This is a genomic window from Paraburkholderia sp. BL25I1N1 (genome assembly GCF_003002025.1).
In the GTDB taxonomy this organism is placed as follows: Bacteria; Pseudomonadota; Gammaproteobacteria; order Burkholderiales; family Burkholderiaceae; genus Paraburkholderia.
The window spans coordinates 113271-169939 of record NZ_PVZB01000005.1; the positions used below are offsets into that span (position 1 = coordinate 113271).

The following is a 56669-nucleotide window of genomic DNA, read 5'->3' on the forward strand; positions in this document are numbered from 1 at the left end:
ACCTTTCGTTTGCTGCTTGCCAACACCGTATTGATCGCCGCCGGCGCAGCCGCCGTGGCATCGGCTTCGGCCGCGGAAGTCGTCGTGATCGCGCCGTCCGCGCCGCCGCCGGTGCGCTACGAAGCAGTGCCCGCGTCGCGCGTCGGCTACGTGTGGGATCACGGTCATTGGCGCTGGGATCACGGCCGCTATGTGTGGATCGGCGGTCACTGGCAAGCCGAGCGTGTCGGCTATCACTGGGTGCCGGGCCACTGGGTCGCGCACGGCCCGAATTATCACTGGGTTGAAGGCCACTGGGCGTAACGCCATGTGCTTCGGCATGCACGGCGCGGCGAGTGCCGCGCATGCCATCCCTTCCGTTTCGACAAGCACGGACAAATGCATGCACCGCGCCGCGCGTTCGGCGTAGCGCTCGCCCGCGCGCGCTTCAGGAAACCCTGTGATGAAAAAGAATCTGCTTCTGATCGCCGTGCTGGCGGTCATGCTGGCCGGCTGCGTCGTCGTGCCGGCGCGGCCGATGTATCTGCGCGCCCCGGCCGTCGTCGTCTACTGACGCGGTGCGCTGCCGTTGGCGTCGTCGACGGGCGGCTCACCGTCGACTTGCGCAACGGGCTGCCCGGGCGCTTCGACCTCGGGCACTTCCGGCGTCGGTGCGGGCGCGGGTTGCGGCAACGGCGTCATATAGCGCGCGGCCAGCGACTCATACAGAGGCGGCGCAAAGAGACGCGACACGCGGCTCGCAATCAACGCGGTGGCCATCAGCGAGATCACCAAAGCGTGGCCGTTGATCATCTCCATCACAATCACGAACGACGTAATCGGCGACTGCGTGACGGCGGCCAGGTAGCCGACCATGCCGAGCGCGATCAGCATCGGCAGGTCCATCGAGTCGAACACCCGGTGCAGCAGATCGCCGAAGCCCGCGCCGATCGACAGCGACGGCGCGAAGATGCCGCCTGGAATGCCCGGCAAATAGGAGCCGACCATCGAAATCATCTTCATGAACGGGTAAAACACCGACAACTGCTCGTGGCCGTCGAGCAAACCGCGCGCTTCGGCGTAGCCGCTGCCGAAGGTCGTGCCGCCCGAAATCAGGCCGACCACCGCGATCACGAAACCGCACACGGCGGCGAACGCGACCGGCCGCTCGCTGTGCAACTGTCGCAGCGGCGCCGGAATCCAGCGCGCGGTATTCAGCAGGAGCCAGCCGAACAAACCGCCCGCGAGGCCCGTGACGATCGCCGTAAGCAACACCGCGAGCGCCAGCACATTAGGAAAGTGCGCGCCGATCTGGATGGTGCCGAAATAGGTGTAGTTGCCATTCAAGCCGAGCGCGATCACGCCGGCGATGATGATGGCGGTGATCAGCACGCCGCTCGCGCGCGCCTCGAAACTGCGCGTCAATTCCTCGATCGCGAACACGATACCGGCGAGCGGCGTGTTGAACGCCGCGGACAAGCCCGCCGCCGCGCCGGCCAGCACGAGTTGCCGTTCGATCAGCGCATTCGAGCGGGGATACAGCCGTCGCAGATTGAACATCAAGGCGGCGCCGACCTGCACGGTCGGCCCTTCGCGGCCGATCGTGAGGCCGCCGAGAATCGCCAGAAACGACACGACGATCTTGCCGAACAGAATCCGGAAGGTGAGCAGCCGTGACCCGTATTCGCTCGTCCGGGAGTGAAGGGTGGCGATGACCTGCGGAATGCCGCTGCCTTCGGCGCCGCGGAAGAACTTGCGCGTGAGCCAGACGGCGAGCGCCGCGACCGCGGGGGTGATGATCAGCGGTGCCCACACATGGCGTTGCTGCACGGAGCGAAACTCGTTGTAGCCCCAGTCGATCAGCCTTGCGTACAGCACGGCGGTCAGCCCGACTGCGATCGCACCGAGCCAGAAGACGCCGTATTGGCGCCACAGTCGTCTCGCGCGTCGAACGATGGCGGAAGATCGGATCGGGATGGGCCGGGACATGAGCGTGTGTGGCGCAAAAGGGTGCAGTATAAGTCGCGCCGCGCCCATCACCTGTGTGAAAGTATTCTGAAATGATGTAAAAGGGCTGCGTGTCAGCCGCTGAACGTAACCCGCCGTAGTAATGACCGAAAGGCGCGATGTCCGATTCGGCAAAGGTTATCGGATTCGTCGGCTAAAATACTGTGATGTCCGAACAACTCACAGGTCCTCAATGAAGCGCGTCCTTATCGTCAAGGTCACTTCGCTCGGCGATATCGTGCAAGCCTTGCCCGTGGTCGCCGATATCAAGCGCGCGTTTCCCGGCGTTCAGGTGGATTGGGCCGCGGACGAAGCATTCGCCGAAGTCGTGCACTGGAGCGAGAATGTAGACCGCGTGTTGTGCGCGCCTTTGCGCCGCTTCAAGAAAGCGCGCCGCTGGGCCGATTTCAAGTCGATCTGGGCGTCCATCGCCGAGTTGCGCGCCTATCGCTACGATTTCATCCTCGACATTCAGGGCGTGTACAAGAGCGCGATCATTGCGTTTCTGGCGCGCTCGTCGCGACGCATTGGCTACCGGGCGCCGGATCTCGGCGAGCAGGGCGCGGCGTTCGCTTATACCGGCCGATTCGGCCCGCGTCCGAAATGCAATGCGTGGCATGGCATGCGCATCAGCGCGGGCGAGGCACTCGGCTACGAGATAGAAGGCCCGGCGGTCTTCAATCTGCGCTTGCCGGAACCGGCCACGCTTCCGTTCGAGGCGAACGGCGCGCCGGTCGCGGCGTTCTTTCACGCCACCTCGAAAGACGACAAGAAATGGCCGGTGAGCCATTGGGTGGCGATCGGCCGCGAACTCGCGCAGCGCGGTTTTCAACTGGTGCTGCCGTGGGGTTCGGAAGGCGAGCGACTCGAAGCGGAGCAGATCGCATCGCAACTGCCGGGCGCGACCGTCCTGCCGAAAATGAGCGTGACGGAAATCGCGCAGATGATCGACGCGTGCTCGCTCGTGGTCGGCACCGACACGGGCTTCGTCCACCTTGCGCACGCGCTGCAGAAGCGCACGGTGATGATCTTCGTGGCGACACCGCCGTCGCATTACGGCATTGAATCGCCATATCGCTCCGTCTCCATCGGCGACGGCCAGTCGGTGCCGCCCATCAGCGCAGCGCTCGAGGCGATCGACTACGTTCACACCGAGGCGCACGACGTGACGGCGCAGCACGGGTCCACAGCCGTCTGAACGCGGCGTCCCGACGGCTTGCGCAATCGTTTGCTCGAAAAGAAAAGAGGCGCGACGCGCAGTCCGCTCAAACAACCGAGCGCCGCCTCGTAACGCCTCCGAAAACGCCCGTGTCGGGGAACAGCGGGCGGAGAGGAATCGCTGCAATCAATACATTCGGCTACGCATTGAGCGGTGACATCGCGTACACGCTCGGTGTCGACGCGACGACCGCCGCCTGGCGACTGGCCGGGGTGCATCTCCGGTTCATCTGCGGGATAGGGTGCGAATGTCCACACGGTTTCGTGCAGCACCTAAGCTTCCCCGCAGCCGCAAATTCAAAAGGCGCCGCGCATTACACGCCTGTTAAATCTGTCGCTTTTCGTTGAGCGCCGACTTGGCCATTCACGCATTATTCGCGTGACCAAGGCGACGGCGCGCTGCATGCCTTCGTGGGCACCTTGTCCGGCAGATTCACCTTGCGCCGCGTATGCGCCGCCAGCAAGGCACGCGTCGTACCGGCACATTCAAACCAGTATAGGCGGTGATTTCCTCCGATGTGAATTCGACGTGATCGCGCCTCGAGCGCAGTGCGTGACGCGCGTCGATCATGTAACACCTTGGTGATTTTCCCTTACAAATCGCAACGCTCGCGCAGCGCGCCGTCGTGTTCAATCGAGTCATTCGGGGTTTCGGCTCGAATCACTCTGACACGATGGAGAACAACAATGAAACGCTTGATCCTCAGCCTGATCGCAGGCACGTTGCTCGCAACGGCACTTGGTGGTTGCATCGTCGCGCCCGCGCCGGGCTACTACGGCGGCGGTGGGTACTATCATCACGGCGGCTATTACTACCGGTGATCCAACTGACCGAGGCCGCGGCGCCTGCGATGGCGCCGCGGCACCCGTCCGCATCAGGCCAGCAGCATTTCGAACGCGATGACCGCGGCGATGGCCGCGGCATTCGCAGCTAGCGCTTCCACCACGATGCCTTTCCATGTCGCCGGACGAAAGCGCAATGCAAGCAATAGCGAACAGAGCAACGCCAGTGCAATGATCATCACGACGTCCGCGTTGTGAAGGTGAACGTTCATCCCTGCCTCCCTGCTGCCTGAAGGGTTATTTGAGTCGAGTATAGGCATGTCAAAAAGACGCGCAAGGCAGGGAATTTACTCAGCAAATGCTCGGCTGGCGAAGGGCGCTCCTCGCGTTACATCAGCCGTGTGTCGCGTGTTTCGCGCATGCACAGCACGCCGATCATGCTGACGGCCGCGGCGATCGACACATACGCGCCCACCCATGGCAACCCGCCGCGCGCGGCGAGCATCTGCGCGATATACGGCGCGACGGACGCGCCGAGAATCCCACCGAGGTTGTACGACACCCCGGCGCCGGTATAGCGCACATTGGTGGGAAACAACTCCGGCAGGAGCGCGCCCATCGGCGCGAACGTCACGCCCATCAAAAACAGTTCGATCACAAGGAACAGCAGCACCAGCGACGTCTGTCCGCTGCCGAGCAACGGCGCCATCGTGAAGCCCGACAGAATCGCCGCGATGATGCCGACGATCAGCACCGGCTTGCGTCCATAGCGGTCGGCGGCCCAGGCCGACAGCGGCGTGGCGAGCGCCATGAACACCACGGCGATGCACAGCAGACCGAGGAACGTCGGCCGCGGAATATGCAACACGGAGACGCCGTACGACAGCGAAAACGTGGTGGCGTTGTAGAACAGCGTGTAGCAGACGACCATCGCGAGCGCGCCGAGCAGGGTCGGCACCCAGTGTTGCGACAGCAGCGTGGCGATCGGCACCTTCACGCGTTCCTGACGTTCGATCGCCGCCTGGAATGCCGGCGTCTCGGCGATTTTCAGGCGCACGTATAAACCGAGCGCGACCAGCACCGCGCTCACGAGGAACGGCACGCGCCAGCCCCAGCTGCGGAACTGCTCGTCGCTCAGGGACAGCGCGAGCGCGAAGAACAGGCCGTTGGACGCAAGAAAGCCGATCGACGGCCCGAGTTGCGGGAACATGCCGAACCAGCCGCGTTTGCCCGGCGGCGCATTCTCGGTGGCGAGCAATGCCGCGCCGCCCCATTCGCCGCCGAGGCCGATACCCTGGCCGAAGCGCAAGATGCACAACAGGATCGGCGCGAGGCTGCCGATCGAGTCGTAGCCGGGTACGAAACCGATCAGCGTGGTGGACACGCCCATCACCAGCAGCGACGCCACCAGCGTCGATTTACGGCCGATCCGGTCGCCGAAATGGCCGAACAGGAACGAGCCGATCGGCCGTGCCACGAAGGCGATGCCGAACGTGACGAAGGCCGACAAGGCCTGCGCCGTCGCCGAGCCATGCGGGAAAAACACCGGTCCGATGACGAGCGCCGCGGCGGTCGCATAGACGTAGAAATCGTAGAACTCGATCGCGGTGCCGATAAAGCTCGCGAAGATGATCCGCGAACTCTTGTTCTGCCCGGCCGCATTGGGCTGGGCCGCGGAAATCGGCGAAGTGGACATGCAGGGTCTCCCTATGTCGTGATGCCGCCGGACGCCCGGTTCGTGAGCCGGTGGTGCGTGTGAAGACGGCATCTTTGTTCAAATTCGTGGGCCTCGCTTTGTCCGCGGGCCGGCGGGCGGCTCGTGTAACGCAGGCGACGCAAACAACGAAGCAACAGCTTACAACGGCAGCCGGCGAAGTTCGCCCGCGAAAGCGGCCATACCAGGGCAATAACCAGGCGGGAGGCGTGCGGCGGGCGAGGTAAGGCGGGGCGGCCGGTGCGGCGCGGAGCCGGGATGTTTTGGGATCCGGGCAACGGCGGGCCGCATCATGCATCGAGCAGGCGGCGCTCGCGGATGGCGCGGCGGCGCTGCAATCGGGCTCATGCCGCGCCGGCGGGTGAGCGGGCGGGGTGAGCCATGCCGGACGGCTCCGGCGCGGGGAATCGGAAAATTATAGCGAGCGCGGCCGCGCCGCAGCAAGGCAGCGCTGGTTTTGCCGCGCGCTTTGGACGACACGAACCGCGTTCAATCGATGGTCTGCGCTTGCGGCGAGGCGAGCTCGCGGAGCTGAAATTTGCCGTTGTCGTTGAACAGCCAGTCTTCGAATAGCTCGAGCTGGCCTCGGCCGTTCAGCAATTTGCCCGGCGGTTGCGGCAGCGGCGCGGCGCGCCGCAAGCTGGCGAGCGCGGTGCTTTCGGCTTCGTCGTCGCCGTTGGTGCGATACACCGCTGACTCCAGCACATGGCCATTGCCATCCACTGTGAACGACACGACCACCAGCGAGCGCAGCATCGCTTGTGGCGTGCCGCGCAGCACGTAAGACGGATTGCGTTCGATGATGCGTCTGGCCACGGCCTCGCGGTACTGGTCGAGCGTCGCACTGTTGATGGCGGCCGCGGGCGTCGGCACGCTCGCGCGTGGCGGTGGTGTGATGGTGCAGCCAGCCATGCCGATGACCAGGCCGGCGACGAGGAGCATGCCGCGCACATGCGCGGGCCGTACGCCGACGCTGCAAACGCAGCGTCCGTTGCAATGGCGAAGATGACGCGTGCGAGTGAACATGATCAGGGAACCACAAAGACAGAGCCTGATTTGATGGTAGTCAAAATCCGCCAGGAAGCAATTGGCGTTCGCCCGCTCTATGTGGTCCAACCGACCGTAATAGGCGGAAATATGAGCGAATTGGTTGGCGGCGAAAACACGCCTACACTTCGATGGCCTCTTTCGAGAGGCATCGGTGGAAGTCTTTCATTTAGCCCGCTTCGCGCGGGCTCTTTCTTTTTTGCGGCGCGGTTCGCGGGAGTGCGTGCGGCGCGAAAAACAAAAGGCGAACCCGATAGCGAGTTCGCCTTTATATCCGCAAGCTGCGTGCAGGACCCAAGCACGAGACGAGCGCAGAATGCGCGCTCACCGCATGCCGCGCGTCCGCTTACTTCAGCGCTTCACGTGCCGCCTTCACCGCCGCGAGCACCTGCTCGGGCGCCGTGCCGCCCGGATGATTGCGGCTCGCCACCGAGCCTTCCAGCGTCAGATACGAGAACACGTCTTCGCCGATCAGATGCGCGACGTTCGGCAGTTCCTGACGCATTTCCTCGAGCGTCAGATCCGCCAGATCGCAGCCGCGATCCGCGCAGACGCGCACGGCCAGCGCCACCGCTTCGTGCGCGTCGCGGAACGGCAGGCCGCGCTTGACCAGGTAGTCGGCCAGATCGGTTGCCGTGGAGAAGCCTTGCAGCGCGGCGTCGCGCATGGCTTGCGGCTTCACCGAAATACCGGCGACCATTTCAGCGAAGATGCGCAGCGTATCCGCAACCGTATCGACGGTGTCGAACAGCGGTTCCTTGTCTTCCTGATTGTCCTTGTTGTACGCAAGCGGCTGGCCTTTCATCAGCGTGAGCAGCGCGATCAGATGGCCGTTCACGCGGCCGGTCTTGCCGCGCGCGAGTTCGGGCACGTCCGGGTTCTTCTTCTGCGGCATGATCGACGAGCCGGTGCAGAACCGATCCGCCAGATCGATGAAGCCGACGCGCGGGCTCATCCACAGCACGAGCTCTTCGGAGAAGCGCGAGACGTGCGTCATGACGAGCGCCGAGGCCGCCGTGAATTCGATCGCGAAGTCGCGGTCCGACACCGCGTCCAGCGAGTTCGCGCAGATGCCGTCGAAGCCCAAAGTCTTCGCCACCGCGTGACGATCGATCGGATAGCTGGTGCCGGCGAGCGCGGCCGCGCCCAGCGGCAGGCGGTTCACACGCTTGCGGCAGTCGATCATGCGTTCGGCGTCGCGCGAAAACATTTCGACGTAGGCGAGCAGGTGATGGCCGAACGTGACGGGCTGCGCCACCTGCAAGTGCGTGAAGCCCGGCATGATGGTCGAGGCGTTCTTCTCCGCCATGTCGAGCAGGGCCGTGCGCAATTCCGTCAACAAACCGCCGATCCGGTCGATCTCGCCGCGCAGCCACAAGCGAATATCCGTCGCCACCTGGTCGTTACGCGAGCGGCCGGTATGCAGGCGCTTGCCGGCGTCGCCGATCAGCGCGGTCAGGCGCGCTTCGATATTCAGGTGGACGTCTTCCAGATCGAGTTGCCACTCGAACTCGCCTCGCTCGATTTCGCCCTTGATCTGCGCCATGCCGCGTTGGATCGCGGCGAGGTCGTCGGCGGCGATGATCTTTTGCGCGGCCAGCATCGAGGCGTGCGCGAGCGACCCTTCGATGTCGACGAACGCCAGACGCTTGTCGAAGAAAACCGACGACGTGTAGCGTTTGACGAGTTCCGACATCGGCTCCGAGAAGCGAGCCGACCAGGCTTCGCCTTTTTTGTGCAGTTGGGACGTCATGGTGTTGGGCAGTTAAGCGGCAGTTGAGCGAGCGGTGAAGAGGCTGGCGACGCGAATGCACATGCCGTGCAAAAGTGACGCCGAAGCGAGGAAAGACAGGGATTTTAACACTCGCCGGGAGGCTTAAAGACGCCGTGCGCCGCGGGCGTTTCCCATCACCTACTCGCGCACCAGCACTACCAGCTTCAGATCTTCGCGATGCGCGGGTTTGAACGTGATCTGGTCGTAGACGATACGGCCGTCGCGCGGATGGTTGAACTCGCGCCGTCCGCCTTCGCGGCCGCCCACGTCCTGCGAGGCCCAGAAGCGCGCGAACGCGTCGCTCGCGGCGGTGAGCGAGTCGATCAGCGCGCGGGTGGGCGCGTCGTTCAGATGGCGGATCGAATCGGCGCGGAATTCGGCGGCGAGTCGCCGCGCGCGCGTTTCCCAATCGACGATCAGCTCACGCGCGGCCGGTTCGGTGAACGTATAGCGCAGCAGATTGCGGTCGTGCGCGCCGTCCAGCCAGCCGACGAACAGGTCCGTGGCACGCTCGTTCCACGCGAGTGCATTCCACTGACGGTCGAGCACATAGGCCGGCGCACTGACAAGCTGCACGGTTTGCAGCAAGGTGGCGGGCGCATCGGCCGCGGCCGGATCGGGCTCAGCCGGGTCGCGCTGGGCGGCCAGTTCGAACAGATACGCCCGTTCGGCCCGCGACAGTTGCAACGCGACGGCGATGCGCGCGAGCGCGTCGGCGGACGCGGAGACCGGGCGCCCCTGTTCGATCCACGTGTACCAGGTCGGACTCACGCCGCACAGTTGCGCGACTTCCTCGCGCCGCAATCCCGGTGTGCGGCGGCGCGGACCCGGCGGCAAGCCGACCGCTTGCGGCGAGAGCCGCTCACGGTGAGCGCGGATGAAGTCGCCGAGCGCGCGGGCCGGGGTGGCGTCGAGCGGCGGCGGGTTGTCGGCGGAAGACGGCGTGGTCATGCTGAGCGGGCAAATAGGTCGACGAAGGCAGGGAGGTAATGGCGATACCAGAATAATCGCTTAACTTGTACCGGTACACAGCCGGCCCTATTGTAACGGCTGGAATCGCACAACGCGCTTCCAGCGCTGCCCCAAATACCTAACCGGAGCCTCCCATGAAGCATCACGATCAGGTCGCCGACGCCTTTGGCTCGACCGCCGCCGCCTATTTGACGGGCCCGACCCATGCCACCGGCGCCGATCTGCGGACGCTGGCCGAATCGATCGCGGCGACGCCGAATGCGACGGTGCTCGACATGGGTTGTGGCGCCGGCCATGCGAGCTTCGCGGTCGCGCCGCACGCGCAAGCCGTGGTCGCCTACGACATCGCGCCGCAAATGCTGGCGACGGTGGAAGGCGCCGCGAAAGAACGCGGTCTTGCCAATATCCGCACGCAGCAAGGCGCGGCCGAAGTGCTGCCGTTCGCCGACCATTCGTTCGACTGGGTGATCAGCCGGATGAGCGCGCATCACTGGCACGACGTGCCGCTCGCACTCGCCGAAGTACGGCGCGTGTTGCAGCCGGGCGGCAAGGTGCTGTTCATCGATATCGCCGGCAGCGATCATCCGCTGCTCGACACGCATATTCAGGCGATTGAGTTGTTGCGCGACGGCTCGCATATTCGCGATTACCGCGCCGACGAGTGGCTCGCATTGTTTGCGGCAGCAGGCTTTACAGCATCGATTCGCGAGCGCTGGCGTATCGACATCGAGTTCAGCTCGTGGGTGGCGCGCATGCGCACGCCGGAAGCGCGTGTGGTGGCGATTCGTTCCATGTGGGCGAATTCGCCGGACGAAGTCCGCCAATATTTCGACGTGCAGGAAGACGGCTCTTTCAAGCTGGACGCGTTGATGATCGAGGCACAATAAAAAGCCGGGCGCGACGAACAGCGTCGCGCCCGGCTTGTGTGCTCAAAGGCGTGCAATCAACCGCGTGCGTGCTTAGCCCGTGTTGCGCAAGCCCGCCGCAATCCCGTTGATGCTCAAATGAATCCCGCGCCGCACGCGCGCGTTGGTGTCGCCGGCGCGGTGACGCTTGAGCAACTCCACCTGCAAGTGATTCAACGGATCGAGATACGGGAAGCGATTCTTGATGGAACGCGCGAGCAGCGGGTTCTCCGCGAGCCGTTCGCCCTTGCCGGTGATCTCCGACAACACCTTCGACGTGCGCTCCCATTCCGCGACGATCCGCTCGAACACGTGCTTGCGCAGCTTCTTGTCGGACACCAGCGCGGCGTAGCGCGAGGCGACCGCGAGGTCGGTCTTTGCCAGCACCATGTCCATGTTCGACAACAGGTTGGCGAAGAACGGCCACGTCTTGTGCATTTTCTTCAGCAGCGCGAGACGGGTCTTGCGTTCAGCGTCGGTCGGCGCGCTGTCCAGATGCGCGGCCACCGCGCTGCCGAAACCGTACCAGCCGGTCAGCAGCAACCGGCATTGGCCCCATGAGAAACCCCATGGAATTGCGCGCAGATCTTCGATCTTGCGTTGCTTCGGATCTTGCAGTTTGCGCGAGGCCGGCCGGCTGCCAATGTTCAACTCGGTGATCTCCGCGATCGGCGTCGACTCGAAGAAGTACTCCTTGAAGCCGGGCGTTTCGTAGACCAGCGCGCGGTAGGACGCCATCGCCGCGTCGGACAACTGCTGCATCGTTTCCTCGAACGCGGGCAGTTGCGCCGGTGCAATGCCGTGCGGCAGCAACGACGCTTCGAGCGTGGCGGCGACCACCGTTTCCAGATTGCGCCGGCCGATTTCCGGATTGCCGAACTTGCTGGCGATCACTTCGCCTTGCTCGGTCAAACGGATCTGGCCGTCGACGGTGCCCGGCGGCTGCGACAGAATCGCCTGATAGGTCGGACCACCGCCACGGCCCACGGTGCCTCCGCGTCCATGGAACAGACGCAGCGTCACGCCGCGTTCGTTAAAGAGCGACACCAGCGCGAGTTCGGCGCGGTACAACTCCCAGTTCGACGTGAGGAAGCCGCCGTCCTTGTTGCTGTCCGAATAGCCGAGCATCACTTCCTGCTCGTTGCCCTGATGTTCGATCAGCGCGTCGACGCCCGGCAGCGCGATCAGGTCGCGCATGATGTGCGGCGCGTTGCGCAAGTCGGGGATCGTCTCGAACAACGGGATCACCATCAGGCCCGCTTGCGCCGGATCGTTCGCGTCGCCCAGACGGCCGTGCAGCAGGCCGGTTTCCTTTTGCAGCAACATCACTTCGACCAGATCGCTCACGGTTTCCGTGTGCGAGATGATGTAGTTGCGCACCGCGCGCGCGCCGAATTTCTCGCGCGTGATGCGCGCTTCCTCGAGCACGCCGAGTTCGCTCTTCACGAGATCGGAGTAGTCCGCGTACGGCAGGCGCAACGGACGCGGCTGCGCCAGTTCGGCGAGCAGCACCTTGAGCTTGTCTTCTTCCGTGAGCGCCGCGTAGTCGTCCTCGACGCCGGCGCGCTTGAGCAGTTCGGCGATCACCGCTTCGTGAATGTCGGAGCTCTGGCGCAAGTCGATGCTCGCCAGATGGAAGCCGAACACTTCGGCGGCGCGCGCGAGCGGCGACAGACGCGGTGCGGCGAGCGGCGCGCCATGATGCTCGGCGAGCGAATCGATCAGCACGTGCAGGTCGCGCACGAATTCGGCCGAGTCGCCGTACGGCGTGGCGCGGATCGGCGCTGCGCCGCGGCCCGCGCTGCGCACCGGCACGCTGCCTTCGCCGAGGCGCACGCGCGCGCTCGCGGCGAGCCGCGTGTACATGCCGATCAAGGCCCGGCGATACGGTTCGTCGGTACGATGCGGCGACTGGTCGGGCGAGGCGGCGGCGAGTTCCTTCAGGGCGTCGCTGGCGCCGGCCAGCAGGTTCGACACCGACAACTCCGCGCCGAGCTTGTGCACCTGCTCCATGTAGTGCTCGAAGATCACCGCGGCCTGGCGGGTAATCGCGTTTTCGAGCGTCTCGGCCGTGACGTTCGGATTGCCGTCGCGGTCGCCGCCGATCCAGCTGCCCATCTGGAAGAACGGCGGCAGGCGCGCGTCGATGCCGTGCTCGACGAGCGCTTCCTCGATATCGGCGTAGAGCGCCGGGATTTCAGAGAGGAAAGTGGCGCGGTAGTAGGACAGCGCGTTCTCGATTTCGTCGGCCACGGAGAGGCGCGAATCGCGCAACATGCGCGTTTGCCATAGCGACGTGACGCGGGCGCGCAACATCGCTTCGTTGTGCGCGCGCTCGCGGTCGGTCAACTGCTGATCGCGTTCGGCGAGCAGGCGCGCGACGTCGTGCTGCGCGTCGAGAATGCTCTTGCGTTGCACTTCGGTCGGGTGCGCGGTGAGCACGGGCACGATCAACGCGTCGTTGAAGAACTGTTGCAGGACCGGCGTGGCGGCCGCGTTGGCTTCGACCAGCCGTTCGAGCGCATGGGCAATCGTGCCCGGTTGCGAAGTCGAACCGGCCAGTTCGTGAATCCGGTGACGGCGATTACGGTGGCGGTCTTCAGCAATGTTCGCGAGATGCGAAAAGTAACTGAACGCGCGCACCACGCTGACCGTTTGCTCCGGGCTCAGCGAGCGCAGTTTCTTGTCGAGCGTTTGCGCGGCGGCGCTGTCGTCTTCGCGGCGAAAGCGCACGGCGGTCTGGCGGATCGTTTCGACGACATCGAACACCGCGTCGCCTTCCTGTTCGCGCAGCACGTCGCCGAGCAGGCGTCCGAGATAGCGGATGTCCTGGAACAGCGGATGGTCCTTGTCTTCGCGCGTGCGGCCATTGTTCTTCGGCGCGGAAGCGGAAGCCGGCGAAGACGATTCCTCCGGCACGGCCGGCAGGGCGGCCGCTTGCGGCGTGTCGGCAACGACCTTGATCTTCACGGAGCCGCCCTTGGCGGCTTTTTGCGTCTTGGCGGCGGACGCGGCTTGCGTCGTCTTATCCATTTTGACTGCCTTTACGGCCTTGTCCGTCTTGACGGGCGCGGAGGTCTTGGCGGCCTTGCCGACTTTGGCGGCGTGAGCAGCCTGAGCGGGTTTGCCGGCGCGTTTGACCGATGTGGACTCAGCAGCGCTTGTGGCCGAGGCGGCGGCAGAAGCGGCGGGCTGGGCGGCGTCGGCCGCGCGAGCGTTGGGCGATGCAGTGTTGCGGCGGGCAGGGCGCGCCGATCCGGAAGACGTCACGATGGGTTTCCTCAGGGAAGCCAGGGTCTGTTGAGTGATGAACTGCTACTGCGGAACTGCACTATGAACTGCAACGTGAACTGCAAAGGGAACTGCGCGAAACGGTATGCGCCGATGGCGATACGCCTGAGAGGAGGCTGTGCGCCAGAACGGTGCCGCGCGTTCGCACGACACTCGTTCGAGGCACCCGCGGCACCTGAGCGATGTCAGACGGCATCGCATCATCCCGCATGCGGCGGCCCGGTGCGCGAACGACCGTGCGTGAACATGCCGGGATGGGGCAGGCGCGCACCGCGCGAAGCCCGTCTCCTCTATCGATACCGCTTCAGCACGGTGCCTGGCTGCGTCTTGGGACGCAAGGCCGCGTGCTAACATTGTTTGTTATTACATCCCGTCATTCGATCAGCAAGCTAATGAACACCGAGACGTTTTCCACGCCACCCCACACGCTTGTGATTGCGTCGCGAGAAAGCCGCCTGGCCATGTGGCAAGCGGAGCATGTGCGATGTGCGCTGCACAAATTATATCCATCTTGTGACGTAAAAATCCTCGGAATGACAACACGTGGCGATCAAATTCTCGATCGCACTTTGTCGAAGGTTGGTGGTAAGGGCCTCTTCGTGAAGGAACTGGAAGCCGCGCTCGCCGACGGCCGTGCCGACCTCGCCGTGCACTCGCTGAAAGACGTGCCGATGGAATTGCCCGCAGGCTTTGCGCTGTCCACCATCATGGAGCGCGAAGATCCGCGCGACGCGCTGGTCTCCAATGATTACGACTCGCTCGCGGCACTGCCGGCCGGCGCCGTGGTCGGCACTTCCAGCCTGCGCCGCGAGGCCATGCTGCGTATGCGTTACCCGCATCTCGAAGTGCGGCCGCTGCGTGGCAATCTGGACACGCGTCTGTCGAAACTCGATCGCGGCGATTACGCGGCGATCATTCTGGCCGCAGCCGGTTTGAAGCGTCTGGGTCTGGGCGAGCGCATCCGCGCGCTGCTCGATCCTGAAGACAGCCTGCCCGCAGCGGGCCAGGGCGCGCTCGGCATCGAGATTCGCGCCGATCGCGCCGACCTTGCTGCATGGCTCGCACCGTTGCATCACGACCACACGGCAGCCGCCGTCGAAGCGGAGCGCATGGTCTCGCGCGCGCTCGGCGGCAGTTGCGAAGTGCCGCTCGCCGCGTATGCCATGTGGCGCGACGGCGCGCTGCATCTGCGCGGCATCGTCGCCACGCCGGACGGGCAACGCGTGCTGAGCGCGCAGGCGTCGGCGCCGGCGCCTAGCGTCGAACGCGCGGTCGCGCTCGGCCAGGAAGTGGCGAACGCGCTTGAACAGCAGGGCGCAATGGACATCGTGCGCGCGCTCAGCACCGCCAGCGGTCCCGCCGCGGCGAAGCAGGGCACGGCGGAACACGGCGCGGCGGACAGCGCGGCGACCGGCGAGTGATGGCGGCCGATATCCCAGGCAACACTCCTTCACCCGTCGCCAAGGCGGCGTTCACGGTCGTGATTACGCGACCGGCCGGTCAGTCGAACGAACTGATCGCGCGGCTCGCCGCCGCCGGCATCGCCACGCTGGACTTTCCGCTGATCGACATCGCGCCCGTCACCGACGACGCGCCCTTGCGCGCCGCGTTGGCGTCGCTCGAACGCTATGCGCTCGTCGTGTTCGTGTCTCCGAATGCCGTCGATCATGCGTTCGCCCATAGCGACGCGATCTGGCCGCATGCGCTGCCGATCGGTGTGGTCGGACCGGGCAGCGTGCAGGCGCTCGCGCGCCATGGTGTCGCCGCGCCGGCGTACAACGTAATCAGCCCGCCGGCCGGTTCGGATGAAGACACCGCGCGCTTCGATTCCGAAGGTCTGTTCGCCGCGATCGATACGGCGCTTGGCGCAACCAGTCTCGAAGGCAAGCGCGTGCTGATCGTGCGCGGCGACGGCGGCCGCGAATGGCTCGCCGAACGGCTGCGCGAAGCCGGCGCCGAAGTCGACACGGTCGCGGCATACCGGCGCCTCGTGCCGGAACCGTCGATCGGCGCCTGGGCGCGCGTGCACGAGTTGCTCGCAGGCGAGCCGCACGCGTGGCTGCTCACCAGCTCCGAAGGCGTGCGCAATCTGCACGAACTGGCGCAAGACCACCTCACCGCCGACGAGATCGCGCAGCTCAAACGCGCCGCGCTTGTCACGCCGCATCCCCGTATCGCGCAGACCGCGCGGGCATTGGGTTTTGATAGCATGACGGTGTCCGGCGCGGGAGATGACCGCATTGCCCGTGCCTTGATTGCCGCCGTCCCGCCCGTCGTCCAACCGGTATCGTCCAATCCGGCTCATTCACCGGCTAAATCACGCATGACTGAAACGAACGCATCCACGAACGCTTCACCCCAGCCGGCCGCGACCACTGCGTTGCCGCCGAATCAACCCTTCACGCCCTACGAAGCGCAAAAGCGCCATAGCGCGAGCGGACCGCTGCTGTGGTTTGTCGTCGTGATCATGGCTTGCGCCGCGGGCGTGGGCGGCTATGCGCTCAATCGCAAGGTCGAGCGCACGGAGCAGCAGATCGTACAGCGCCAGCAAACCAACGACACGCAGACCAACGAACTGCGCATCAAGACCGAGCAGGCGCTCGCCACGGTGCATCAGTCGGAGTCGCAGGTCGCGCAACTCGAAGGCAAGCTCGCCGATGCGCAAACCTCGCAGCAGGCGCTGCAACAGCAATACGCGGACCTCGCGCGCAATCGCGACGACTGGACGCTCGCCGAAGTCGGCCAGATGCTCTCGGCCGCCAGCCAGCAGTTGCAGCTCACCGGCAACACGCAGCTCGCGCTGTTCGCGCTGCAAAGCGCCGACACGCGTCTCGCCGCATCGGACAGCCCGCAAGCGGTCGCCGTGCGCAAGGCCATCGCGCAAGACATCGACAAGCTGAAGGCCGCGCCTTCCACCGATCTCACGGGCATGGCCATCAAGCTCGACAACGCGATCGACCAGGTCGACAACCTGCCGCTTTCGGGTGAAGCGCCGATCGCACACGCCACGCCGCGAGCCGCGACATGGGCCGACACGGCCAAGGTGGCCGCGGCCACCGGCGAGCCGCGCTGGAAGGTGTGGTGGCGTGAAGTGAGCACCGGCATCGGCCAGCAGTTGACGAGCCTCGTGCAGGTGCGCCGGATCGACAACGCCGACGCGATGCTGGTCACGCCCGATCAGGGCTACTTCGTGCGCGAAAATCTCAAGCTGCGTCTGCTGTCGGCGCGTCTCGCCTTGCTGTCGCGCAACGAGACCACGCTGAAGTCCGACCTGCAGGCGGCGCAGAATGCGCTCACGCGTTACTTCGACAACTCGTCGAAGAAAACGCAGACCGTGACCGATCTCGTCAAGCAGGTGGAAGCGGGCTCGGCCGCCGTCGAACTGCCGAATCTGAACACGAGCCTGCAGGCCGTCAATCAATACCGGAGCCGAGGTTAATCATGGCGATCCGGGGACTTCTATGGCTTGCGTTGCTGTTCGTCATCGCGGTGGTGCTGGCGGTGGTCGGGCGCTTCGACATGGGCCAGGTGCTGCTGATCTATCCGCCGTACCGCGTCGATATATCGTTGAATCTGTTCGTGGTCGGGCTGGTGGTGCTGTTCATCCTGATCTATGCACTGTTGCGCATCTTCCGCAATATCTGGCGCATGCCACAGCGCGTGGCCGCTTATCGCGCGCGCTCGCGTGTCGCGAAAGCGCATGCCGCGTTGCGTGACGCGATCGGCAATCTGTACGCCGGGCGTTTTTCGCGTGCGGAGAAAGCCGCCAAAGACGCGCTCGCGAATGGCGATAACAAGGGCGCGGCCGGGTTGATCGCGGCTACGGCGGCGCATCGCATGCACGAATATGCGCGGCGCGACGAGTGGCTCGCGCAGATCAACGAGGCCGACTGGCAGGATGCACGTCTGATGGCCACCGCCGACATGCGCGCTGACGGCCGTGACGCGGACGGCGCATTGACCGCGCTGACGCAGATGCAATCACAGGGCGGGCGGCGCATCCACGCGCAGCAGATCATGTTGCGCGCGCAGCAGCAATTGAAGAACTGGGGCGAAGTGCTCAAGCTGGTCAAGACGCTGGAAAAGCGTGAGGCGATTCATCCGGCGGTGGCGGTGCGTTTGCGCCAGCTCGCGGCGGAAAACCTGTTGCGTGACCGGCGTCACAATGCCGATGCGCTGCTGGAGTTGTGGAATTCGTTGTCGGCTACTGAGCGTCATTCGCCGCGTCTCGCAGATCTTGCTGCGGAGTTGCTGGTGGCGCTGAATCGTCCGCAGGAAGCGCGCAAGATCGTCGAGGAAGCGCTCGCGCAAAACTGGGATGCGCGCCTGCTGCGCCGCTATCCCGATACGGCGGGCGGCGACGCGTTACCGCTGATTCAGAAAGCCGAAGGGTGGCAGAAGGATCGTCCGGAAGATGCGGATTTGATGTTCGCGCTGGGGCGCTTGTGTCTGCATCAGCAGTTGTGGGGCAAGGCGCAGTCGTTCCTTGAGCGCGCGTTGAAACTCGCGGACAACGAGACGCTGAAGATTCGCTCGCATCGTGCATTGGCGCGTTTGCACGAGCAACTCGGCGATGCGGATAAGGCGAGCCAGCATTATCGTGAAAGTGCGCTGGCGATGAATATTGTTTGAGGTTTTTTGAGCGGCGCGTCTGTTCCTGGTGCGTGGCTTTGAAAGCGTGAAATTGCGGGTTGATGAGTGGATGGCCGCAGCGGATGCTGCGGCCATTTTCATTCATGCTCAGCCACCCTTGTCCTGGCCGACTCACGCGATACTAACTTTTACTCGAAAACAAATCGGCCACAACGGATCGCAACCAGCGATTGCCGGCCTCGTGATGGTACTTCGCGTGCCAATGCTGCCGCACCGCGAATTTATCGACCGGGAAAGGACAGGAATGGACCGCGAGGCCGTTCACTCTCGCCAGCGTTTCCCCGATGTTCCGCGGCAACGTGGCAATAAGATCCGTCGACTTTATGATTGACCCCAACCCGAGCATGCCCGGAAGTTCGAGCACGACATCGCGTTCTATGTTCTCGCGCAACAGCGCCTGCTCCAGCAATTGCGCGCCTGTCCCCGCGGCGATGATCACGTGTCCCTCGCTACAGTAGTGCTTCATGCTCAGTCTCGAGCGCACGCGCGGGTGATTCGGATTGGCGAGGCACACCCAGTCCTGCATATAAAGCTGTTGCTGATACATCCCGCTGCCAAGCCACGGTACATGCCCGATCGCCAGATCGGCCTCGCCGGATTCCAGCGCGCGCTCCGTATTTCCATCGATTCTCGCGGCTTCCAGCCGAATGCCCGGCGCATGCGCGCGCACGTGCGCCAGCATGCGCGGAAGCAGGGTGATGTGGCTCGCATCGGTCATGCAAATGCGAAAGCGGCGCTTTGCCGTTGTCGGATCGAATGAGATTTCCCACGCGGAAAATCGGCGAAGCGACTCCAGGATCTCCCTGCACGGTCCGATCAGCGCGTCCGCCTGAGGCGTCGGAGTCATGCCGCCCGGCGTCCGCACGAACAGTGGGTCCTGCAGATGTTCGCGCAAACGTCCCAGCCAGATACTGACCGTGGGCTGACTCTGTCCGAGTTGATCCGCGGCCCGCGTGACGCTGCGCACGTCGTACAGCAGATCGAATAGCTGGAGCAGCTTGAGATCGGGTAGCTCGGATGTGCTCATGGCAGTATTGTCCAACGCAATGCCGTCATTGTATCCATTGCATTGCGCCGGCGGATGCATCCCCGTATCTTGATTTTGGGCACGAATGCGCGCCGTCGCGTGCGACCGGCCACATTCCAGCCGCCAGAGATGCAGCCGACGATGCTGCTCCAGTCAACTCAGAATCAGGAGACGTTCATGGACAAAGGAATGCTGCGGCAAGGCGGCGCAATAGACGGGCGCCAGGATGAAAGAGCGCGCAAACAGGCACGCAAAGCGAGAGCGAGCGGCTGGATAGGGTCCGCGCTCGAGTATTACGACTTCTTTATTTACGCGCAAGCCGCGGCGTTGATTTTTCCTCAGATCTTCTTTCCCAAAGGCGATCCAAAAATCGCGATCGTGGCCTCGCTGGCGACGTATGGCGTGGGCTATGTGGCGCGGCCCATCGGCGCGTTCGTGCTCGGACATTGGGGCGACACCCACGGGCGCAAGACCGTGCTCCTGATTTGCATGTTCCTGATGGGCTTTTCCACGATGGCCGTCGGCTTATTGCCCACGTATCAATCGGTCGGCATGTTCGCGCCGGCGCTGCTGGTGATTTTGCGCCTGGTTCAAGGCTTTGCCGTCGCGGGCGAGATCTCAGGCGCCAGTTCGATGATTATGGAACAGGCTCCGTTTGGCCGGCGCGGCTACTTCGCGAGCTTCACGTTGCAAGGTGTGCAAGCCGGTCAGATTCTGGCCGCCGCCGTCTTCCTGCCGCTTGCGTACTACATGCCGGAAGATGCCTTCGTCGCATGGGGCTGGCGCATTCCGTTCCTGCTCAGCGCGATCGTCCTGATTGCCGGCTTCATCATTCGACGTGAAGTCGACGAGACGGCCGCGTTCGCTAAGGAAGACGCGAGCGGCCGGGTCGCGCGCGCGCCAATCCTCGAAGCGTTCAAGTACAGCTGGCCTGACATGTTTCGCGTCCTGTGCATGGCGTTCATGAACGTGATACCGGTCGTCACCACGATCTTCGGCGCTGCGTATGCGGTGCAGCCCTCCTATGGCATCAACTTCCATGCGAGCGTGTATTTGTGGATTCCGGTGGTCGGCAACATCGTGGCGGTGCTCGTCATTCCGTATGTCGGCAATCTCTCGGACCGCATTGGACGGCGGACGCCGATGATCTTCGGCGCGCTCTCTTCCGGTCTTCTTTCGTACGCGTATCTGTATGCGATCAGCGTTCACAACCTGCCGGTCGCCTTTGTGATGTCGATACTGATGTGGGGCGTGGTGTACCAAGGCTATAACGCGGTCTTCCCCGGCTACTATCCGGAATTGTTCCCGACGCGCTTTCGCGTCTCCGCCATGGCGATCGCCCAAAACATCGGGACGACCATTACCGCGCTGCTTCCCGCGCTGTTCGCGGCTGTCGCGCCGCCGGGATCGCACAATGTGCCGCTGATGATCGGCTCGATCACGCTGGGCGCCACGATTATCTCGGCGCTGGCCGCATGGAGCGCGCGCGAGACGTACCGCGTGCGTCTCAACGACCTTGGGATGAAAGACGCCGCGCCAATGCCTAAAGAACAATACGACGAGCTTCGCGAGGAAGCATTGGGCGAAGCAAAACTCGCGAAAGCGGCCATGCAGACGCGTTGATTCGAAATGAACGGGCGCATCTGCGATGTGCCCGTTCTTGCCCTGTCGATATCCGCCGCGCTCCTGCACCGCGCACGGGCCGACACATGAAAGGTCAGGCGGCGGCCGACACCGCCGCGCGCAGTCCAAGCGAATAGCTTTCGATACCGAAGCCGCAGATCTGCCCCTTCACGATTTCGGCGAACACCGAATGATGGCGGAAGGCTTCCCGCGCATGGATGTTCGACATATGAATCTCTACGATGGGCACCGTCAGTATGGCGAGCGCGTCGCGGATGCCATAGCTATAGTGCGTCCACGCGCCGGCATTGATGAGCACGCCATCCACATTATCGACGAAGGCTTGATGGATTCGCGAACACATGTCGCCTTCGCTGTTGGTCTGATAGCTCTCGACCGTGACGCCAAGCTCCTTGGCTAGCGCCTGGAGCTGAGCATCGATGTCGGCGAGCGTGGCCGTGCCGTATTGAGCGGGATCGCGCTTGCCGAACATGTTGTGGTTGATGCCGTGCAGCATGAGGAAAGATTTCATCAGTTATCCGTATCCAGGTTTAGAGTGGCGTTGTCTCGACGACGGCGCCGGTTTTCGCGGCTTTGCCGATGACGATCGCGAGCTTGTAAGCCGCGGCCGAGCCGCGACAACGGAATGCCGTCGAAAAAGCCTCGGCGAAATAGGCGGGCTGTCGTCAATCGAGCGGAACGGTGAGACGGTCGATGATCGCGCGCGTGCACGGACGCGCGCCCCGCCACCATGCGAACGCTTCGGCGGCCTGTTCGACCAGCATGCCGACGCCATCGGCGATACCTTGCGCACCCGCGTTGCGCGCGAGCCGCAAGAACGGCGTGAGGCCCTTGCCGTACGCGAGTTCATAGGCGGTGCTGCCCGCGCTGAAGACGGTCGGTGGAACAGGCGGCAGTTGCCCGGTCAGGCTGGCAGACGTTGCGTTGACAACGAGGTCGAACTGTTCCATCGATTTGAGCTCCGCGTAGCCGCACGCGGTGAGCGTTGCGTCCGCCGCGACCTGTTCGACTAGCGCCTTCGCTTTCTCCACATGCCGGTTAGCGATGACGAGTTGCGCGGGCCGCGCCGCAATGAAGGGGAGCAACGCGCCGCGCACCGCACCGCCCGCGCCCAGCACGAGCACGCGCTTGCCCGCAATCGGCTGATGCAGGTTGATTTCGATGTCACGCACAAGGCCCACGCCGTCGAAGTTCTCCGCCACGATGCGGCCGTTCTCGAACTTCATCGCATTGACGGCGCCCGCGAGCGTAGCCCTTTCGCTGCGCTCGTCCGCTATGGCGAACGCCTGCAGCTTGAACGGCGCAGTGACGTTCATGCCCTTGCCGCCCGCGGCGATGAAGGTTCTCACCGTATTTTCGAAGGCGTTGGCCGGTTCCAGCGGCGCTTCGATGGCGCCATACGTCATGTCCTGTCCGGTCTCCTCTGCGAAAAGACCATGGATCAGGGGCGATTTCGTATGCCCGATCGGATTGCCGATTACCGCGTATCGATCGCTCATCACGCCCCCGGTTTCGAAAACAGCACGCCATCGGTCTGCATCGCGTCGATTTCCGCTGCGCTAAAGCCCAGCGATTGCGCGACCTCCGCGTTGTGCTGACCGAGATCGGGGCCGACCTCGTGGATGGACGTGTCACAGTCGGAGAAGCGGAACGGCAGGTTCGGAAGCCGCAGTTTTCCGAAGCGCGGATGCTCCTGCTCGATCACCATGCCACGCGCGACGATCTGGGGATCGGCGACGACCTCGTCGATGCGCTGAACCTTCGCGCTCGGAACATCGACGCTGTCGAGCAGCGCCAGCACTTCCGCAACCGAGCGCGCGGCCACCCACGCTTTCACGACCGTGAGAATCTCCTCGCGATTGGCGTTGCGGCCGTTCAGGCTGTGAAACCGCGCATCGGCGCCAAACCCCGCCGGACCGCCGTGCTGCTCGACGACCGTTGCGAATCGCTTCCAGGAATCATCCACCTGGGCGGCGATGACGAGATCGCCGTCGGCCGCGCGAAACACGCCGTACAACGTCGATGTCGGCATGTCGTGACCCGTTTGCTCCGGCACCACGCCTTGCATCGTGTAGCACTGGACCGCATATTCATGCATGGAGAAGAGTGTGTCATATAGCGCCATGTCGATATGCTGACCGCGTCCGCTCTTCACGCGGCCGAGCAGCGCGGCGTTGATGGCGGCGACCGCGTGAATGCCGGTGTACATGTCGCCGAGCGAAATGCGCATCAGCGGCGGCGGCTCGCCCGGATTGCCGATCATCTGCATGATGCCGCTCTTCGCCTCCGCGATGAGACCAAAGCCCGCGCGATGCGCGTCCGGTCCAGTGTGTCCATAAGCCGAGATCGAGCAGTAGACGAGGCCCGGATTGCGCCCGGACAACGCGGCATAACCGAGGCCGAGCTTATCCAGCGCGCCCGGCCGATAGTTCTCGATGAACACATCCGCTGAATCGCACAGACGCTCCATGAACGCCTTGCCGCGCGGATCTTTCATGTCGACGCTGACGCCGCGCTTGCCCATGTTGAGTTGCAGGAAATAGGCGCTTTGCTGATCGTCGAGAATCGTGGCGTGCTGACGGCCGGCATCGCCGCTGCCGGGACGCTCGACCTTGATGACTTCCGCGCCGAGTGCCGCGAGGCAGCGTCCGACATAAGGGCCGGCAAGAAAGTGGCTGTAATCGACGACGCGAATACCTTCGAGGGGACGGGCTTGCATCAGTTCGCTCCCGGGCGGCGCGGGATCATCAGCCGATGCTCGCCACGTTGAACGACTTCGCCGTTCTGATTGATCAACTCGGAGGGCAATACGACGATGCCCCAATCCGGCTTGCTCTTGCTCGCACGCATGGAGCCGACGCGGAACTTCACGTGCAACACGTCGTTGACCTTGATCGGCAGCAGAAAGTCCCAGGTCCAGCCGAGCGACATGCCGGGCAGAAAGCGATAGGCGCTCTGCGTCTTCAGGCCATCGGCGATCGACAAGCCAAACAAACCGTGCGCGACGATGCAGCCGAAATGGCTCGCGTTCGCGTATTCCTCATCGACATGGACAGGCGTGTGATCGCCCGTCAGATCCGCGTACGCGAGGATGCGTTCTTTCGTGACGGTGTAGGGGGGGCTTACGCACTCGTCGCCTTCGCGCGCATCGTCCCAGTATTTTTCAGTGATGTTGATGGTGCTCATGCTTACGCCTCCGCGCGTGGGTTAATCGCCAGCGCCTGCGTGACGCACACGGCAGGTTTAGCCTGAATGAGTTCGACGGCGAGGCCATCGGGCAGACGCAGCCAGTTGCGACCCTGCGGCATTTCGGTAACGCCGAACGCTTGCGCGGCGGCCAGTGCGGCCTCCAGGTCCTCACACATCACGCCGAGATGCGCGAGCCGGCCTTCGGGGCCTTCATGCTGCGGCGCGCTGACCAGCTGCAGACCGCCCAGCGTCCAGTATTGACGCGGCTCCTCGCGCGTGCCGTCGACTTCTCGCATCGTCATGCCGAGCACGTGTTCGAAGAAGCGGATATGCCAGTGGATGTCCTTCACCCGGATGGCGACGTGCTCGAGATAAGCTTTCGGTGCGCTCATGCTGCGGCTCCTTCGTTCTGGCGGTCCGTCATCGCGCGTTCGATACCCTTGATGCAGGCGACGAGCGTCGAATTCACCGGCGTCGGCACGCCAAGGCGTTCGCCCCAGCGCACAACCGCGCCGTTGATGAAGTCGATTTCGGTAATCGAGGACTTCTCGAGGCTTTGCAGCATCGAAGTCTTGAATGCGGGCGAAAGGCCTTCGGCGGCCATATTCCAGGCGTCTTCGGCATTGGAAATGGAAAGCGTGACGCCGGCGGCTTTGGCGGCAGCCATCGCTTCTTCGATCGCCGCGAGCGACGTCGCTTTCAGAATGGGCTCGTCGTAGAGCTGCCCGTAGGTGAGACGCGTGATGCCCGTGATCGCGCCCGTCGCGACGTTTATGAGCAGCTTGTCCCACATCGTGCCGAGAATGTTGTCGCTGACCGTGGTGGTCAGGCCGGCGCGGTTGAATGCATCCGCGATCGCTTGCGCGCGAGGCGTGATGCGGCCGTCGAGTTCGCCGATGATCGTGAGCTTGCCCGTTACGCCGGACTGGATATGGCCCGGCGCGCGCAACACGCCGCCGACATACGTCTTGCCGGCGAGCACGCGCTCACGTCCGACGATTTCGCTCAGGACGTCTTCGTGACCGAGGCCGTTCTGCAGCGACAGCACGAGCGTTTCGGGACCGACGAGATCGAGCGCGCCGCGCATTGCCTGATCGGTATGAAAGGACTTGACCAGCACGATCACGAGGTCGACGGGGCCGACTTCTGCCGGATTCATCGTGGCGCGGACCTTGACGCGCCGCGTGCCGCGCTCGTCATCGACCTGGAGGCCGTCGCGGGACATCGCTTCGACATGCGCGGCGAACCGGTCGACGAGCCATGTCTCATGGCCGCCTTCGGTCAGCGCGGCACCGATGGCGCAGCCTAGCGCGCCGGCGCCCAGAAATGCGATTTTCATATGCGTCTCCTTGAATGGAAACGAAGATACGGCTCCGCGGTACATGTTGGCAATGCAATGGGTTTAATAGCGGCATTGTATTTCGCAATATCGTGCAGAGTCCGGAGCCTGACATCGCCGGACTGAACATTGAGCTTTTGGGGTTAGGGATCGGTAAAAATCAGAGCTGTTTCGAGTCCTCGCCCGCGTGCTGCCTGTCGGCGTGTCGGCGTGTCCGGTAGCGGCACGCTTTAACAGCCTATTCAGCAGTGGATTAGTTGCTCCTTCGCATACCAAGGCAAAGCCTCAGCAGTGAATCACCGCCAAGGCCCGCAACTCAATCCCTCACTTATTCACCATCTTCGCCGGCACGCTGATCGCCAGCAAGCCGCCGAGCACCATGAACGCCGCCAGCATATACATGCCGGAGTCGTTCGCGGCCGTCGCCTGCTTGAGCCAGCCCACCGCATAAGGGCTAAGAAACCCAGCCAGATTCCCGATCGAATTGATCATGGCGATGCCGGCAGCCGCTCCGGTCCCTGCCAGAATCGCCGTAGGCAAACTCCAAAATAGCGGCAAGGTCGTAAGAATGCCCATCGTCGCAAGCGTCAGCGACGCCATGGCCAGCACGGTGTTATGCGCCCAAACCACGGAAAGCACCAGCCCGATCGCCCCCGCAAACGCAGGCAGCGCAATGTGCCAGCGCCGCTCGCGCTTACGGTCGGCGCTACGCGACACGAACACCATCGCGACCACAGCGCCCGCGAACGGAATCGCCGAAAGCAATCCGACCATGAACGCATCCGTCACACCGGTCGCCTTAATGATGGTGGGCAACCAGAAGCTCACGCCATACAAGCCCATCACAAACGAAAAGTACGTAAGACTGAGCATCAACACACGCCCGCTCGTGAGCACCTGGCGAATCGGCATGTCATGTTTGGTCGCTTCCTCCGCGGAAACGTGCCGCTCAAGCAACTGCTGCTCCTCCTTGGTCAGCCACTTCGCCTTCGAAATCCGGTCGTCCAGCATAACGAACACCATAATCCCGACGATCACCGAAGGAATCCCTTCGAGCAGAAACAGCCACTGCCAGCCATGCCAGCCGTTCAGGCCGTTAAAGGTCTTCAGGATATAACCCGAGACCGGCCCGCCGATCACACCCGACAACGCAATCGCCGTCATGAACCACGTTGTCATGCGGCCGCGCCTATGCGCCGGATACCAGTAAGTGAGATACAGAATGATGCCTGGGAAGAACCCCGCCTCGGCAAGGCCAAGCAAAAACCGCATCACATAGAACATCGTCGGCGTAGTAACGAACATGGTCAGCATGGAGATCACGCCCCACGACACCATGATCCGCGCAATCCACACTCGCGCGCCGACCTTATGCAGGATCACATTGCTGGGAATCTCGAAGATGAAATAGCCGACAAAGAAAATCCCCGCGCCGAAACCGTACACCGCATCGCTCAGCCCGAGGTCGCTGGTCATTTGCAGCTTGGCGAAGCCGACGTTGACGCGATCCAGATACGCGACCACGTAACAGAGCATCAAGAGCGGCGCGAGCCGCCAACTGACCTTGCGGTAGGTGGCCTCTTCGAAAGTCGAAGGCGGCGCACCCGCGCCGGGATGGTGGAGCGGATTTGCGGGACTAGCCATGGTGTCTCCTCTTTTCTTGTGGAATTGAAGTACCGCCGTCGATCGATTCTATCCGCGCTGCGTGCTCTGCATGACGAATCGATACCCGGGGAAAACACTGACTGCGGCGACGGCCGCTGCACGCGAAACCCTCGCGGGCCAGATGCGGCCCGGCGCTACACGCAGCGCCCGCCGTCCACTTCCAGACACACGCCGGTGATGAACTCCGCCTCGTCCGAAGCCAGGTAAAGCGCGGCGTTGGCAATGTCCTGCGGCGTCGAGAAACGCCCGAGCGGAATGCCGGCGAGAAAGCGCTGGCGGTTTTCCGGCGTATCTTCGACGCCCATGAATTCGGACAGCAGCGCCGTTTCTCCGATCACCGGATTCACGCAGTTCACGCGTATGCGGTCCGGACCGAGTTCGACCGCCAGCGACTTGCTCGCGATAATCACCGCGCCTTTGCTGCCGTTGTACCAGACGAGCCCAGGCCGCGGCCGCACACCCGCCGTGGACGCAATATTGATGAAGCAGCCGCCGCCTTGCTCGCGGAAATACGGCACGAATTCCTGCACGCTCCAGTAGATACTTTTGACGTTCACCGCATAGACGCGGTCGAATTCGGCTTCCGTCACATCCATCACCGGCTTGTTGCGGTGCGTGGTGCCGGCGTTGTTGACGACGATCTGCACGCTTCCGAAGTCTTCAAGCGCTGCCTCGCGCAGCTTTTGCCAGTCTTCACGTTGAGCGACGTTGCCCGCCACCGCGATCGCCTTGCCGCCGGCCAACGCGATTTCGCTCGCCACGCGTTCGGCGGCGGGGCCGTTCAGATCGTTGACCACGACGTTCGCGCCTTCGCGCGCGTAGGTCTTCGCAATGCCTTCACCGAAACCCGAGCCGCCACCCGTGACGATGGCTGTTTTACCTGTCAACCGCATAATGTCTCCGCTGTTTGTTGTGGATGGTGATGCGTGTGCCTGCTAACCATGTTTGATCGCGATGGTCTTGAGCACGGTGAAGCCATACAGCGCTTCAAAGCCCTTTTCACGCCCGTGGCCTGAATGCTTGACGCCGCCGAACGGCAGTTCGACGCCGCCGCCCGCGCCATAGTTGTTGATGAACACCTGGCCGGAGCGCAAACGTCGGGCGAGCCGCATCTGCCGTGCGCCGTCCCGCGTCCAGATGCCGGCGACGAGGCCGAACGGCGTGCCGTTGGCGAGCTTCAACGCTTCGTCTTCGTCGCTGAACGACATGGCGGCCAGCACCGGTCCGAACACTTCGTCGCGAGCGAGGCGGTGGCTCGCCGGCACGTCGCGCAGCAGCGTGGGCGCCTGATAGAAGCCGCTTTCCGGCGCATCCGGAATCACCTCGCCGTGCGCCGCCATGGCGATGCCGTCGTGTTGCGCATCCGAGAGGAAATCCCACACGCGCCGCTGCTGTTTCGCATTGATCAGCGGCCCGCAGTCGAGGTCGGCCTGCGAAGGGCCGACGCGCAACGCGTGAAACGCGCCGCTTAGCCGGTCGAGCAAGGGTTCGTAAATGGCCCGGTCGATCAGCACGCGGCTACCCGCCGAGCAGGTCTGCCCGGCGTTTTGCACGATCGCCGACACCAGCACGGGCAGCGCCGCGTCGAGGTCCGCGTCGGCGAAAACGATTTGCGGCGACTTGCCGCCGAGTTCCAGCGTAACCGGCACGTGATTCTCAGCAGCCATTTGCGTCACGAGCTTGCCGGTATCCGGCGAGCCGGTGAACGAAATGTGATCGATGCCCGGATGACGAGCGAGCGCCGCGCCCGCTTCATGGCCGAAGCCGGTGACGACATTCAGCGCGCCGGCAGGCAAACCCGCTTCAGCAGCGAGTTCGGCGACGCGCAACACGGTCAGGCACGCATCCTCGGCCGGTTTGACGACGCATGCGTTGCCGGCGGCAAGCGCCGCGCCCACGCTGCGCCCGAAAATCTGCATGGGGTAATTCCACGGCACGATATGGCCGGTCACGCCGTGCGGCTCGCGGATGGTCAGCACCGTATAGCCGGCTTGATAGGGCAGCGTTTCGCCGTGCAACTTGTCCGCCGCGCCGGCGTAAAACTCGAAATAGCGGGCGAGGGCGGCCGAATCGGCGCGCGCCTGCTTGAGCGGCTTGCCGGTGTCGCGCGCTTCGAGTTGGGCCAGTTCTTCCTGGCGCGCGGCGACCAGCATGGACAGCCGGTACAGGATGCGGCCGCGTTCGGCGGCGCTGGCTTGACCCCAGGGGCCTTCGAACGCGCGGCGCGCGGCGTGCACCGCGGCGTCGATATCCGCCGCGGTGCCGCGCGCGAGTTGGGTGAAGGGCTGGCCGTCCGAGGGATCGAGTACGGCGATCGTCTCGCCGCCTGATGCGGCGGACCATTCGCCGCCGATGAAATGCCGGGCTTCTTCCATGCATGCTCCTTGAGGTGTCACGAGCACCGCGCTGCGGTGACGTGGTGTTCACAAACGAGAGGCACAATCGAGAGACGCCAGACGATTATCGCCCCGATCCAACGAGGGATGCCATCGGCCGATTGGCTATAATGGCGTATTCCTCACTGTCCGGCCGCAGCGCCGCCGCTCGAGGCGAGTTTCACGTTGCATCCCGTTCGAGCGAGCGCGCCGCACGCCGTGTTCCGAATTCCATCCCGACCAGAGAGCGCTTATGAGCTTCAATAACGTCCCCGCAGGCAAAGACCTTCCGCAAGATTTCAACGTCATCATCGAAATCCCGGCGCAAAGCGATCCGGTGAAGTACGAGGCGGATAAGGAAACGGGCCTGCTCCACGTCGATCGTTTCATCAGCACGGGCATGCGCTATCCGGCGAACTATGGCTACATTCCGCAAACGCTGTCGGGTGACGGCGACCCGGTCGACGTGCTGGTGATCACGCCGTTCCCGCTGCTGGCCGGCTCGGTGGTGCGTGCCCGCGCACTCGGCATGCTGCAAATGACCGACGAATCCGGCGTGGACGCGAAGCTGGTCGCCGTCCCGCACGACAAGGTCTGCCCGATGACCGCCAACCTGAAGTCGATCGAGGACGTCCCGGCGTACCTGAAAGACCAGATCAAGCACTTCTTCGAGCAATACAAGGCGCTCGAGAAGGGCAAGTGGGTGAAGGTCGAGGGCTGGGCGGACATCGAAGCCGCGCACAAGGAAATCACCGAAGGCGCCGCGAACTACAAGAAGTAAGCTGCGTCGCACCTGGTGAATAGAAAAAACCGCGCGAGCCTGCAAAGGCCGCGCGGTTTTTTCATGGCTAGTCGAAACACGTGGCCGGCGCGCGCCGCGTAGTCCTGGAGGGCGGGCACATAGACGCAGTGCATCGACAGGATGAACCGAAGCCATTTTTATATCTACGTGTAAACCCGTATTATTGGCCGCCTGCATGCGCGTGCCTGGCGCCAGCCCTCACGCTGCGCTGACGCAGCGTCAATCCGCGTTTCCTGGAGCCCATCTTTCGGATGCTGAATCGCAAGTCCAACCCGTCGTCTTCGTCGCAACGCTGGTCGAACTGGCTGTATGCCGTCGCCAGCGCGATCTACCGCAAGCGGCCGGTATGGATGGTGTCGTTTTCGACCAGCGAAGCCAGCCTCTCCGAAGGCTTGCGAGCGGCCTGTGCGTCGACGGCGATGCTCGCGCTCGGCAACGTGCTGCACGAACCGTTATTCGCGTGGGCGGCGATCGGCGCGTTCTGGACCTGCCTCGCCGATGCGGCCGGCTCGAACCGCGCCCGCTTTGCTTCGATGATGGGCTTCGCCGTGCTGTCCACGCTGTGCGGCGGCCTGACGGCTTACGCTTCCGGAGCGGGGGCCGTGTTCGCCGCGCTCGCGGTGCTGGTGTTCACGACACTCGGCGCGTTCGGCAGGATCTGGGGCGCCGCCACGTCACAGGTGACGATTCTCGCGGCCACCGCATGCGTCGTGATGGTCGACCGGCCGATGCATAGCGTTCGGCAAGGCATGTCGTTTCTCGGCATCTATCTGGTCGGATGTCTGTTTGCCGTGGCGCTCAGTCTGACGGTCTGGCGCATCCATCCGTTCGGCACGAGCCGCTCGTCGCTGCGCGCCGTGTACCTGCGTCTCGCCGATCTCGCGGTGGACAGCGCGCGGCTGCTCGAACGGCGCGCGGCACGCGGCGAGTGGGCCACGCACGCCGCGAAATTTCGCGCCGATGCGCGCGCCGCGCTGGAGCGCTCGCGCAAAGTGCTGGCGCGTGTACCCGCGTCGAGAACGGGCGGCCGCGAAACCTACGACACGCTGCTCGGCTTGCTGACCGACAGCGAAGCGTTGTTCGCGTATCTGATCGCCGTCTCCGGCGCATGTGAACGAGTTCCGGACCAGGCATGGCGCGCGCAACGCGCGGCCCGGCTGCTGACGGTCATGGGCGACGTGCTGCGCGGCATCGGCGCGGCCGCCAACGACGCACAGTGGGCCCGTCTCGCCGATTTGCAACTGCGCTTGCGGCGTTTTGCGCGGCGGCTCGAAACCGCCTTGATGGAACCGGTGACGCTGAAGTCCGATTTCGAACTGGTAGACTTCGCGCCGGTGCACGCGCCGCCCGAAGGCTGGCGCGACAGCGCCGCGCGGCTTGTCACGCGCGTGTGGTCCACCTTCAAGGCCAACCTGTCCGTCGAGTCCGTGGGCTTGCGGCATGCGGCCCGCGTCGGCGTGACGACCACCACCGGCTTTCTCGTGATCCGCGCGCTCGGTCTGCCGTTCGGCTATTGGGCCACCATGGCGACGCTGCTGATCCTGCAACCGTCGATCGCCGCGACCTGGCCGCGCAGTATCGAGCGCGCGGCGGGCAGCATTGTCGGCGGCGTGCTGGCGGCGGCGATCGGTTACGCGATCCATTCGCCGCTCGGCATTTCGCTCGCGGTGTTTCCGTTGGTGATGGCGACCATGGCGCTGCGTCCGGTGAGTTACAGCCTTTTCGTGTTGTTCCTCACGCCGACCTTCGTGCTGGTCGCCGACTTCGCGACGCCGGGCGCCAGCGAATTCGCCTATGCGCTCACGCGGCTCGGCAACAACGTGCTCGGTTGCGTATTGGCGCTGCTGGCTACGTTCTATCTCTGGCCGACGCGCGAAAAGATCGACTATCGCGCGTATCTGGGCGAGGCGGTGCGCGCCAATCTCGCCTATCTGAGAGCCGCGCTGGAATCGCCTCACCGCAGCGAGAAAGAGATGGAGCGCTTGCGACGTGCCGCGGGCCTGGGCAGCAATAACGCAGAGGAAGCCATCGGGCGCATGCGCCTCGAAAAACTCGAGGACACGATGGTCGACACGGTCACGCTGACCGTGTTGAGCCTCTTGCGAAGAATGGCTGGCACCGCGACGCAACTGCGCCTGAGTACAAACCGGCGCGACATGCACGATGAACTCGGCGCGTGGATCGCGACCGTGAGCGCGGACATCGACGCCGCGTTGAGTCGCACTTTGCGGCCGGTGCGCCTTGGGCTCCCCGCGCGAGAAGGGCTGACTTCACTGGAAGCCGATGCGGTGGGCGAGCTTGCGCTGATGCATCGGCTGCTCAATGAGCGGATGCGCGAGGCGCGGGGATAGCACGCGGCGGCGCGAGGAAGAAGGACGAACCTGAAGCGTTTTCAGGACGCGCCGGTTTTTTCCTCAGCTTGTTCTTCGTCGACAACCGCTTCTGGCTCAGGCAAGGGCATCACCGATTCGAGCGTGCGCAGGCCCGCTGCAAGCGCCCGCTTCTCGGAAGGCGACAGCCGCTTGACCCAATACTCCGCGCGCGACGCGGCAGACCGATCCGTCAATTCGAACGACGCCAGCACCTGCACCGGCTTGCGCGAACGCGTATAACGCGCGCCTTCGCCACTCACGTGTTTGTCGAAGCGCGCCTGCACGTCGACGGCGATGCCGGTATAGACGCTGCCGTCCGAGCATTCGAGCAGATAAAGAAACCAGGCCATGAATGCGCTTCAGCCTTTGAACGGATTGTGTTCGCGCAGCTCGTCCACATACGCGTGGATGCTGTTCTTTTCGTTGTCGAGAAAGTGGCCGACGGCATCGGCGAAAGCGGGATGCGCGAGCCAGTGCGCCGAACGCGTGACCGTGGGCAGGAAGCCGCGGGCCATCTTGTGCTCGCCCTGGGCGCCGCCTTCGAACGCGCCGAGCTTTTCCTCGATGCAGAATTCGAGCGGCTGGTAATACGCGGTTTCGAAGTGCAGGCACGGCACGTGTTCGAGCGCGCCCCAGTAGCGGCCATACAACGTGCCGCCGGTTTTCGCGTCGCGCTGATACACCACCAGCGAACTCGCGATCGGCTTGCCTTCGTATTCGGCGATCACAAGCAGCAGATTCTCCGGCATCGACGCGCCGATCATGCGGAAGAAATCGAGGTTCAGATACGGACTCGAAAAGTGCTCGCGGTACGTCTGCCGATAACATTTGCTAAAGAAGCGCCAGTCCGCGTCCTGAATGTCCTCGCCGCGAATCCGGCGCATCGTCACGCCGGCCTCGTGCACTTTACGACGCTCGGCGCGTATGTTCTTGCGCTTCTTCTGTTCGAGCGTGGAGAGGAAATCGTCGAAGTCGCGATAGCCGTCGTTGAGCCAATGAAACTGCACGCCTTCGCGTTGCATCATGCCCATGTCGGTCAGCGCTGTCGCTTCCGTTTCGGTGGGAAACAGCACGTGCAGCGACGACACGTCGGCCTGCTCGGCGAACGCCATCAGCGTCGCGGCCAGGTGCCTGAGCGCATGCGTATCCGCCGACAACAGCCGGTTGCCTTGCACCGGCGTGAACGGCACCGCGCACAGCAGCTTCGGGTAATACGGCAAACCGTTGCGCTTGTAGGCGTCGGCCCAGGCCCAGTCGAACACGTACTCCCCGTACGAGTGACCTTTCAGATACACCGGCGCGGCGGCCACGAGCTTGTCCGTGCGCGGGTCCGTCAGCGTGACGAATTGCGGCGCCCAGCCTGTATCCGCGACCGCGCAACGAGTCGCATGCAAGGCGCTCAAAAACTCATGCCGCAGAAACGGCGTGGGCTGCGACTGCTGCGCGAGCAGGGCATTCCATTCGGCGGCGTCCACCTCGGAGGGCGACGCCAGAATGCCCGTGCGATAATCAAAGCGTTCCTGGTTCAATCTGTGTGACTGTTCCCAATGAGCGGCGCGGCGCGCTAGTGGTAAATCAGGCGCCACGCCGTTCGTTTATCCGATTTGTCCATTCCGTCGAGCTAACCAGCCGCGGTACTCGCAAGCCACGTCGGCTTGCCTGTCGATCCTGCCATGAAGACCCGAATCGCTCTTGCTCAAATCAATGTCACCGTCGGCGACTTCGCCGGCAACGTCGCGAAAATCGTCGCTGCCGCGCGTGCCGCGCACAACGATGGTGCGAAGCTGCTGATCGCGCCTGAACTCGCGCTGTCCGGCTATCCGCCCGAAGATCTGCTGCTGCGTCCCGCGTTCTATGCGGCGAGCGCGGCGGCGCTGGCCGACCTCGCCGCGCAACTGAAGCCGTTCGCCGGCCTGCATGTGATCGTCGGCCATCCGCTGCGCGACATCACGCATAACGCGGCGCACGGCCATGGTAATGCAAACGCGCCGATCGAGCGCGGCGTGCCGCCGGTCGATACGTTCAACGCGGCCTCGCTGATCGTCGACGGAGAAGTGCGCGGCACGTATCGCAAGCAGGATTTGCCGAACACCGAGGTGTTCGACGAGAAACGCTACTTCGCGTCGGATCCGCAGCCGTTCGTGTTCGAACTCGATGGCGTGAAGTACGGCGTCGTGATCTGCGAGGACGCGTGGCATGCGTCGGCTGCGCAAATGGCGAAGGCGGCGGGCGCGCAAGTGGTGCTGATTCCGAACGGCTCGCCGTATCACCTGAACAAGGAAGCGGTGCGCTTCGACATTCTGCGCGCGCGGATTCGCGAAACCGGTCTGCCGATGGTCTACGTGAACATGGTCGGCGCGCAGGACGAACTGGTGTTCGACGGCGGCTCGTTCGTGCTCGACGCGCAGGGCGAACTGGTCGCGAAGATGGCGCAGTTCGAGGAAGCGACCGCGATCGTCGAATTCGAAGACGGCAAGCCGCTGCGCGCGCCGATCGCGCCGGAGCAGTCGATCGAAGCGCAGGTTTACGCCGCGCTCGTGATGGGCGTGCGCGATTACATCAACAAGAACGGTTTCCCGGGTGCGCTGATCGGCCTGTCGGGCGGCGTGGATTCGGCGCTGGTGCTGGCCGTCGCATGCGACGCGCTCGGCGCGGACCGCGTGCGCGCGGTGATGATGCCGTCGCGCTATACGGCGGACATTTCCACCACGGACGCCGCCGAAATGGCGCGCCGCGTCGGCGTGCGCTACGACGAAATCGCGATCGCGCCGATGTTCGACGCGTTCCGCAGCTCGCTCGCCGAAGAGTTCGCCGGCCGCGCCGAAGACGCGACCGAAGAAAACATTCAGGCGCGTATTCGCGGCACCTTGCTGATGGCGCTGTCGAACAAGTTCGGCTCGATCGTGCTGACCACCGGCAACAAGAGCGAAATGGCCGTGGGCTACTGCACGTTATACGGCGACATGGCCGGCGGCTTCGCGGTCATCAAGGACATTGCGAAAACGCTCGTTTACCGGCTGTGCCACTATCGCAACCAGGCGACCACTTTCGCCAAACAGGACGTCATTCCCGAGCGGATTCTGACGCGCGCGCCGTCGGCGGAACTGCGCGAGAACCAGACCGATCAGGACAGCTTGCCGGAATACGACGTACTCGACGCGATCATGCGCATGTACATGGAAGAGGACCGCTCGCTCGCCGAAATCGTCGCGGCGGGCTACGCGGTCGACGACGTCAAACGCGTCACGCGCCTCATCAAGATCAACGAATACAAGCGGCGTCAGGCGCCGATCGGCATTCGCGTCACGCATCGCGCGTTCGGGCGCGACTGGCGTTATCCGATCACGTCGCGCTACACCGAACCGGTGGAGTGAGCTTAAGCGAACCTCTGCGGACTTACCCGTAGCACGCGCCGGATTGCCGCAATGCATCCGGCGCGGCGTAGAATAAAAATCATCCCTTTCCCTTTCACTCTTCCAGACACGAGACGAGGTTCGCCATGAAGCGCATCACCGCAGTCATCAAACCGTTCAAACTCGACGAAGTGCGCGAGGCGCTCGCTGAAGTCGGCCTCACCGGGCTGACCGTGACCGAGGTCAAAGGCTTCGGCCGCCAGAAAGGCCACACCGAGCTCTATCGTGGTGCAGAGTATGTGGTCGACTTTCTGCCGAAAGTGAAGATCGAAGTGGTGGTGGCGGACAACCAGTGCGACCAGGTGATCGATGCGATCATCGGCGCGGCACGTACCGGCAAGATCGGCGACGGCAAGATTTTCGTCGCGGACGTGGAGCGCGTGATCCGCATTCGTACCGGCGAAGAAAACGAAGCAGCGGTTTGACGCAGCTGAGTTTGTTGTCTTAAAGCAGGAACCGAGCGGCGGAATGTGCCAACCGTAGTCCGCTGTACGACATCAGCCATGAATGCACCGCCCCGGTGCGCTCAGGCAGTGGCGAAACCGCGCGCTCAAATAAAAAACGGTGCGATACCCTTTCGGACATCGCACCGATACGCGCCTCTCGCAGCAGCGTGAAAAAGATTCTCTTGAAGAACTCTTGACTACACCCCGAAGGAAATCCCTTCGGGGAACACCGTTCGATTAGAACGAGTGTTGAATACCTGCGTACACGCCAGTCTGGCTATGACCCGGCAGCGGGTTGTCCGTGGCGGTCGACGTACCTGCATTGTTTGCATTCAGGCCGTAGTTAGCCGTCTTGCTGTTTTGCGTCGTTGCGACCTGGATGTCCAGCAGCGTGCGCTTGGACAGGTTGTACGAGCCGCCGACCGTGTAGATCGTCGCGTTGCCTGCGCCATTGTTGCCGTTCACGTGGTAGACCGCTGCAATCAGCGCCGCAGCCGGCGTTGCTTGCCACGTCACACCGCCCCATTCGTGATCCAGAGTTGTCGGCTGGCCCGGCAGAACGCCCTGGGCACCTGCCGAACGGACGGCTTGGTAAGCCGCCTGAATCTTGAACTGGCCGAGGAACACGTTCACGAGAGCCGAGTATTCACGCGATGCCGCGAACACGCCGTTGCCGATGTTGCCCGGGTTGACCGTGCTTGCGTTCGGGCCGTACAGGACGCCGTTAGCCGGGTTGCGGATTTCGTCGTACAGACCGCGAATCTGGAACAGCGAGCTCGTGTAGGTGATCTGCGCGCCAGCTTCGCGACCTTGAGCGGTCGTGCCGTTGCCGTTCCAGCTCGTTGCGTTCGACAGCGCGTATTGACCGTAGAAGTCAAAGCCGGCGATCTTCGGCGACTGGTACGCGAAGTTGTTGCTCGATTGCGGCCAGTTGCGGCCACGCACCAGCGACGCCGACGACCAGTTCGATTGACCGAACGGGTCGAAGTCCCACACGCCGTTCGAGATGTACAGCATGCGGCCCATCGTGAACGTACCGTACTGGTCGTTCGACAGGCCGACAGTTGCCCAACGATTGAAGAGACCGCCGCCGCCAGGGCCTGCACCCGTCATGGTGTTGAAGGAGCCTTCCAACTGGAACAGGACCTTGTTGCCACCACCAATGTCCTCAACGCCCTTCAAGCCCCACAGGCTGGTACCCCAGTCACCGCTTTCCGCGCGCCAACGGTTCGTGCTGCCCGTTGCCGAGCCAGCTGCGTTCGAGCCTTGCGGAACGCCCGTCATGTATTCGATACCGGCGTCAAGGCGGCCGTACAGCGTCACGCTGCTTTGGGCGTGCGCAACAACACCGGCTGTCATCAGCGCAGCGGCGAGCAAAGCTTTCTTCATCTTCTCCTCCATACCCTGTCAAAAAGTGAAACCCAGTACTGCGAATGGTGCTCGGCCGCGATTGCGCCGAACAGAAATCGGTACCAGGGAGATTAGCGGGTGGATTGGGTCTCCTGCCGTGACGTGTAGCCTTGGGGCTATCTGGTCGCCATGCCGATCCCTCGCCGACCGGTTCTCCTCTGTGCTTTGAAGTGAAACTACTTTTAATGAACTTTGTTTTGCTACTTTGGTTACTAATTTATCAAAAATACCCTGAACTGGGAGAAGAAATTAGTACCTGCCTTGATCGATGTCTCCAAATTGCAATAACAACGTGCGCGACGACCTGCTGCAAGCGCTTCGAAAAACGCGGAAACCCTTACGTGACAAGGGAATCACGGATCGGCCAGGGTAAGGTTAAGGATTGCCACTATTGACGCTTGAAATGCGGCAGAGTAGGGCGAAAGAGCGGGGGCGGACGGCTCGCGGAGAGCGGTTTTGGCGGCGGAAATCGCCGGAATGCACAGGTGAGCGAAACAAAAAAGGCGCTAGAAAGCGCCTTGTAATACTACTTTGACTACAACCCAAATAGCGGGCTGCGTTTAAGTCATTATTTGAGCCTCTATTTAAGGCTGCCGGAGAGGAACTGCTTGAGCCGGTCGCTCTTCGTGTTCCTGAATACTTCGTCCGGGTGGCCTTCTTCTTCCACCCGGCCTTGATGCAGAAACATCACGTGATTCGACACGTTGCGCGCGAAGGCCATTTCGTGCGTGACGACGATCATCGTGCGGCCCTCTTCGGCGAGCGTCTGCATGACCTTGAGCACTTCGCCGACCAGTTCGGGATCGAGCGCGGAAGTCGGCTCGTCGAACAGCATCACATCCGGATGCATGGCCAGCGCGCGGGCAATCGCCACGCGCTGCTGCTGGCCGCCCGACAGATGCGACGGATACTGTTTCTCCAGGCGCGGCGCGAGCCCGACCTTTTCCAGATATTCGCGTGCGCGGTCTTCGGCTTCCTTGCGCTTCAGACCCAGCACGTTGACCGGCGCCTCGATGATGTTCTCGAGCACGTTCATGTGCGACCACAGGTTGAAGTGCTGGAACACCATCGACAGCCTGGTGCGCACCCGCTGCAGTTGCTTCGGGTCCGACACGCGCAGCGCGCCGTTCTTGCCGATCTGCGTGCGCACCTCTTCACCGTCGACGAAGATGCGTCCCGAGTTCGGCTGTTCGAGAAAGTTGATGCAGCGAAGCATCGTGCTCTTGCCCGAGCCGGACGAGCCGATCACGCTGATCACGTCGCCGGCGTTGGCCTTGAGCGACACGCCCTTGAGCACTTCGTTGTCGCCATACTGTTTGTGAAGCTCGTCGACGAATAGCTTCTGCTTCTTGGTGGTCATCAGGATCCTTGGGCGTGCTTACTTGCTGAGGGCGCGGTGCCTCGGGTTACTTGCCTTGCGGCCGCAAGTAAGCGAGCCAGCGGCGCTCGGCGCGGCGGAACAGCCACACGAGCGCGAAAGAAATGCACAGATAGAGCAGGGCGGCAATGCCGAACGCGTTGAACGACTGATACGTCGCGGAGTTCACATCGCGCGCGATCTTGAGGATGTCCGGCACGGTCGCGGTGAACGCGACCGTGGTGGCGTGCAGCATCAGGATCACTTCATTGCTGTAGTAGGGCAGTGCGCGGCGCAGGGCCGACGGCAGAATCACGCGCCGGTACAGCGTGAACGACGACATGCCGTACGCGCGCGCCGCTTCGATTTCGCCGTACGGCGTCGCCTTGATCGCGCCGGCGAAAATCTCGGTGGTGTACGCGCAGGTGTTCAGCGTGAAAGCGAGCAGCGTGCAATGCATGCCGTCGCGGAAGAACGCATTGGTGAGTTCGTGATTGCGAATGATCTCAAGACTGTACAAGCCGGTGTAGCAGAGCAGTAGTTGCACATACAACGGCGTGCCGCGAAAGATGTACGTATACAGCCACACCAGCGTGGAGAGCCACTTCTTCTTCGACACGCGGGCCACCGCGAGCGGAATCGACAGACAGAAGCCGAGCCCGATCGACACCACCAGCAGCCACAGCGTGATCGCGACGCCGGTGATGCGGTAGCCGTCGGTGTACAGATAATTGCGCCAGTATTCCTGAATGATCTCGATCATAGATCCGCCTTTCGCACGCCGGTCGAGTAACGCTTTTCGAGGTACATCAGCACGAAGTTGGACACTGTGGTGATGACGAGATAGATCGCCCCCGCGAACAGGGTGAAGAAGAAGAACCGCAACGTGCCCTTGCCCGCGTCCTGCGAAGCCTTGACCACGTCGGCGAGGCCGATGATCGACACCAGCGCGGTGGCCTTGACCATCACCTGCCAGTTGTTGCCGATGCCGGGCAGCGCGAAGCGCATCATCTGCGGGAACATCACGCGGGAAAACACCTGCCAGCCGGTCATGCCGTAAGCGGCGCCGGCTTCGAGCTGGCCGCGCGGCACCGCGAGGAACGCGCCGCGGAAGGTCTCGGTGAAGTACGCGCCGTAAATGAAGCCGAGCACCGCGACGCCGGCCACGAAAGGATCGATGTCGATCTGGTCCCAGCCAAGCAAGTCGGTCAGGTTGTTCAGCCAGATCTGGATGCTATAGAACAGCAGCAGCATCAGCACCAGGTCGGGCACGCCGCGCACGAGCGTGGTGTAGACGGTGCCGACGCCGTAGGAGAAACGGTTTTTCGACAGCTTCGCCGCCGCGCCGAGCAGGCCCAGCACGAAAGCGAACGCCAGCGACAACACCGCCAGCTTGACGGTCTGCCAGGTGCCGTTGAGGAGCAGCGGGCCGTAGCCTTGAAGGAACATAGGGGGTCCTTGACGATGTGTTTGCGACACACCGCGAAAGACGCGGCCAACTCTGCGCCGCGTTTGCCGCGAGCTTGGGGCTCGCTGTGACCTGCGGCGCACAGCGCACCGCTGTGCAAATCATGACTGCATGACCGTTGCCGGTCTTGCAGCGCGCTTTTCGACTCTTGTTGTGAAACTGCGGGTAAATCTACTGCCGACTGTATTACGAAGCCTCGCGAAAGCCCATGCGGGCGAGCCCCGAGTTTCGTGCGTGCTGCGTGTGTTTCCTCGATTCAGCGTCTGGACTTAATTGGCCGTCGCTATTCTAGGCGGTCAAAATTGTCGCGCCGCCCGGGCTTGCGGCTTCGGAGCGCGACGCGTCCATTCGATGCAACGAGACAGTCTGACGCGGGTCTGAAACCGGCCGCCGACCCACCGCGGCCCGCCATGCCGGACCCGCCGGTGCACGTTCGGCGCCAACGCGATCGCGAAAAGGGCGGTATTTTACCCGAACAGGGACGAGGCGCCAGTCCGGGACGCCGCCGGCGGCAAACTGGCGTGCGCGGCCGTTGTGCGAGCGCGACGTTATCGCGTTCCTTCACCACGCCCGATTGCACGGATTTATGAAACGATCCGGTGCACCCGCGCGGATTGTTTAGTGCAGGCCATGCCCATACATTCCCGGCATCACTGTTTACTCACCAGGAGTCCTTCCATGTTCGAGATTCGCCGCTCCGAAGAACGCGGTCACGCCAACCACGGCTGGCTCGACTCGTATCACAGCTTCTCGTTTGCCGACTATCGCGATCCTCAGCACGTGCATTTCGGCCCGCTGCGGGTCATCAACGAAGACCGTATCGCCGGCGGCGAGGGCTTCGGCACGCACGGCCATCGCGACATGGAAATCGTCACCTATGTGCTCGAAGGCGCGCTGGCCCATCGCGACAGCATGGGCAACGGCTCGACGATCCGTCCGGGCGACGTGCAGCGCATGAGCGCGGGGACCGGCGTGCAGCACAGCGAGTTCAACGCGTCGCAGGATGAGTCCGCGCATCTGTTGCAGATATGGGTGATTCCGCAGCGCGCGGGCGACCCGCCGAGCTACGAGGAAAAGCGTTTCGACGCCGCCGACAAGCGCGGCCGCCTGCGCGTGGTCGCTTCGCCCGACGGCCGCGACGGTTCGGTGACGATCCATGCGGACGCGTCGATCTACGCGGCGCTGATCGATGGCGAAGAAACGGCGACCTTCGCGCTGCCCAAAGGACGCCTCGCGTATGTGCACGTGGCGCGCGGCGCGCTGACGGTGAATGGAAAAGCGCTCCATGCAGGGGACGCCGCCAAGCTCAGCGACACGGAGACCGTTACCCTGGAGAAGGGCGAGAACGCTGAAGTGCTGCTGTTCGATCTGGGGCAGCTCAACGGCTAAGCCGTTGTCGCTCGGTGACGCTTTCACTGAAGGAATAGTTGAAGGCGCAACGAGCACGCCTCACGCATGCATCACGGCAGTCCGCGCGCATCGTGCCGCGCTGTAGTAAAAAAACGCCACGGAGGGCAAGCCTCCGTGGCGTTTTCGCATTCAGCAGCACAGACGGCCGACGACCACGCGAGCCGCCTGCGCATCTACACCGAGCCGCTTACTGATTGGCCGCCGGCGCCGAAGCCGCACCCTTACGCTGCTCCCAGTGCTCGCGCATCTTTTCATGACGCGACTCCATCTTCGCAAAGCGCTGTTTGAGCGCCGTGCTGACGGTGGTCTTTTGCTGGTCGTTCAGGCCGTTGTAGAACTTGAGCCACGCATCCGAGGTTTGCTGACGCAGTTGCGCGTCTTTCTGTTCGACCTGCTGGTGCGTGGCGGCCATGGCGTTCAGATCCAGGATCGGCTGCTGCTGCGCGGCCTTGAACTGGTTCTTGATCTGCTCATGGTTGGCGCGCATGGCTTCGTGGTTCTGCTTCATGGTGTCGAGCGCGGCCTGCCACTGCTTTTCCTGATCCGCGTTCAGCTTCAGCTGATCGTGGAGTTGCGTCAGTTCCTTCATGAAGTGACCGTGCCAGCCGCCAGGGCCGCCATGGTCGGCGGTGGGTTGTGCGGCATAGGCAGCGCCCGCGCCGATGGCGAGAGCAGTGGCGGCGACGGCGAGAACGCGCGAGATCTTTTTGGTAGACATGTGAGACTCCCTGTAATGGAATAGCCGACGATGCAACCGGTTAAAGTGGACGGCGTGCACTCGGTAAGACAGAGCGTAGAGAACTGCGCAGGTCGCTGTGTTACGTGGCAGGATGCGGCTGTTACGGGGGATTACGCACAGCTTTCACCGTAACACCCGGTAACCCTTGGGGCCGGTTTGAAATCCAAAACCCTTCCTGCCGCGCGTTAAACTTCATCCCATGGCTACTCAAATACTTGTTGTCGACGACGACGTCGAATTGCGCGATCTGCTCCGCGACTATCTGGCCCGCCAAGGCATCGAGGTTTCGGTGCTGCACGACGCGGGCTCGCTCGAGCGCAGGCTCGAACGCGAGCGTCCGGATTTGATCGTGCTCGACCTGATGATGCCGGGCGTCGACGGGCTCACCGCCCTGCGCAAGCTGCGCGCGTCGGGCGACGACATCCCCGTGATCATGCTCACGGCGCGGGCGGACGACGTCGACCGGATCGTCGGGCTGGAACTCGGCGCGGACGACTACCTCGGCAAGCCGTTCAATCCGCGCGAGCTGCTGGCGCGCGTGCAGGCCGTGCTGCGCCGGCGCCGCACGCTGCCGTCGGCGGCGGCGCCGGAACAGCGCGAGCCGTTCAACTTCGGCCGCTTCAAGCTCGACTTCCAGTCGCGCACGCTGCATCTGGAAGACAAGCCGCTCACGTTGTCGGGCAGCGAATTCGCGCTGCTGAAGATTTTCGTCAACCACCCAATGCGCACGCTCACGCGCGAGCGCCTGCTCGAACTGCTGCACGGTCCGGAATACGACGGCACCGACCGCGGTATCGACGTGCAGGTCTGGCGTCTGCGCCGCATTCTCGAAACCGACCCGTCCACGCCGCGCTTCATTCAAACGGTGCGCGGCCGCGGCTACGTGTTCGTGCCCGACGGCGAACAGAATGCGCCGGCCCATTGATTCGCTGTTCGGGCGGCTAGCGCTGCTGGTCGTCGCCGTGCTGCTGCTGTCGCATTTCGCGTGGTATGCGCTCATGCGCCTCGAACGCAGTCAGCTGCAAACACGCTACGCGGTCGAAGAAGCCACCTTTCTCGTCGACGCGGTGCGTCAGCACGTCGCCCGAACGCCGGATCAACCCTTGCCGTCGCGCGTCAAACTGGTCGACCCGGCGAGCCCGGAAGTGCCGCCGGAGGTCGCGGACATGCCGCCGCCACTCGAACGTTTCGTCGAAGACGTGCGCGATCGCATGCCGTCCGGCACGCAGGTGCGCATCGGCCAGCCGGGCCGCCCGCCCACGCTATGGGTGCGCGCGCCCTCCGACCGCAGCTGGATCGTCGTGCCGGTGCAGCCGTTGCGCACGCCGCGCTCGCTCGACCGCACGGTGCTGTGGCTTGCCATCATTTTCTCGTTCGCGGTGATGGCGGCGCTGTTCGCCGCCTGGGCGCTGCAGCAGCCGTTGCGCTCACTCGCCCAGGCGGTCGCGCGTTTTGGCCGCGGTCAGCCGGTGCCGCCGGTGCCGGAGCGCGGGCCGCGCGAGTTGCGTCAACTCACGCACGGTTTTAATCAGATGGTCCAGGAAGTGGCGCGCACGGAGAACGACCGCGCCGTGATGCTGGCGGGCGTGGCGCACGATCTGAAAACGCCGCTCGCGCGTTTGCGGCTGCGCGCCGAAATGATGGACGAAGCAAAGATGCGCGACGGCGTGGTGCGCGACGTCGATTCCATGACGCATATCGTCGAGCAGTTTCTGGTGTTTGCCCACGACGGCGCCGATCGCAGCGAGGCGGTCGAAGTGGACGCGCAGTGCGAACGGATCGTGCGCAGCTATCGCGCGGTGGCCTCCGGTACACCCACCGTGCAGACCGAACTCAACGCGGGGCCGGCGTTCCTGCTGCCGGCCGCCACACTCGACCGGATTCTGTCGAATCTGCTCGACAACGCGCATGCATACGGCGCGCCGCCGGTCGTCGTCGCCACGGCGCGTACTGCGGAAGGCTTCACTTTGTCGGTGAGCGACAACGGCAGCGGTATCGCGGCCCAAGATCTGATCAATGCGAGCCGGCCGTTCGTACGGCTCGATCCGGCGCGCGGCGGCAACGGCCATAGCGGTCTCGGGCTTGCCATTGTCGAACGGCTGGTGCGGCGTGCCGGTGGCGAGTGGGAAATCGGCAACCACGGCGGCCGTGGTTTGCGAGTCTTGATGAGCTTTCCGCTCGAAGTGTTGCCGCGGGCCGCGGCAACTTCGGAGAATGCCTGGGGTTAATCGGTGCGCGGCGCGGGCTCGGCAGTCCGTGCCGCGTCTTGAGATCCGGGCGCAAGATCCAGAAGGCGCCGCCGGAAACCGGCGTGCTAATCCGAGAACAACGTATTCAGCGCATTCGCCGCGTCGCTATCCACCGTATTCCACGTGACCGTTTCCGCTTCGAAAATATAGTGGGTGGTGTATTTGCCCAGACGTGCCAGGATCTCCTCCTGAATCAGTTCCGGCGCGACGGCCAGTTTCAGATACCACGCGGTGGACGACAGGCGCGTCTGGAACGCGCCGTATTCAGCCAGCAGATGGTCGAACGCGTCAGCATCCTGATCGCGGCAGACGATGACCAAATTTCCCTTCATGCGAATCTCCCGTTAAAGCGGTAGCGGCAACCTCGATATCAGGGTTGATGATACCTGCTTCGTCCGAGATGCCTGAGGGCGCGTCTTGCCCTGCGTCAGACGGCGGACTGATTGAGACGCCGGTGTCCGGCTTCTGCCGGACGCATCACCAGACGTTGGCCATTGTGCGGGCAGGCGGCGCGGTGTCGTCGGGCGGCAGGGCCTCGGTGCGGTCGCGGCCGCCCGATTTCGCCGCGTAAAGCGCCATGTCGGCGCGGCTCATGATCCGCTCGGGCAGATCGTCGGGCGAGAGTTCGGTAATGCCGATGCTCACACTCAAGCCCACCGAAGGCGGCAACTTCGGCGAAGGTATCGCTTTCAGGCGCAGCCGCAAGCGTTCGACGACTTCGTGGCCGCCGGCCAGATCGGTGGCCGGCAGCAGCAGACCGAACTCCTCGCCGCCCAGGCGGCCGATCGCGTCGGCGCCGCGCAGTTCGGCGCGGCAGGTATCGACGAAATGTTCGAGCGCGCGGTCGCCGGCCGCATGGCCAAAGCGGTCGTTGATCTGCTTGAAGTGGTCGAGGTCGGCGATCGCCATGCACAACGGTTCGTTGCCTGCGTGCGCGCGTTCGATCTCGTGGCGCAGCAGGTCGAGAAAGTAGCGCCGCGACAGCGCGCCGGTCAGCGCGTCGTGGCGCGCCTCAGCCGACAGCAGCGTGTTGGCGGATTGCAATTGTTCAGCGAGATCGCGCGTGGCGCGATGGTGGCGCCGCTCGCGCACATACGACACCGTGATCACCCACGCCAGCGCGACCGTGCCGGCCAGCGTCAGAAACACCAGCAAATGATCGCGCTTGTGATTGCGCAGCAGTTCCGGCCAGGCCACGAGCGGATCGACCAGATGCGCCGACAGTCCCGAGTTCAGGCCGCCGCGCGTCTGATAGAGCGACGGCATGGGTCGCTCGGGCATGCCGAATAGTTGCCCGGCCACGGCGGACGGCACCCACGGCGCCTGTTCGCGTACTTGCGAGTCCACGCTGATCTGGATGTCGGGAATCGTGTCGCGCAGATACGTGATCTTGCGCTCGGCCGGCGTCATGTGCGTGACGCGCGAGTTCGGCAGTGCGCGGCCTTCGAGCTCGCTGTTGTGCGCCATGATGATGACGCCGTTGTCGTCGGCGACGAAGGTGCCGGCGTGCGCGACCCAGTGGCGCAGCCGCGCGATGCCGACCTTCGCGACGACCACGCCGACCAGCAGGCCGTCCGCGTATGCGGGCGCGGCAATGAAGATGCCGGGCTCGCCGCTTGAGCGGCCGACGCCATAGGCTTCGGAGAACGCGCCGAGCAGCGCGTTCGTCAGATAGCCGCGCACCCGCATGTCGGTGCCGACGAAAGAGCGCTCGGCCGCGAGGGGATTGTCGATGGAGTTGCTCGAGGCGACGCAGACGCCGTTGGCGTTGACGAGCCAGATCTGGTCGAGCCCGGAGAAGCCTTGCGCGTCGTGCAGGAAGTTGCTCACGGCGCTCATCTGCGCGTCTTTGAGCAAGGCGGCGCGCAGGACGGGTTCCGTCACTCCACTCTTCACGGCATAATTCTGGGATTGCACCAGAGCGCGCTGGACCACGTCCATTTCGGCCATGGTGGCGGGGATGGCGCGAGACATCGCAAGGTCGCTGGCGATCACCTCCGCCATGTTGTCCACGATCGAGGTGGACATCTGCCGCTGCGCACGCAGGGCTGCGTCCAGCTCTTGCTGTACCATCCGGTCCGCAACCGTGCCGGCCACGAACCAGCAAACCAGGACGATCAGCATGAAGCTGACCGGTCCGGCTGCCTGGCGCAAGGTTGTCCTGTTCATCGACCCTCTGATCCGTCTGGCTGTGGCATGCAACTAGCTCATTCGTGGCAGCGCGCTCGCGCAGTTTCACCGCTGTGGAAGCGGTCGGCAATACGCCGTCGCTGTGGCCCGGGATAAACCGATAACAGGCGTCGTCTTCTGATTTTAACCGTCATGGGGCCAGACGCCACCGTTATTGCGGGAATGCGAAGTGCGTCCACCGCGTCCATCGGGTTCTTAACGGCAGCCCGGCCGGATTCTTGACGGTTGTTCGGGTTTGTCCGGTGAGTTCCAGGCCATCGAGGCAGCCCCGCAATGGTCGACGATGTGGCCGGTGCGCCACGATAAAAGATCGGCAGCAGGGTCGGCGCATGCTGACTTAAAGGGCGGTGAAAGCAGGTTCTCCGCTATTTATCGCTATTTGCCGCGAAAGGTTGTGCCTGAAACATAGGATGGTGTAGTGTCGTGCCGTCCAAAACAAGGAAAGCTCGCCAGCCCTTACGGGCGGCGCCTGCGGCGACAGGAGTCTGGCTTGACGGTTGAGGTCCTGGGCGGCTCGTCCACGGCACATTCGTCACCGGTTCACGTGTCTCCAACGCTAACGATTTACCGCGCATACGCGTTTTGCCATGCCTGATTTCCGCTTTCCGGACCGACCTTCAGATCGCCGCGCCGAAGCCGCATCCTCCTTGCTGGGCTTGAACGCCTGGTTCGTCGGGGAGGGTCTCTGATGGACTTCAGCTTCAATCTGAAGCGCACCGCCAATGCATCGGCATGGCGGGTGCTGCCCAATCGCTGGGACTTCGTCGCCTTCCCGCTGATCATCTGTTTGATCGCCATGGCGGCGATCGGCTTTCACGAGACCTTGGCGCCCATGTCGACGCTCAAGACTCAAGCCATCTCGCTCGATCCGGCCAACCTGCCTGAATATGCGATGCGCACCACGCTGCGCATGCTCGCGGCCATGGTCGCCTCGCTGATCTTTACGCTGGTGTATGGCACGCTGGCCGCCAAAAGCCGCCGCGCCGGCCTCGTGCTGGTGCCGATTCTCGACATCCTGCAGTCGGTGCCGGTGCTGGGCTACATTTCGTTTACGGTCACCTTCTTCCTGGCGCTGTTTCCAGGCCGCGTGCTCGGCGCCGAACTCGCGGCGATCTTCGCGATCTTCACGAGCCAGGCGTGGAACATGACGTTCAGCTTCTATCAGTCGCTGCGCACGGTGCCGCGCGATCTGGACGAAGTCTCGCGCGGCTTTCACCTGACTTCATGGCAGCGCTTCTGGAAGCTGGAAGTCCCGTTCTCGATGCCGGGCCTCATCTGGAACATGATGATGTCGATGTCGGGCGGCTGGTTCTTCGTGGTCGCCTCCGAGGCGATCACGGTCGGCAACAGAACGATCATCCTGCCGGGCATCGGCGCCTATCTCGCGCAAGCGATCTCGGATAAGAACCTGCACGCGATCGGCTGGGTGATCCTCGCCATGACGGTCGTGATTCTCGCCTACGACCAGTTGCTGTTCCGCCCGCTCGTCGCGTGGGCCGACAAGTTCCGCATGGAAAACACCAGTTCGGGCGACGCGCCGGAATCGTGGCTGCTCGATCTGATTCGCCGCACCCGCCTGATCCACCGCTTGCTGGTGCCGCTCGGCTGGATGTTCGCCAAGGCCGCGCGCGTGCCGTTCCGGCTGCCGGCGTTCCAGGGGCCGCGCTTCCAGATTCCGCAGATGCAGAAGAGTTCGCGCGTCGGCGATATCGTGTGGGCAGCGCTGGTGCTGCTCACGACCGTCTACGTGGTGTATCGCGTCGTGATCTATGTGCGCACCGGCGTGTCGCTGGACGAAGTCTGGCACGTGTTCGTGCTCGGACTGATCACGCTGCTGCGGGTGGTGGTGCTGATCGCGATCGCCTCCGTGATCTGGGTGCCGGTGGGTGTGCTGATCGGCTTACGCCCGGCGCTCGCCGAGAAGATCCAGCCGCTCGCGCAGTTCCTCGCCGCGTTCCCGGCCAATCTGCTGTTCCCGGTGTTCGTGATCGCGATCGTGCGCTTCCATCTGAACCCGGACATCTGGCTGTCGCCGCTGATCGTGCTCGGCACGCAGTGGTATATCCTGTTCAACGTGATTGCCGGCGCGACCTCGTATCCGAACGACTATCGCGAGGCGGCCAAGAACTTCCACATTCGCGGCTGGCAGTGGTGGCGCCAGGCGATTCTGCCGGGCATTTTCCCGTACTACGTCACGGGCGCGATCACTGCGTCGGGCGGCGCGTGGAATGCGAGCATCGTTGCGGAATTCGTGCAGTGGGGCGACACCAAGGTGGCCGCGCACGGACTCGGCGCCTATATCGCGCAGTCCACCGCCGCGGGCGATTATCCGAAGATCATCGTGGGTATCGCCGTGATGTCCCTGTTCGTGACTCTGTTCAACCGCCTGCTGTGGCGTCCGATGTACGCCTACGCCGAAGCCAAGCTCCGGCTCGATTGAAGAAATAAAGGCAAAACGCGATGCAAAATCCTAAAGCTGCTATGACCGCCGCGCCGATCCAGATTCCGCCGAAGCCGCCGCGCCTCGGCGAAGAGATCCTGCGCGTCAAGGACGTGTGCCGCGGGTTCAACAAGTCGCAGGGCGAACTGCTCGTCCTCGACGACGCAAACCTGTCGCTGCGCGAAGGCGAGATCGTGGGATTGCTGGGCCGTTCGGGCTCGGGCAAGTCGACGCTGTTGCGCATCATCGCCGGTCTGATCGAGCCGACCGACGGCGAAGTCACCTATATGGGCAAGCCGCTCGACGGTCCCGCCAAGGGTGTCGCGATGGTGTTCCAGACGTTCGCGCTGTTCCCCTGGCTGACCGTACTGCAAAACGTGGAAGCGGGTCTCGAAGCGCAAGGCGTCGGCGCGAGCGAGCGGCGTACGCGCGCGCTGGCGGCGATCGACCTGATCGGTCTGGACGGTTTCGAAAACGCCTATCCGCGCGAGCTGTCGGGCGGCATGCGCCAGCGCGTCGGATTTGCGCGCGCGCTGGTGGTCGATCCCACGCTGCTGCTGATGGACGAGCCGTTTTCCGCGCTCGACGTGCTGACCGCCGAAACCCTGCGTACCGACCTGCTCGATCTGTGGACGCAAGGCCGCATGCCGATCAAGGCCGTGCTGATCGTCACGCACAACATCGAGGAAGCGGTGTTCATGTGCGATCGCATTCTGGTGTTGTCGTCGAATCCGGGCCGCGTGATCGCCGAGATCAAGGTGCCGTTCAAGCATCCGCGCAATCGTCTCGATCCGGCGTTCCGTAAGCTGGTGGACGACATCTACGCGAAGATGACCGCGCGTCAGACCGACGAAAAGACCCGGAAGGGGCTCGAGCTGCACAGCTGGCTGCCGCACGTGTCGACCAACCTGATGGCCGGTCTGATCGAAACGCTGGCCGCCGCGCCGTACCACGGCCGTGCGGACATGCCGGAAATCGCGCGCTCGCTGCACCTCGAGGTCGACGATCTGTTCCCGGTCGCTGAAGTGCTGCAGCATCTCGGTTTCGCGGATATCCGCGAGGGCGACATTTTCCTGACGCCGCCGGCGCGCGTGTTCTCCGAGTTCGGCACTCAGGAACGCAAGATGATGTTCGCCGAACATCTGCTGCGTCACGTGCCCCTCGCCGCGCGAATCAAGACGGTGCTCAACGAACGGCCGGGGCATCGCGCGCCGCGCGTGCGCTTCGAGCAGGAGCTGGAGGATTTTCTGTCGGACAGCGCCGCGGAAGAGACGCTCGACGCGGTCATCAACTGGGGCCGTTATGGCGAGATCTTCTCGTACAACGACCAGACCGAAATCTTCAGTCTGGAAGACGTGGAGTCTTGAGCGCGCCCGCGTTGCGCGTTTGAGTCGATCAAGACGCGTGAGGCCGGTTCGAAGCAAAAACGGCAGGGGCGACCCTGCCGTTTTTTCATTGCCGTGCAGTTATTGCAGACTGCCCCAGCGCGTGACGGCCGGTTCCGCGGACGCCCACTTCCAGCCCTTTTCCTGCTGACACGCGCTCGCCGTATACCAGTCCTCATGCGCGGTCGGTCCGTCGCCGTCCTGTACCGAGAAGACGAATTCCTTGCAGAGCGCGAGGGCCGAGCCGAACGCGCGCGTTACGCGCACCTGGCCGTGGCCATTCTCGATCGGCAACGTGTGCTTGACCGCCCACGGCCGTGTCTCGCCGACCGGCATGGCGCCCGCCAACGCGGCGATCATGTTCTGCTGATCGGTGTGCATGACGCGCATGTAGTGGCCGACGGCCTCGTCGGTCGCAGCCTGCACGGCAATGCCGACACCGATGGCAATGGCCGGATTGGATGTCACCAGCCCGGACGCGACGCCCGCTGCCGCGCCGCTCGCCGCGCCGACCGACGAGCAGCCGCTCGTCAGCACACTTGCGCCGACGCACAACGCGCCGGCCAGCACCAGCCGCAGCCGGCTGCCGGACCAGGCGGCGAGGCGAGGGCGGCGCGCCGTGAGGGCAGCCGTATGCGAACGCGCCGTCATTGCAACGCGCCCCAACGTTCGGTAGCGGGTTCGGCCGACGCCCATTTCCAGTTGTCGCCGTCGCGGCAAATCGAAGCGACGTAAAACGCGCTGCTTGCCGGCACGTTCTTGGTGGCCGTCTGATCGACCGAGAAGACGATTTCCTTGCAGTCGAGCGCGCCCGCGCTGATTGTGCGGCTGACAGTAACGCGGCCGTGCTCGTCGTCTTCAATCGGCATCGAGTGGGTCACACTCCACGGGGCGATTGCGCCGACGTCGAGCGGCCCGGCGATTTTGGCGATGCCGTCCTGCGTATTCTTGTGAACCACGCGCTCGGAGTACTGGACACCCGCACGCGCTGCGGCCACTGCGCCAAGACCGATGCCGGTCGCGACGGCCGCGTTGCTGGTGACTTTCGCCGCGAGCGCGGCGCCTGCGATACCGGCTCCGGCGGTCGCGCCTTCTGAATAGAGCGAGCTACAGCCGCTCAGCGCCGACGAGATCACCACGGCTAGAGCAACGAGCGCCGTTGCATTGGGACGTCCGCGCCCGGCGGTTCTTTTTGCCCATTCGGCCCACACCATACTTTTTTGCATTTCCCTGTCTCTGCTCCTGCAAGTGCCTTTCATTCACGCTCGACAACCGTTACGCGAACGAGCAACACGCGTTCCCCACCTAGCAATGCGTGTGCCGCATTTTGCAGGATGCTATTTGTAATTGGCAGAGGGAAAATGCAAGCAATTGCAAAAGATGGTGCGAGACAAAAGGATTTCTGTTTGGGCAGAACCCATTTTGATTGGCGGTGCGAACGGATTTGGTTTGCTTTTCAAGACGCACGAAGTGGGCTTGCTTGCAGCGTTTGGTCAGCCGCTGAAGCCCGGCGAGCACTTGATCACTCCGGCACGCGAGGCACGCACTCATGCCGCTTCACTCCATGAGTGCCGCGGCATAAGTTCATTGGTCGAGGTCCTCTTCGGCGCTTTCGTCGCCGTAAGCGCTCAAGCGGTTGTACAAGGTTTTCAGACTTACGCCGAGCGCTTTGGCCGCGCGCCGTTTGTCGCCGCCGCAATATTTGAGCGTGCCGAGAATGATCTGCTTTTGCGCGTCGGCGAGCGGCGTGCCGATCCATACGCTCATCGCGTCGCCCTGCGTTGTCGGCTTTTTCACGCGCGACGCGAGATGCGGATGCGGCAACTCCACGATCTTTTCCGCAAGAATGAATGCGCGATAGACGGCGTTTTTCAACTCGCGCACGTTGCCCGGCCATGACCAGGTGCGCAGCGTTTCGATTGAGCGCTTGCTGAAACTTTTGCTCGTGCCTTCCTGCTGATTCAGCAGCGCGAGGAAGTGTTGCGCGAGCAGTTCGCGGTCATTCTCACGTTCGCGCAGCGGCGGCGCGCGCAGCGGAAAAACCGCGAGCCGGTACATGAGGTCTTCACGCAGACCGTTTTCCTTGACGGCCACCGCGGGGTCGCGATTGGTCGCGGCGATCACGCGCACGTTGCCGCTGATCAGGTCGTTGCCGCCGACCCGATAGAAGGTGCCGGTTTCCAGCGCGCGCAGCAGCTTGACCTGGCGCACCGGCGCCATCTCGGTAATTTCGTCGAGGAACAGCGTGCCGCCGTTCGCGTGTTCGAAGTAGCCGACGCGGCCCTGGACGGCGCCCGTGAAGCTGCCTTTCTCGTGGCCGAACAGTTCGGCTTCGATGAGTTCGTCGGGAATCGCGCCGCAATTCACCGCGACGAACGGTGCTTCCCTGCGGTTGCTTTGATCGTGAATCGTGCGGGCGATCAGCTCCTTGCCCGTGCCCGATTCGCCGATGATCAGCGCGGTCGCGTCAGTGCCCGCCACGCGCTCGATCTGCTGGTACAGATCCAGCATTACCGGCGACGAGCCATACAGCAAGCCGTACGATTTGAGTCCCACGATGCCGTCCGCGACGCGCTGCTTCGCCATTGCCGAAGCATTGCCTCCGCCGGTGACGGTGGGCGAGGCGAGGTCGATTGACGCCATAAACGGGGGTCCTGTGCAAATGAATGTGTTGTTACGGCGCGCAGGCCTGGAACGAGATTAACCAGCGAGGCCGCTATCTCTCAAACGTTGATTTAACCACTTTGGCACCGTTTTCGGCAAACGATCTGAGGGTTGGAAAACTACGTGGCGCCAGATCGGTCGAAACTGCCCGGCTCGCGGTTTGCTCGCTATGAGCAAGGCGAACTTACCGGGCACGGCGATTGCGAAACCGATCCGACACGCGTGTGCTTTTTCATGCGATCGCATGGCATATGTTGCGCGACGGCGGCGATCGGCATTCGCCAATTTGCAGCGTTATGCGCACTCGCCGGAACGCACACGCAACGCCGAACTCAGACCAGGAGTGAATGATGACTGACACCACGCAACAGCTTGCACTCGGCGGCCAGAAGATTGTCGAGGATCTGCGAGTGCTGCTGAAGGACTCGGAGGAAATGCTGCGCCTTGCCGCCAATGTGCCGGGCGAAGGCGTCGGCGCATTGCGCGACAAACTCGGCACGCACGTCGAGACCCTGCAATCGGCGCTTGGCGACGCACAGCAGAATGCGCAGCGGCGTTATCGAGCCGCCACCATCAATACCGAACGCTACGTGCGGCACAACCCGTGGCGTTCGATCGGCATTGCCGCGGGCGTCGGCTTTGTACTCGGCGTGCTCACCGCGCGCTAAGGCGCTTCACAGTTTTAATCCGCTTCATGACGACAAGGAGTTCACGATGGCACGACCCAAGATCGGCATCTTCGGCGCACTGATGGCGCTCGGCGGCTTTCTGGCAGTGCGCTACGTGCAGCAGCGCAACCGCGCCGCGCAAGTCCCGGTGGCGCGCGAGTTGAACCGGTGGGAAAACGAGGGCGGTACGGTCGCGGCGCCGACGGCCAATCAGGCGACCACGACGGGTGGCGCAAGCCCGAGCGCGCATGGCGCCAACGGCTCCGCTTACCCGAACGGCAACGGCGGCCCCTGGCCGTTCCCGCGTAGTTGAGCCATTTGTCTGCACTGCATTGCCGGCTCGCCGCAGGGCCGGCGGCGCCCGGTATGCATTGCTAATTTGTCTCTGTAAAGCCGTATAATAGGTAAATAAACAACAATGACGGTTTGGGCGGGTGGGTTTGCCCTCATATTGTTGCAAGATTGAATCAAGTCGTTCGGCTTGGCGTGTTGGGTTGGAGTTGGTGGGCGCTCACATTAGCGCCCGCGGCAACGGCCAGACGACAGGTCGACGGCACGCATTTCAACATGCGCCTTTGCATGTTTTCCCACACCCACGCTTGCAGGCTTTCGAGACGCGATGCCACATGTACTGATTGTCGATGACGATGCCGGTACCCGCGAGGCACTTTCCGCCATCATCGGGGAAGATGGCCTGACCACCGCCACCGCGGGCGATTTGCGCGAAGCGCGCATTCAACTGGTCCGGCAGATGCCGGACGTCGTTTTTACGGACCTGAAGCTGCCGGACGGCAGCGGGGTCGACCTGTTCGAAGATCTGGATCCGCGCTCCGGCGTGGAAGTGATCGTGATTACCGGCCATGCCACGGTGGAGTCGGCCGTCAACGCGCTAAAGATGGGCGCCACCGATTATCTGGTCAAGCCGATCAACATGCAGCGCGTCAAGGCGATTCTCTCGCGCTTGCCGCGCGCCGGCGACCTGAAGGCGGAAATCGGCACGTTGCGCGGCGAACTGCGCCGCATGGGCCGCTTCGGCCTGATGCTCGGCAATTCGCCGGCCATGCAGGAGGTCTACGACCAGATCGGCCGGGTTGCGCCGACGGCGGCCTCGGTCATGCTGGTGGGCGAGTCGGGCACCGGCAAGGAAGTCGCCGCGCAGACGCTGCACCAGCTCAGCTTGCGTCGCAAGCACGCGTTCCTCGCTGTGAACTGCGGCGCGATTTCGCCGAACCTGATCGAATCGGAAATGTTCGGCCACGAGCGCGGCTCGTTTACCGGCGCGGATCGTCAGCACAAGGGCTATTTCGAGCGCGCGAACGGCGGCACGCTGTTCCTCGACGAAATCACCGAGATGCCGATCGAGTTGCAGGTGAAGCTGTTGCGCGTGCTCGAAACCGGCATGTTCATGCGGGTCGGCACGACCAAGGAAATCGAAACCGACGTGCGCCTGATTGCGGCGACCAACCGCGATCCCGAGCAGGCCGTGCTGGAAGGCAAGCTGCGGCTCGACTTGTACCACCGGTTGAACGTGTTTCCGATCAGCCTGCCGCCCTTGCGCGAGCGGGGCAAGGATGTGGAACTGCTGGCCCAGGCGTTCCTCGACGAACTCAACGAACGCCACAGCACGAAGAAGCATTTCCCCGCAGCCGTGAAGGACATGCTGATGTCCTATCCGTGGCCGGGCAATGTGCGCGAATTGAAGAATTACGTGCAGCGCGCGCACATCATGTCCGGTACGGATTCGGACAGCACGGCAACGGTGCCGCTGCAGATCACGCTGTCGAAGCCCGCGGCCGGTACGGCGATCACGATTCCATTCGGCACGTCGCTCGCCGAAGCGGATCGTCAACTGATCCTGGCCACGCTCGAGCAGTGCGGCGGCGTGAAGACGCGAGCCGCCGAGATTCTCGGCATCAGCTTGAAGACGTTATATAACCGCCTCGTCGAATACGGCAACGACGCGCGTGAAGACGGCGACGCCGCCGACGAGTCGCGCGCATTGGGCGGCGCGGACGCTTAACGCCGCCAGCGCCGCTGACACATCCGGCGCAACCAGCCGGCGCAACCAGCCGGG

At 63.5% G+C, this 56669-nt stretch carries 49 protein-coding genes (1 of these 49 only partly in view); 20 read left to right on the top strand and 29 right to left on the bottom strand.

Annotated elements, in window-relative coordinates:
• Positions 1 to 303 carry the 3' portion of a YXWGXW repeat-containing protein gene (locus B0G73_RS09175; RefSeq protein WP_106280436.1) on the top strand. It extends 9 nt beyond the left edge of the window, so 303 of the gene's 312 nt are visible here — the last part of the coding sequence; the start codon falls outside the window, past its left edge; its stop codon occupies positions 301 to 303.
• 243 nt (positions 304 to 546) lie between these two features.
• On the opposite strand, the gene B0G73_RS09180 is transcribed toward B0G73_RS09175, so the two are convergent.
• Complete coding sequence (locus tag B0G73_RS09180) at positions 547 to 1968, bottom strand: chloride channel protein (RefSeq protein ID WP_106279982.1); 1422 nt, start codon at positions 1966 to 1968, stop codon at positions 547 to 549.
• A 211-nt stretch (positions 1969 to 2179) separates the two neighbouring features.
• Between B0G73_RS09180 and waaC the strand changes: the two genes are divergently transcribed.
• Complete coding sequence (waaC, locus tag B0G73_RS09185) at positions 2180 to 3184, top strand: lipopolysaccharide heptosyltransferase I (protein ID WP_106279983.1); 1005 nt, start codon at positions 2180 to 2182, stop codon at positions 3182 to 3184.
• A gap of 707 nt (positions 3185 to 3891) precedes the next feature.
• On the top strand, positions 3892 to 4026 hold the full coding sequence (locus B0G73_RS41160) for a hypothetical protein (RefSeq protein ID WP_012432108.1): 135 nt from the start codon (positions 3892 to 3894) through the stop codon (positions 4024 to 4026).
• 53 nt (positions 4027 to 4079) lie between these two features.
• On the opposite strand, the gene B0G73_RS09190 is transcribed toward B0G73_RS41160, so the two are convergent.
• From B0G73_RS09190 to B0G73_RS09210, 5 genes are all read right to left on the bottom strand, one after another.
• Positions 4080 to 4259 carry a hypothetical protein gene (locus B0G73_RS09190; protein WP_106279985.1) on the bottom strand — a complete coding sequence of 60 codons (180 nt, stop codon included), beginning with the start codon at positions 4257 to 4259 and terminating at the stop codon, positions 4080 to 4082.
• Between the two features lie 116 nt (positions 4260 to 4375).
• The gene (locus tag B0G73_RS09195; protein WP_106279986.1) at positions 4376 to 5683 is read right to left on the bottom strand and encodes an MFS transporter; all 1308 of its coding nucleotides are present in this window, start codon (positions 5681 to 5683) and stop codon (positions 4376 to 4378) included.
• 507 nt (positions 5684 to 6190) lie between these two features.
• Positions 6191 to 6727: a TonB family protein gene (locus B0G73_RS09200; RefSeq protein WP_106279988.1), complete on the bottom strand. Its 537-nt coding sequence runs from the start codon at positions 6725 to 6727 to the stop codon at positions 6191 to 6193.
• Positions 6728 to 7094: 367 nt separating this feature from the next.
• Positions 7095 to 8501: an argininosuccinate lyase gene (gene argH / locus B0G73_RS09205; protein WP_106279990.1), complete on the bottom strand. Its 1407-nt coding sequence runs from the start codon at positions 8499 to 8501 to the stop codon at positions 7095 to 7097.
• 159 nt (positions 8502 to 8660) lie between these two features.
• On the bottom strand, positions 8661 to 9473 hold the full coding sequence (locus tag B0G73_RS09210) for a helix-turn-helix transcriptional regulator (RefSeq protein WP_106279992.1): 813 nt from the start codon (positions 9471 to 9473) through the stop codon (positions 8661 to 8663).
• A 155-nt stretch (positions 9474 to 9628) separates the two neighbouring features.
• Between B0G73_RS09210 and B0G73_RS09215 the strand changes: the two genes are divergently transcribed.
• Positions 9629 to 10381 (top strand): class I SAM-dependent methyltransferase, encoded by a 753-nt coding sequence (locus tag B0G73_RS09215; RefSeq protein ID WP_106279994.1) that lies wholly within the window; start codon positions 9629 to 9631, stop codon positions 10379 to 10381.
• Between the two features lie 72 nt (positions 10382 to 10453).
• Here B0G73_RS09215 and ppc read toward each other — a convergent pair whose 3' ends face one another.
• Positions 10454 to 13669 carry a phosphoenolpyruvate carboxylase gene (gene ppc / locus B0G73_RS09220; protein ID WP_106279996.1) on the bottom strand — a complete coding sequence of 1072 codons (3216 nt, stop codon included), beginning with the start codon at positions 13667 to 13669 and terminating at the stop codon, positions 10454 to 10456.
• A 413-nt stretch (positions 13670 to 14082) separates the two neighbouring features.
• Between ppc and hemC the strand changes: the two genes are divergently transcribed.
• From hemC to B0G73_RS09235, 3 genes are read left to right on the top strand one after another with little or no spacing between them, the layout of a single operon-like run.
• On the top strand, positions 14083 to 15111 hold the full coding sequence (gene hemC / locus B0G73_RS09225) for a hydroxymethylbilane synthase (RefSeq protein ID WP_106279998.1): 1029 nt from the start codon (positions 14083 to 14085) through the stop codon (positions 15109 to 15111).
• Complete coding sequence (gene hemDX, locus B0G73_RS09230) at positions 15111 to 17129, top strand: fused uroporphyrinogen-III synthase HemD/membrane protein HemX (RefSeq protein WP_106280000.1); 2019 nt, start codon at positions 15111 to 15113, stop codon at positions 17127 to 17129. The genes hemC and hemDX overlap by 1 nt, the downstream gene beginning before the upstream one ends.
• A gap of 2 nt (positions 17130 to 17131) precedes the next feature.
• A complete protein-coding gene (locus B0G73_RS09235; protein WP_106280002.1) occupies positions 17132 to 18322 on the top strand; it encodes a heme biosynthesis protein HemY in 1191 nt (396 codons plus the stop codon).
• A 142-nt stretch (positions 18323 to 18464) separates the two neighbouring features.
• On the opposite strand, the gene B0G73_RS09240 is transcribed toward B0G73_RS09235, so the two are convergent.
• Positions 18465 to 19370: a LysR family transcriptional regulator gene (locus B0G73_RS09240; protein WP_106280438.1), complete on the bottom strand. Its 906-nt coding sequence runs from the start codon at positions 19368 to 19370 to the stop codon at positions 18465 to 18467.
• 189 nt (positions 19371 to 19559) lie between these two features.
• Here B0G73_RS09240 and B0G73_RS09245 point away from each other — a divergent pair, with 189 nt between their 5' ends.
• Positions 19560 to 20993 (top strand): MFS transporter, encoded by a 1434-nt coding sequence (locus B0G73_RS09245; protein WP_106280440.1) that lies wholly within the window; start codon positions 19560 to 19562, stop codon positions 20991 to 20993.
• A 94-nt stretch (positions 20994 to 21087) separates the two neighbouring features.
• On the opposite strand, the gene aroQ is transcribed toward B0G73_RS09245, so the two are convergent.
• The 9 genes from aroQ to B0G73_RS09290 form a co-directional block, all read right to left on the bottom strand.
• Complete coding sequence (aroQ, locus tag B0G73_RS09250) at positions 21088 to 21525, bottom strand: type II 3-dehydroquinate dehydratase (RefSeq protein WP_106280004.1); 438 nt, start codon at positions 21523 to 21525, stop codon at positions 21088 to 21090.
• A gap of 154 nt (positions 21526 to 21679) precedes the next feature.
• Entirely contained in the window at positions 21680 to 22513 is an 834-nt protein-coding gene (gene aroE / locus B0G73_RS09255) for a shikimate dehydrogenase (protein ID WP_106280006.1), read from the bottom strand.
• Entirely contained in the window at positions 22513 to 23733 is a 1221-nt protein-coding gene (locus B0G73_RS09260; protein WP_106280007.1) for a CaiB/BaiF CoA-transferase family protein, read from the bottom strand. Before B0G73_RS09260 ends, aroE begins: the two co-directional genes overlap by 1 nt.
• Complete coding sequence (locus B0G73_RS09265) at positions 23733 to 24200, bottom strand: MaoC family dehydratase (protein ID WP_106280009.1); 468 nt, start codon at positions 24198 to 24200, stop codon at positions 23733 to 23735. The genes B0G73_RS09260 and B0G73_RS09265 overlap by 1 nt, the downstream gene beginning before the upstream one ends.
• Positions 24201 to 24202: 2 nt before the next feature.
• Positions 24203 to 24595, bottom strand: a complete 393-nt coding sequence (locus B0G73_RS09270; protein ID WP_106280011.1) for a VOC family protein — start codon at positions 24593 to 24595, stop codon at positions 24203 to 24205.
• Positions 24592 to 25542, bottom strand: a complete 951-nt coding sequence (locus B0G73_RS09275) for a ketopantoate reductase family protein (RefSeq protein ID WP_106280012.1) — start codon at positions 25540 to 25542, stop codon at positions 24592 to 24594. The genes B0G73_RS09270 and B0G73_RS09275 overlap by 4 nt, the downstream gene beginning before the upstream one ends.
• A 324-nt stretch (positions 25543 to 25866) precedes the next feature.
• Positions 25867 to 27186: an MFS transporter gene (locus B0G73_RS09280; RefSeq protein WP_106280014.1), complete on the bottom strand. Its 1320-nt coding sequence runs from the start codon at positions 27184 to 27186 to the stop codon at positions 25867 to 25869.
• 155 nt (positions 27187 to 27341) lie between these two features.
• Positions 27342 to 28100 carry an SDR family oxidoreductase gene (locus B0G73_RS09285; RefSeq protein WP_106280016.1) on the bottom strand — a complete coding sequence of 253 codons (759 nt, stop codon included), beginning with the start codon at positions 28098 to 28100 and terminating at the stop codon, positions 27342 to 27344.
• 42 nt (positions 28101 to 28142) lie between these two features.
• The gene (locus B0G73_RS09290; RefSeq protein ID WP_106280018.1) at positions 28143 to 29582 is read right to left on the bottom strand and encodes an aldehyde dehydrogenase family protein; all 1440 of its coding nucleotides are present in this window, start codon (positions 29580 to 29582) and stop codon (positions 28143 to 28145) included.
• A 253-nt stretch (positions 29583 to 29835) separates the two neighbouring features.
• Here B0G73_RS09290 and ppa point away from each other — a divergent pair, with 253 nt between their 5' ends.
• Both ppa and B0G73_RS09300 read left to right on the top strand, forming a co-directional pair.
• A complete protein-coding gene (gene ppa / locus B0G73_RS09295) occupies positions 29836 to 30363 on the top strand; it encodes an inorganic diphosphatase (RefSeq protein ID WP_106280020.1) in 528 nt (175 codons plus the stop codon).
• A gap of 272 nt (positions 30364 to 30635) precedes the next feature.
• On the top strand, positions 30636 to 32735 hold the full coding sequence (locus tag B0G73_RS09300; RefSeq protein WP_106280022.1) for an FUSC family protein: 2100 nt from the start codon (positions 30636 to 30638) through the stop codon (positions 32733 to 32735).
• 41 nt (positions 32736 to 32776) lie between these two features.
• Here the strand turns inward: B0G73_RS09300 and B0G73_RS09305 are convergent, their stop codons facing one another.
• A complete protein-coding gene (locus B0G73_RS09305) occupies positions 32777 to 33106 on the bottom strand; it encodes a GIY-YIG nuclease family protein (RefSeq protein WP_106280024.1) in 330 nt (109 codons plus the stop codon).
• A 9-nt stretch (positions 33107 to 33115) separates the two neighbouring features.
• Positions 33116 to 34285 carry a GNAT family N-acetyltransferase gene (locus B0G73_RS09310; RefSeq protein ID WP_106280026.1) on the bottom strand — a complete coding sequence of 390 codons (1170 nt, stop codon included), beginning with the start codon at positions 34283 to 34285 and terminating at the stop codon, positions 33116 to 33118.
• Between the two features lie 144 nt (positions 34286 to 34429).
• Between B0G73_RS09310 and B0G73_RS09315 the strand changes: the two genes are divergently transcribed.
• Positions 34430 to 36130, top strand: coding sequence for an NAD+ synthase (locus tag B0G73_RS09315; RefSeq protein WP_106280027.1), 1701 nt, complete (start codon positions 34430 to 34432; stop codon positions 36128 to 36130).
• Between the two features lie 125 nt (positions 36131 to 36255).
• Positions 36256 to 36594, top strand: a complete 339-nt coding sequence (gene glnK / locus B0G73_RS09320) for a P-II family nitrogen regulator (protein ID WP_006048444.1) — start codon at positions 36256 to 36258, stop codon at positions 36592 to 36594.
• A gap of 258 nt (positions 36595 to 36852) precedes the next feature.
• On the opposite strand, the gene B0G73_RS09325 is transcribed toward glnK, so the two are convergent.
• The 4 genes from B0G73_RS09325 to B0G73_RS09340 form a co-directional block, all read right to left on the bottom strand.
• The gene (locus B0G73_RS09325) at positions 36853 to 38004 is read right to left on the bottom strand and encodes a porin (protein WP_106280029.1); all 1152 of its coding nucleotides are present in this window, start codon (positions 38002 to 38004) and stop codon (positions 36853 to 36855) included.
• A 601-nt stretch (positions 38005 to 38605) separates the two neighbouring features.
• On the bottom strand, positions 38606 to 39385 hold the full coding sequence (locus B0G73_RS09330; protein WP_106280031.1) for an ABC transporter ATP-binding protein: 780 nt from the start codon (positions 39383 to 39385) through the stop codon (positions 38606 to 38608).
• Between the two features lie 46 nt (positions 39386 to 39431).
• A complete protein-coding gene (locus B0G73_RS09335; protein ID WP_106280033.1) occupies positions 39432 to 40145 on the bottom strand; it encodes an ABC transporter permease in 714 nt (237 codons plus the stop codon).
• Complete coding sequence (locus tag B0G73_RS09340; protein ID WP_106280035.1) at positions 40142 to 40831, bottom strand: ABC transporter permease; 690 nt, start codon at positions 40829 to 40831, stop codon at positions 40142 to 40144. The genes B0G73_RS09335 and B0G73_RS09340 overlap by 4 nt, the downstream gene beginning before the upstream one ends.
• Before the next feature lie 697 nt (positions 40832 to 41528).
• Between B0G73_RS09340 and B0G73_RS09345 the strand changes: the two genes are divergently transcribed.
• Entirely contained in the window at positions 41529 to 42239 is a 711-nt protein-coding gene (locus B0G73_RS09345; RefSeq protein WP_106280036.1) for a pirin family protein, read from the top strand.
• A 208-nt stretch (positions 42240 to 42447) separates the two neighbouring features.
• Here the strand turns inward: B0G73_RS09345 and B0G73_RS09350 are convergent, their stop codons facing one another.
• Entirely contained in the window at positions 42448 to 42978 is a 531-nt protein-coding gene (locus B0G73_RS09350) for a periplasmic heavy metal sensor (RefSeq protein WP_106280038.1), read from the bottom strand.
• A gap of 220 nt (positions 42979 to 43198) precedes the next feature.
• On the opposite strand from B0G73_RS09350, the gene B0G73_RS09355 reads away from it, so the two are divergent.
• Positions 43199 to 43924: a response regulator gene (locus B0G73_RS09355; RefSeq protein ID WP_106280040.1), complete on the top strand. Its 726-nt coding sequence runs from the start codon at positions 43199 to 43201 to the stop codon at positions 43922 to 43924.
• Positions 43908 to 45227, top strand: a complete 1320-nt coding sequence (locus B0G73_RS09360) for an ATP-binding protein (protein ID WP_106280042.1) — start codon at positions 43908 to 43910, stop codon at positions 45225 to 45227. The genes B0G73_RS09355 and B0G73_RS09360 overlap by 17 nt, the downstream gene beginning before the upstream one ends.
• A gap of 86 nt (positions 45228 to 45313) precedes the next feature.
• Here the strand turns inward: B0G73_RS09360 and B0G73_RS09365 are convergent, their stop codons facing one another.
• Both B0G73_RS09365 and B0G73_RS09370 read right to left on the bottom strand, forming a co-directional pair.
• The gene (locus tag B0G73_RS09365; RefSeq protein WP_074763386.1) at positions 45314 to 45580 is read right to left on the bottom strand and encodes a hypothetical protein; all 267 of its coding nucleotides are present in this window, start codon (positions 45578 to 45580) and stop codon (positions 45314 to 45316) included.
• A 145-nt stretch (positions 45581 to 45725) separates the two neighbouring features.
• Entirely contained in the window at positions 45726 to 47417 is a 1692-nt protein-coding gene (locus B0G73_RS09370; RefSeq protein WP_106280044.1) for a sensor domain-containing diguanylate cyclase, read from the bottom strand.
• 709 nt (positions 47418 to 48126) lie between these two features.
• Here B0G73_RS09370 and B0G73_RS09375 point away from each other — a divergent pair.
• Entirely contained in the window at positions 48127 to 49878 is a 1752-nt protein-coding gene (locus B0G73_RS09375; protein ID WP_106280046.1) for an ABC transporter permease subunit, read from the top strand.
• A 20-nt stretch (positions 49879 to 49898) separates the two neighbouring features.
• The gene (locus tag B0G73_RS09380; RefSeq protein WP_106280048.1) at positions 49899 to 51245 is read left to right on the top strand and encodes an AAA-associated domain-containing protein; all 1347 of its coding nucleotides are present in this window, start codon (positions 49899 to 49901) and stop codon (positions 51243 to 51245) included.
• A 99-nt stretch (positions 51246 to 51344) separates the two neighbouring features.
• Here B0G73_RS09380 and B0G73_RS09385 read toward each other — a convergent pair whose 3' ends face one another.
• The 3 genes from B0G73_RS09385 to B0G73_RS09395 all read right to left on the bottom strand — a co-directional run bounded on the left by B0G73_RS09385 (position 51345) and on the right by B0G73_RS09395 (position 53906).
• Positions 51345 to 51914 carry a hypothetical protein gene (locus B0G73_RS09385; RefSeq protein WP_106280050.1) on the bottom strand — a complete coding sequence of 190 codons (570 nt, stop codon included), beginning with the start codon at positions 51912 to 51914 and terminating at the stop codon, positions 51345 to 51347.
• A complete protein-coding gene (locus B0G73_RS09390) occupies positions 51911 to 52489 on the bottom strand; it encodes a hypothetical protein (protein ID WP_106280051.1) in 579 nt (192 codons plus the stop codon). Before B0G73_RS09390 ends, B0G73_RS09385 begins: the two co-directional genes overlap by 4 nt.
• A gap of 358 nt (positions 52490 to 52847) precedes the next feature.
• Positions 52848 to 53906, bottom strand: coding sequence for a sigma-54-dependent Fis family transcriptional regulator (locus B0G73_RS09395; RefSeq protein ID WP_106280053.1), 1059 nt, complete (start codon positions 53904 to 53906; stop codon positions 52848 to 52850).
• A gap of 371 nt (positions 53907 to 54277) precedes the next feature.
• Here B0G73_RS09395 and B0G73_RS09400 point away from each other — a divergent pair, with 371 nt between their 5' ends.
• From B0G73_RS09400 to B0G73_RS09410, 3 genes are all read left to right on the top strand, one after another.
• Positions 54278 to 54595 carry a YqjD family protein gene (locus B0G73_RS09400; RefSeq protein WP_106280054.1) on the top strand — a complete coding sequence of 106 codons (318 nt, stop codon included), beginning with the start codon at positions 54278 to 54280 and terminating at the stop codon, positions 54593 to 54595.
• A gap of 46 nt (positions 54596 to 54641) precedes the next feature.
• Positions 54642 to 54908: a hypothetical protein gene (locus B0G73_RS09405; protein WP_106280056.1), complete on the top strand. Its 267-nt coding sequence runs from the start codon at positions 54642 to 54644 to the stop codon at positions 54906 to 54908.
• A 306-nt stretch (positions 54909 to 55214) separates the two neighbouring features.
• A complete protein-coding gene (locus tag B0G73_RS09410; protein WP_106280057.1) occupies positions 55215 to 56615 on the top strand; it encodes a sigma-54 dependent transcriptional regulator in 1401 nt (466 codons plus the stop codon).
• Positions 56616 to 56669: the final 54 nt, after the last annotated feature.

Excerpts from the sequence above, each read along its gene's own strand:
- B0G73_RS09180 (WP_106279982.1), bottom strand. The coding sequence starts at position 1,968 with ATGTCCCGGCCCATCCCGATCCGATCTTCCGCCATCGTTCGACGCGCG.
- waaC (WP_106279983.1), top strand. The coding sequence starts at position 2,180 with ATGAAGCGCGTCCTTATCGTCAAGGTCACTTCGCTCGGCGATATCGTG.
- B0G73_RS41160 (WP_012432108.1), top strand. The coding sequence starts at position 3,892 with ATGAAACGCTTGATCCTCAGCCTGATCGCAGGCACGTTGCTCGCAACG.
- B0G73_RS09190 (WP_106279985.1), bottom strand. The coding sequence starts at position 4,259 with ATGAACGTTCACCTTCACAACGCGGACGTCGTGATGATCATTGCACTG.
- B0G73_RS09195 (WP_106279986.1), bottom strand. The coding sequence starts at position 5,683 with ATGTCCACTTCGCCGATTTCCGCGGCCCAGCCCAATGCGGCCGGGCAG.
- B0G73_RS09200 (WP_106279988.1), bottom strand. The coding sequence starts at position 6,727 with ATGTTCACTCGCACGCGTCATCTTCGCCATTGCAACGGACGCTGCGTT.
- argH (WP_106279990.1), bottom strand. The coding sequence starts at position 8,501 with ATGACGTCCCAACTGCACAAAAAAGGCGAAGCCTGGTCGGCTCGCTTC.
- B0G73_RS09210 (WP_106279992.1), bottom strand. The coding sequence starts at position 9,473 with ATGACCACGCCGTCTTCCGCCGACAACCCGCCGCCGCTCGACGCCACC.
- B0G73_RS09215 (WP_106279994.1), top strand. The coding sequence starts at position 9,629 with ATGAAGCATCACGATCAGGTCGCCGACGCCTTTGGCTCGACCGCCGCC.
- hemC (WP_106279998.1), top strand. The coding sequence starts at position 14,083 with ATGAACACCGAGACGTTTTCCACGCCACCCCACACGCTTGTGATTGCG.
- hemDX (WP_106280000.1), top strand. The coding sequence starts at position 15,111 with ATGGCGGCCGATATCCCAGGCAACACTCCTTCACCCGTCGCCAAGGCG.
- B0G73_RS09235 (WP_106280002.1), top strand. The coding sequence starts at position 17,132 with ATGGCGATCCGGGGACTTCTATGGCTTGCGTTGCTGTTCGTCATCGCG.
- B0G73_RS09240 (WP_106280438.1), bottom strand. The coding sequence starts at position 19,370 with ATGAGCACATCCGAGCTACCCGATCTCAAGCTGCTCCAGCTATTCGAT.
- B0G73_RS09245 (WP_106280440.1), top strand. The coding sequence starts at position 19,560 with ATGCTGCGGCAAGGCGGCGCAATAGACGGGCGCCAGGATGAAAGAGCG.
- aroQ (WP_106280004.1), bottom strand. The coding sequence starts at position 21,525 with ATGAAATCTTTCCTCATGCTGCACGGCATCAACCACAACATGTTCGGC.
- aroE (WP_106280006.1), bottom strand. The coding sequence starts at position 22,513 with ATGAGCGATCGATACGCGGTAATCGGCAATCCGATCGGGCATACGAAA.
- B0G73_RS09260 (WP_106280007.1), bottom strand. The coding sequence starts at position 23,733 with ATGCAAGCCCGTCCCCTCGAAGGTATTCGCGTCGTCGATTACAGCCAC.
- B0G73_RS09265 (WP_106280009.1), bottom strand. The coding sequence starts at position 24,200 with ATGAGCACCATCAACATCACTGAAAAATACTGGGACGATGCGCGCGAA.
- B0G73_RS09270 (WP_106280011.1), bottom strand. The coding sequence starts at position 24,595 with ATGAGCGCACCGAAAGCTTATCTCGAGCACGTCGCCATCCGGGTGAAG.
- B0G73_RS09275 (WP_106280012.1), bottom strand. The coding sequence starts at position 25,542 with ATGAAAATCGCATTTCTGGGCGCCGGCGCGCTAGGCTGCGCCATCGGT.
- B0G73_RS09280 (WP_106280014.1), bottom strand. The coding sequence starts at position 27,186 with ATGGCTAGTCCCGCAAATCCGCTCCACCATCCCGGCGCGGGTGCGCCG.
- B0G73_RS09285 (WP_106280016.1), bottom strand. The coding sequence starts at position 28,100 with ATGCGGTTGACAGGTAAAACAGCCATCGTCACGGGTGGCGGCTCGGGT.
- B0G73_RS09290 (WP_106280018.1), bottom strand. The coding sequence starts at position 29,582 with ATGGAAGAAGCCCGGCATTTCATCGGCGGCGAATGGTCCGCCGCATCA.
- ppa (WP_106280020.1), top strand. The coding sequence starts at position 29,836 with ATGAGCTTCAATAACGTCCCCGCAGGCAAAGACCTTCCGCAAGATTTC.
- B0G73_RS09300 (WP_106280022.1), top strand. The coding sequence starts at position 30,636 with ATGCTGAATCGCAAGTCCAACCCGTCGTCTTCGTCGCAACGCTGGTCG.
- B0G73_RS09305 (WP_106280024.1), bottom strand. The coding sequence starts at position 33,106 with ATGGCCTGGTTTCTTTATCTGCTCGAATGCTCGGACGGCAGCGTCTAT.
- B0G73_RS09315 (WP_106280027.1), top strand. The coding sequence starts at position 34,430 with ATGAAGACCCGAATCGCTCTTGCTCAAATCAATGTCACCGTCGGCGAC.
- glnK (WP_006048444.1), top strand. The coding sequence starts at position 36,256 with ATGAAGCGCATCACCGCAGTCATCAAACCGTTCAAACTCGACGAAGTG.
- B0G73_RS09325 (WP_106280029.1), bottom strand. The coding sequence starts at position 38,004 with ATGAAGAAAGCTTTGCTCGCCGCTGCGCTGATGACAGCCGGTGTTGTT.
- B0G73_RS09330 (WP_106280031.1), bottom strand. The coding sequence starts at position 39,385 with ATGACCACCAAGAAGCAGAAGCTATTCGTCGACGAGCTTCACAAACAG.
- B0G73_RS09335 (WP_106280033.1), bottom strand. The coding sequence starts at position 40,145 with ATGATCGAGATCATTCAGGAATACTGGCGCAATTATCTGTACACCGAC.
- B0G73_RS09340 (WP_106280035.1), bottom strand. The coding sequence starts at position 40,831 with ATGTTCCTTCAAGGCTACGGCCCGCTGCTCCTCAACGGCACCTGGCAG.
- B0G73_RS09345 (WP_106280036.1), top strand. The coding sequence starts at position 41,529 with ATGTTCGAGATTCGCCGCTCCGAAGAACGCGGTCACGCCAACCACGGC.
- B0G73_RS09350 (WP_106280038.1), bottom strand. The coding sequence starts at position 42,978 with ATGTCTACCAAAAAGATCTCGCGCGTTCTCGCCGTCGCCGCCACTGCT.
- B0G73_RS09355 (WP_106280040.1), top strand. The coding sequence starts at position 43,199 with ATGGCTACTCAAATACTTGTTGTCGACGACGACGTCGAATTGCGCGAT.
- B0G73_RS09360 (WP_106280042.1), top strand. The coding sequence starts at position 43,908 with ATGCGCCGGCCCATTGATTCGCTGTTCGGGCGGCTAGCGCTGCTGGTC.
- B0G73_RS09365 (WP_074763386.1), bottom strand. The coding sequence starts at position 45,580 with ATGAAGGGAAATTTGGTCATCGTCTGCCGCGATCAGGATGCTGACGCG.
- B0G73_RS09370 (WP_106280044.1), bottom strand. The coding sequence starts at position 47,417 with ATGAACAGGACAACCTTGCGCCAGGCAGCCGGACCGGTCAGCTTCATG.
- B0G73_RS09375 (WP_106280046.1), top strand. The coding sequence starts at position 48,127 with ATGGACTTCAGCTTCAATCTGAAGCGCACCGCCAATGCATCGGCATGG.
- B0G73_RS09380 (WP_106280048.1), top strand. The coding sequence starts at position 49,899 with ATGCAAAATCCTAAAGCTGCTATGACCGCCGCGCCGATCCAGATTCCG.
- B0G73_RS09385 (WP_106280050.1), bottom strand. The coding sequence starts at position 51,914 with ATGACGGCGCGTTCGCATACGGCTGCCCTCACGGCGCGCCGCCCTCGC.
- B0G73_RS09390 (WP_106280051.1), bottom strand. The coding sequence starts at position 52,489 with ATGCAAAAAAGTATGGTGTGGGCCGAATGGGCAAAAAGAACCGCCGGG.
- B0G73_RS09395 (WP_106280053.1), bottom strand. The coding sequence starts at position 53,906 with ATGGCGTCAATCGACCTCGCCTCGCCCACCGTCACCGGCGGAGGCAAT.
- B0G73_RS09400 (WP_106280054.1), top strand. The coding sequence starts at position 54,278 with ATGACTGACACCACGCAACAGCTTGCACTCGGCGGCCAGAAGATTGTC.
- B0G73_RS09405 (WP_106280056.1), top strand. The coding sequence starts at position 54,642 with ATGGCACGACCCAAGATCGGCATCTTCGGCGCACTGATGGCGCTCGGC.
- B0G73_RS09410 (WP_106280057.1), top strand. The coding sequence starts at position 55,215 with ATGCCACATGTACTGATTGTCGATGACGATGCCGGTACCCGCGAGGCA.